53 protein-coding genes and 2 riboswitches (2 of these 55 only partly in view) are annotated in these 57,671 nt (G+C 35.9%); of the genes, 47 read left to right on the forward strand and 6 right to left on the reverse strand.

Features of this window, described 5'->3' with window-relative positions; genetic code table 11:
• The 12 genes from FAF07_RS11600 to FAF07_RS11655 all read left to right on the forward strand — a co-directional run.
• Positions 1–197 carry the 3' portion of a GNAT family N-acetyltransferase gene (locus tag FAF07_RS11600; protein WP_142785255.1) on the forward strand. It extends 421 nt beyond the left edge of the window, so 197 of the gene's 618 nt are visible here — the last part of the coding sequence; the start codon falls outside the window, past its left edge; its stop codon occupies positions 195–197.
• Positions 194–1,369, forward strand: a complete 1,176-nt coding sequence (locus FAF07_RS11605; protein WP_142785256.1) for an argininosuccinate synthase — start codon at positions 194–196, stop codon at positions 1,367–1,369. The genes FAF07_RS11600 and FAF07_RS11605 overlap by 4 nt, the downstream gene beginning before the upstream one ends.
• 73 nt (positions 1,370–1,442) lie before the next feature.
• Positions 1,443–2,426: an N-acetyl-gamma-glutamyl-phosphate reductase gene (gene argC / locus FAF07_RS11610; RefSeq protein ID WP_142785257.1), complete on the forward strand. Its 984-nt coding sequence runs from the start codon at positions 1,443–1,445 to the stop codon at positions 2,424–2,426.
• Positions 2,427–2,728: 302 nt separating this feature from the next.
• Positions 2,729–3,523, forward strand: a complete 795-nt coding sequence (gene proC / locus FAF07_RS11615; RefSeq protein ID WP_142785258.1) for a pyrroline-5-carboxylate reductase — start codon at positions 2,729–2,731, stop codon at positions 3,521–3,523.
• A gap of 2 nt (positions 3,524–3,525) precedes the next feature.
• A complete protein-coding gene (locus FAF07_RS11620; RefSeq protein WP_142785259.1) occupies positions 3,526–4,686 on the forward strand; it encodes an aspartate aminotransferase family protein in 1,161 nt (386 codons plus the stop codon).
• A gap of 80 nt (positions 4,687–4,766) precedes the next feature.
• Entirely contained in the window at positions 4,767–5,960 is a 1,194-nt protein-coding gene (locus FAF07_RS11625) for a glutamate-5-semialdehyde dehydrogenase (protein ID WP_142785260.1), read from the forward strand.
• Between the two features lie 2 nt (positions 5,961–5,962).
• A complete protein-coding gene (proB, locus tag FAF07_RS11630) occupies positions 5,963–6,724 on the forward strand; it encodes a glutamate 5-kinase (RefSeq protein WP_142785261.1) in 762 nt (253 codons plus the stop codon).
• Between the two features lie 47 nt (positions 6,725–6,771).
• The gene (locus FAF07_RS11635) at positions 6,772–7,710 is read left to right on the forward strand and encodes a Rossmann-fold NAD(P)-binding domain-containing protein (RefSeq protein WP_142785262.1); all 939 of its coding nucleotides are present in this window, start codon (positions 6,772–6,774) and stop codon (positions 7,708–7,710) included.
• Between the two features lie 48 nt (positions 7,711–7,758).
• A complete protein-coding gene (gene argB / locus FAF07_RS11640) occupies positions 7,759–8,535 on the forward strand; it encodes an acetylglutamate kinase (RefSeq protein WP_142785263.1) in 777 nt (258 codons plus the stop codon).
• Complete coding sequence (locus FAF07_RS11645) at positions 8,532–9,593, forward strand: M20 family metallo-hydrolase (protein ID WP_142785264.1); 1,062 nt, start codon at positions 8,532–8,534, stop codon at positions 9,591–9,593. The genes argB and FAF07_RS11645 overlap by 4 nt, the downstream gene beginning before the upstream one ends.
• A gap of 184 nt (positions 9,594–9,777) precedes the next feature.
• Positions 9,778–11,052 (forward strand): argininosuccinate lyase, encoded by a 1,275-nt coding sequence (argH, locus tag FAF07_RS11650; RefSeq protein WP_142785265.1) that lies wholly within the window; start codon positions 9,778–9,780, stop codon positions 11,050–11,052.
• Between the two features lie 383 nt (positions 11,053–11,435).
• Positions 11,436–11,708 carry a hypothetical protein gene (locus FAF07_RS11655; RefSeq protein WP_142785266.1) on the forward strand — a complete coding sequence of 91 codons (273 nt, stop codon included), beginning with the start codon at positions 11,436–11,438 and terminating at the stop codon, positions 11,706–11,708.
• A gap of 145 nt (positions 11,709–11,853) precedes the next feature.
• Here the strand turns inward: FAF07_RS11655 and leuB are convergent, their stop codons facing one another.
• Positions 11,854–12,972 (reverse strand): 3-isopropylmalate dehydrogenase, encoded by a 1,119-nt coding sequence (gene leuB, locus FAF07_RS11660; RefSeq protein ID WP_142785267.1) that lies wholly within the window; start codon positions 12,970–12,972, stop codon positions 11,854–11,856.
• Positions 12,973–14,148 (reverse strand): 2-isopropylmalate synthase, encoded by a 1,176-nt coding sequence (locus FAF07_RS11665; protein WP_142785268.1) that lies wholly within the window; start codon positions 14,146–14,148, stop codon positions 12,973–12,975. It abuts the gene before it with no gap.
• A 148-nt stretch (positions 14,149–14,296) separates the two neighbouring features.
• Between FAF07_RS11665 and FAF07_RS11670 the strand changes: the two genes are divergently transcribed.
• The 23 genes from FAF07_RS11670 to FAF07_RS11780 all read left to right on the forward strand — a co-directional run bounded on the left by FAF07_RS11670 (position 14,297) and on the right by FAF07_RS11780 (position 41,606).
• On the forward strand, positions 14,297–15,844 hold the full coding sequence (locus FAF07_RS11670; RefSeq protein ID WP_142785269.1) for a hypothetical protein: 1,548 nt from the start codon (positions 14,297–14,299) through the stop codon (positions 15,842–15,844).
• Between the two features lie 92 nt (positions 15,845–15,936).
• Positions 15,937–16,056, forward strand: a riboswitch (SAM riboswitch).
• Between the two features lie 168 nt (positions 16,057–16,224).
• A complete protein-coding gene (locus FAF07_RS11675) occupies positions 16,225–17,499 on the forward strand; it encodes an O-acetylhomoserine aminocarboxypropyltransferase/cysteine synthase family protein (protein ID WP_142785270.1) in 1,275 nt (424 codons plus the stop codon).
• A 54-nt stretch (positions 17,500–17,553) separates the two neighbouring features.
• Positions 17,554–20,952, forward strand: coding sequence for a bifunctional aspartate kinase/homoserine dehydrogenase I (gene thrA, locus FAF07_RS11680; protein WP_142785271.1), 3,399 nt, complete (start codon positions 17,554–17,556; stop codon positions 20,950–20,952).
• A gap of 37 nt (positions 20,953–20,989) precedes the next feature.
• Positions 20,990–22,162 carry a trans-sulfuration enzyme family protein gene (locus FAF07_RS11685; protein WP_142785272.1) on the forward strand — a complete coding sequence of 391 codons (1,173 nt, stop codon included), beginning with the start codon at positions 20,990–20,992 and terminating at the stop codon, positions 22,160–22,162.
• Positions 22,163–22,409: 247 nt separating this feature from the next.
• The gene (locus FAF07_RS11690) at positions 22,410–22,883 is read left to right on the forward strand and encodes a hypothetical protein (RefSeq protein ID WP_142785273.1); all 474 of its coding nucleotides are present in this window, start codon (positions 22,410–22,412) and stop codon (positions 22,881–22,883) included.
• 297 nt (positions 22,884–23,180) lie between these two features.
• Entirely contained in the window at positions 23,181–23,600 is a 420-nt protein-coding gene (locus tag FAF07_RS11695) for an RrF2 family transcriptional regulator (RefSeq protein ID WP_142785274.1), read from the forward strand.
• A 162-nt stretch (positions 23,601–23,762) separates the two neighbouring features.
• On the forward strand, positions 23,763–24,029 hold the full coding sequence (locus FAF07_RS11700) for a DUF2061 domain-containing protein (RefSeq protein WP_142785275.1): 267 nt from the start codon (positions 23,763–23,765) through the stop codon (positions 24,027–24,029).
• Positions 24,029–24,649, forward strand: a complete 621-nt coding sequence (locus FAF07_RS11705) for a phosphoadenosine phosphosulfate reductase domain-containing protein (RefSeq protein WP_142785276.1) — start codon at positions 24,029–24,031, stop codon at positions 24,647–24,649. Before FAF07_RS11700 ends, FAF07_RS11705 begins: the two co-directional genes overlap by 1 nt.
• A 113-nt stretch (positions 24,650–24,762) precedes the next feature.
• Positions 24,763–25,668, forward strand: coding sequence for a sulfate adenylyltransferase subunit CysD (gene cysD / locus FAF07_RS11710; RefSeq protein ID WP_142785277.1), 906 nt, complete (start codon positions 24,763–24,765; stop codon positions 25,666–25,668).
• Between the two features lie 127 nt (positions 25,669–25,795).
• Positions 25,796–27,043: a sulfate adenylyltransferase subunit 1 gene (locus FAF07_RS11715; RefSeq protein ID WP_142785278.1), complete on the forward strand. Its 1,248-nt coding sequence runs from the start codon at positions 25,796–25,798 to the stop codon at positions 27,041–27,043.
• 225 nt (positions 27,044–27,268) lie between these two features.
• Positions 27,269–29,377, forward strand: a complete 2,109-nt coding sequence (locus FAF07_RS11720; RefSeq protein WP_142785279.1) for a HEPN domain-containing protein — start codon at positions 27,269–27,271, stop codon at positions 29,375–29,377.
• A gap of 38 nt (positions 29,378–29,415) precedes the next feature.
• Entirely contained in the window at positions 29,416–30,222 is an 807-nt protein-coding gene (gene cobA, locus FAF07_RS11725; protein ID WP_142785280.1) for a uroporphyrinogen-III C-methyltransferase, read from the forward strand.
• Positions 30,222–30,872: a precorrin-2 dehydrogenase/sirohydrochlorin ferrochelatase family protein gene (locus tag FAF07_RS11730; protein WP_142785281.1), complete on the forward strand. Its 651-nt coding sequence runs from the start codon at positions 30,222–30,224 to the stop codon at positions 30,870–30,872. The genes cobA and FAF07_RS11730 overlap by 1 nt, the downstream gene beginning before the upstream one ends.
• On the forward strand, positions 30,869–31,921 hold the full coding sequence (locus tag FAF07_RS11735; RefSeq protein ID WP_142785282.1) for an NAD(P)/FAD-dependent oxidoreductase: 1,053 nt from the start codon (positions 30,869–30,871) through the stop codon (positions 31,919–31,921). Before FAF07_RS11730 ends, FAF07_RS11735 begins: the two co-directional genes overlap by 4 nt.
• Positions 31,922–32,044: 123 nt before the next feature.
• Positions 32,045–32,788 (forward strand): serine O-acetyltransferase EpsC, encoded by a 744-nt coding sequence (gene epsC, locus FAF07_RS11740; protein WP_142785283.1) that lies wholly within the window; start codon positions 32,045–32,047, stop codon positions 32,786–32,788.
• Complete coding sequence (gene cysM / locus FAF07_RS11745; protein WP_142785284.1) at positions 32,772–33,662, forward strand: cysteine synthase CysM; 891 nt, start codon at positions 32,772–32,774, stop codon at positions 33,660–33,662. The genes epsC and cysM overlap by 17 nt, the downstream gene beginning before the upstream one ends.
• Before the next feature lie 103 nt (positions 33,663–33,765).
• Positions 33,766–33,875: riboswitch (SAM riboswitch) on the forward strand.
• A gap of 53 nt (positions 33,876–33,928) precedes the next feature.
• The gene (locus FAF07_RS11750; RefSeq protein WP_142785285.1) at positions 33,929–34,942 is read left to right on the forward strand and encodes a homocysteine S-methyltransferase family protein; all 1,014 of its coding nucleotides are present in this window, start codon (positions 33,929–33,931) and stop codon (positions 34,940–34,942) included.
• A gap of 9 nt (positions 34,943–34,951) precedes the next feature.
• Positions 34,952–35,233 (forward strand): antibiotic biosynthesis monooxygenase family protein, encoded by a 282-nt coding sequence (locus tag FAF07_RS11755; protein WP_142785286.1) that lies wholly within the window; start codon positions 34,952–34,954, stop codon positions 35,231–35,233.
• The gene (gene metH / locus FAF07_RS11760) at positions 35,233–37,908 is read left to right on the forward strand and encodes a methionine synthase (protein ID WP_142786608.1); all 2,676 of its coding nucleotides are present in this window, start codon (positions 35,233–35,235) and stop codon (positions 37,906–37,908) included. Before FAF07_RS11755 ends, metH begins: the two co-directional genes overlap by 1 nt.
• Before the next feature lie 413 nt (positions 37,909–38,321).
• Positions 38,322–39,278, forward strand: a complete 957-nt coding sequence (metF, locus tag FAF07_RS11765) for a methylenetetrahydrofolate reductase [NAD(P)H] (RefSeq protein WP_142785287.1) — start codon at positions 38,322–38,324, stop codon at positions 39,276–39,278.
• A 37-nt stretch (positions 39,279–39,315) separates the two neighbouring features.
• Positions 39,316–40,413, forward strand: coding sequence for an acyloxyacyl hydrolase (locus FAF07_RS11770; protein WP_142785288.1), 1,098 nt, complete (start codon positions 39,316–39,318; stop codon positions 40,411–40,413).
• A gap of 10 nt (positions 40,414–40,423) precedes the next feature.
• Entirely contained in the window at positions 40,424–40,849 is a 426-nt protein-coding gene (locus FAF07_RS11775; protein WP_142785289.1) for a VOC family protein, read from the forward strand.
• 10 nt (positions 40,850–40,859) lie between these two features.
• A complete protein-coding gene (locus FAF07_RS11780; protein ID WP_185956430.1) occupies positions 40,860–41,606 on the forward strand; it encodes a head GIN domain-containing protein in 747 nt (248 codons plus the stop codon).
• Here FAF07_RS11780 and FAF07_RS11785 read toward each other — a convergent pair.
• The 3 genes from FAF07_RS11785 to gldA form a co-directional block, all read right to left on the reverse strand.
• Positions 41,592–42,779, reverse strand: coding sequence for an acetate/propionate family kinase (locus FAF07_RS11785; RefSeq protein WP_142785290.1), 1,188 nt, complete (start codon positions 42,777–42,779; stop codon positions 41,592–41,594). The genes FAF07_RS11780 and FAF07_RS11785 overlap by 15 nt on opposite strands.
• A 2-nt stretch (positions 42,780–42,781) precedes the next feature.
• On the reverse strand, positions 42,782–44,872 hold the full coding sequence (pta, locus tag FAF07_RS11790) for a phosphate acetyltransferase (protein WP_142785291.1): 2,091 nt from the start codon (positions 44,870–44,872) through the stop codon (positions 42,782–42,784).
• A 202-nt stretch (positions 44,873–45,074) separates the two neighbouring features.
• Complete coding sequence (gldA, locus tag FAF07_RS11795; protein WP_142785292.1) at positions 45,075–45,971, reverse strand: gliding motility-associated ABC transporter ATP-binding subunit GldA; 897 nt, start codon at positions 45,969–45,971, stop codon at positions 45,075–45,077.
• A gap of 566 nt (positions 45,972–46,537) precedes the next feature.
• Between gldA and FAF07_RS11800 the strand changes: the two genes are divergently transcribed.
• From FAF07_RS11800 to FAF07_RS11815, 4 genes are all read left to right on the forward strand, one after another.
• Positions 46,538–47,365, forward strand: coding sequence for a prephenate dehydratase (locus FAF07_RS11800; RefSeq protein ID WP_142785293.1), 828 nt, complete (start codon positions 46,538–46,540; stop codon positions 47,363–47,365).
• Positions 47,362–48,507 carry a pyridoxal phosphate-dependent aminotransferase gene (locus tag FAF07_RS11805; RefSeq protein WP_142785294.1) on the forward strand — a complete coding sequence of 382 codons (1,146 nt, stop codon included), beginning with the start codon at positions 47,362–47,364 and terminating at the stop codon, positions 48,505–48,507. Before FAF07_RS11800 ends, FAF07_RS11805 begins: the two co-directional genes overlap by 4 nt.
• Positions 48,508–48,634: 127 nt before the next feature.
• Positions 48,635–49,486: a prephenate dehydrogenase gene (locus FAF07_RS11810; RefSeq protein WP_142785295.1), complete on the forward strand. Its 852-nt coding sequence runs from the start codon at positions 48,635–48,637 to the stop codon at positions 49,484–49,486.
• Positions 49,487–49,497: 11 nt separating this feature from the next.
• Positions 49,498–50,580, forward strand: a complete 1,083-nt coding sequence (locus tag FAF07_RS11815) for a bifunctional 3-deoxy-7-phosphoheptulonate synthase/chorismate mutase type II (RefSeq protein WP_142785296.1) — start codon at positions 49,498–49,500, stop codon at positions 50,578–50,580.
• 49 nt (positions 50,581–50,629) lie between these two features.
• Here FAF07_RS11815 and FAF07_RS11820 read toward each other — a convergent pair whose 3' ends face one another.
• On the reverse strand, positions 50,630–51,271 hold the full coding sequence (locus FAF07_RS11820; RefSeq protein WP_142785297.1) for a hypothetical protein: 642 nt from the start codon (positions 51,269–51,271) through the stop codon (positions 50,630–50,632).
• 85 nt (positions 51,272–51,356) lie between these two features.
• On the opposite strand from FAF07_RS11820, the gene rsgA reads away from it, so the two are divergent.
• The 8 genes from rsgA to FAF07_RS11860 all read left to right on the forward strand — a co-directional run.
• The gene (gene rsgA, locus FAF07_RS11825; protein ID WP_142785298.1) at positions 51,357–52,307 is read left to right on the forward strand and encodes a ribosome small subunit-dependent GTPase A; all 951 of its coding nucleotides are present in this window, start codon (positions 51,357–51,359) and stop codon (positions 52,305–52,307) included.
• A gap of 89 nt (positions 52,308–52,396) precedes the next feature.
• Positions 52,397–52,849: a D-aminoacyl-tRNA deacylase gene (gene dtd, locus FAF07_RS11830; RefSeq protein WP_142786610.1), complete on the forward strand. Its 453-nt coding sequence runs from the start codon at positions 52,397–52,399 to the stop codon at positions 52,847–52,849.
• Positions 52,849–53,394, forward strand: coding sequence for a metal-dependent hydrolase (locus tag FAF07_RS11835; RefSeq protein ID WP_142785299.1), 546 nt, complete (start codon positions 52,849–52,851; stop codon positions 53,392–53,394). Before dtd ends, FAF07_RS11835 begins: the two co-directional genes overlap by 1 nt.
• On the forward strand, positions 53,360–53,686 hold the full coding sequence (locus FAF07_RS11840) for a nucleotide pyrophosphohydrolase (RefSeq protein ID WP_142785300.1): 327 nt from the start codon (positions 53,360–53,362) through the stop codon (positions 53,684–53,686). The genes FAF07_RS11835 and FAF07_RS11840 overlap by 35 nt, the downstream gene beginning before the upstream one ends.
• A gap of 33 nt (positions 53,687–53,719) precedes the next feature.
• Positions 53,720–54,946 (forward strand): 3-phosphoshikimate 1-carboxyvinyltransferase, encoded by a 1,227-nt coding sequence (gene aroA, locus FAF07_RS11845; protein ID WP_142785301.1) that lies wholly within the window; start codon positions 53,720–53,722, stop codon positions 54,944–54,946.
• 173 nt (positions 54,947–55,119) lie between these two features.
• The gene (queA, locus tag FAF07_RS11850) at positions 55,120–56,169 is read left to right on the forward strand and encodes a tRNA preQ1(34) S-adenosylmethionine ribosyltransferase-isomerase QueA (protein WP_142785302.1); all 1,050 of its coding nucleotides are present in this window, start codon (positions 55,120–55,122) and stop codon (positions 56,167–56,169) included.
• Positions 56,170–56,315: 146 nt separating this feature from the next.
• Positions 56,316–57,356 (forward strand): 23S rRNA (adenine(2503)-C(2))-methyltransferase RlmN, encoded by a 1,041-nt coding sequence (gene rlmN / locus FAF07_RS11855; protein ID WP_142785303.1) that lies wholly within the window; start codon positions 56,316–56,318, stop codon positions 57,354–57,356.
• Positions 57,357–57,402: 46 nt separating this feature from the next.
• Positions 57,403–57,671 carry the start of a polyprenyl synthetase family protein gene (locus FAF07_RS11860; protein ID WP_142785304.1) on the forward strand. Its footprint extends 709 nt past the window's final position, so the window shows 269 of its 978 coding nt (coding positions 1–269); the start codon lies at positions 57,403–57,405; its stop codon lies beyond the right edge, outside the window.

Consider the following 57,671-nt stretch of genomic DNA (forward strand, 5'->3'; position numbering starts at 1 on the left):
CCTTCTGGGATGGCTGTCAAACCTGCAAAAATTACGATGTACTGACACGAACCGATCAAAAAATGTGTTTATGCACGGGGATGTTATTCGACTCAAATTCACAAAAGGAACCAGAACATAGAGAAATTAAAGCACGTGTCTTTAATAGATTAAAACGAATCAAGGAATCTTTATATCTAAAAAAATCTAAGAAATGAAAAAATTAGTCATAGCATACAGTGGCGGATTAGACACCTCATACTGTGCGGTGAGTTTGTCGAAAGAATATGATGTACACGCAGTGAGCGTCAATACAGGAGGTTTTACAAAAGATGAAATAAAGACCATTGAAGCTAACGCTTATAAAATGGGTGTGTCTACCTACAAAAATATAGACGCTGTTGCCACCTTTTATCAAAAAGTGGTAAAATATTTAATTTTTGGAAATGTCCTAAAGAATAATACCTACCCCTTATCGGTAAGTGCAGAACGCATTATTCAAGCCATAGAAATCGTGGAGTATGCAAAAAGTATTGATGCCGAATATATAGCACATGGAAGTACGGGAGCAGGAAATGATCAAGTGCGTTTCGATATGATTTTTCAAACCCTAGCACCAGAGATTAAAATAATAACCCCTATTAGGGACGAAAAGTTAACCAGACAGGAAGAAATTGAATATTTGAAGGCGAACGGTATTGATATGTCTTGGGAAAAAGCAAAGTATTCGATAAACAAAGGACTTTGGGGAACTAGTGTTGGTGGCTCTGAAACATTAACATCAGAAAAACCATTACCAAATGAGGCGTACCCTTCTCAATTAAAACACACGGAAGATGAAAAAGTAACATTAACGTTTTTAAAAGGCGAATTGGTTGCTGTAAACGGTATTGAGAATGACCCTGAAATTAATATTGAAGTCCTGAATAATTTGGCATCCCCGTATGCTATTGGCAGAGACATTCACGTTGGCGATACCATTGTAGGTATTAAGGGGCGTGTTGGTTTTGAGGCTGCTGCTGCTTTAATCACTATTAAAGCACATCATTTATTGGAGAAACATACGCTAACGAAATGGCAACTTCAGCATAAAGACTATTTATCCAGTTTCTATGGCATGCATTTACATGAAGGGCAGTATTTAGACCCCGTGATGCGAAACATGGAGGCATTTTTGAAAAGCAGTCAAGATATGGTTACTGGTGATGTCATTGTAACCTTGAAACCTTATCATTTTTCTTTAGATGGAATTTCTTCAGAGCACGATTTGATGAATACCAAGTTTGGAAGTTACGGTGAAGAAAACACAGGATGGACGGCAGACGAGGCCAAAGGCTTTATAAAAATTCTTGGGAATCAGAATAAAATCTATCAACAGGTAAATTCGTAGTTGGTAATTGACCTGCAAGGTTTTAAATAGCTTGTAGGTCTGAAAAAAGAAGTATAGAAATAGAAATGTAGAGATGAAAAAAATAAAAGTTGGAATAATAGGTGGCGCGGGATACACGGCAGGAGAATTAATCAGATTATTGATTAATCATCCAGAAACTGTCATTGATTTTGTTTTTAGCACTAGTAATGCTGGTAATAAGATTAGCAAAGTGCACCAAGATTTGGTGGGCGATATGGATTTGAAGTTTACTAACACGGTTAACCCCGAAGTAGATGTCTTGTTTTTATGTTTAGGTCACGGTAATTCGGTCAAGTTTTTAGAAAACCATACATTTTCTGAGCAAACAAGAATCATTGACTTAGGAAATGATTTCCGATTAAAAAGCGATAAGGTGTTCCAAGGAAAAAGCTTCGTTTACGGTCTGCCAGAATTACAAAAAGAAGCTATTAAAAGCGCACAATATATTGCTAACCCAGGATGCTTTGCAACAGCTATTCAATTGGCGTTGCTACCACTTGCAGAAAAAGGGTTGTTAAATAACGACGTTCATATTAATGCTGTAACGGGTGCAACGGGTGCCGGCACTTCTTTATCTGCAACCACACATTATACCTGGCGTGATAATAATTTTTCGTATTATAAACCTTTTATGCATCAACATTTAGGGGAGATTAACCAATCGGTTAAGCTATTACAGAACACTTTTTCTTCTGAAATTCTTTTTATGCCGAATAGAGGAAATTTTTCCAGAGGTATTTTTGCAACTATGTATACCGATTTTGAAGGAACACTTGAGGAAGCAAAAGCTATTTTTAAAGATTTTTATAAAGATGCCAAATTTACATTTATTTCAGATGACGATCTGCATTTAAAACAAGTGGTGAATACCAACAAATGTTTCATCCATTTGCATAAACATAACAACAAATTATTAATTACGAGCATTATAGATAATCTTTTAAAAGGCGCTTCGGGACAAGCCGTTCAAAATATGAATTTGATGTTCGGCTTAGAGGAAACAACTGGATTGCGATTAAAAGCGACTTATTTTTAATCCTCCCCTAACCCCTCCAAAGGAGGGGAACTCTTACTCAAATCTAAGTTTCAGACCTACAAGGTTTTTGAAACCTTGCAGGTAGTAACGAGGGAAGCACTTTCTAACCGCAAACCATTCCCCTCCTTCGGAGGGGTTAGGGGAGGATTTAGAGTAAGAGTGGTGCGTTAGGGATTGAAGTGGAAAGCCCGCAACGAGGTACGAGCGAGGACTTGGAACGTAAAGCGCGACCCTTGTGGTAACGCCCAAAAAGAATAATAATAAAGATTCCTTCCTTCGAGGGAATAATAAAGATAGAACACATGAAAATAGCCATTATAGGAACAGGAAATTTAGGAAGCTCCATAGCAAAAGGACTGATTAATAACAAGTCGTTTACATCACTGTATTTAAGTGATAAAAATACGTCAGCAGTCAAAGCTTTTGAAAACGAGGATTATGTCACGTTAACTAATGATAATGGTTTTGCAGTTCAAAAATCCGATATGGTCATTTTTGCGCTTCAGCCCAAACATATTGGCAAGGTTTTAGAAAGTGTTGCGTCAAAGATAACAGAAGATCATGTGGTGATTTCTGTGGCAGCAGGAGTTGAAATTTCTAGAATAGAAGCCATTGTTGGGAGCGATAAAAATATCATTCGGGTGATGCCGAATACAGCAATTTCAATTGGTAAATCCATGACGTGTTTATCGGCGAATGAAAAAGCACAAGATAAGATTGGATTGGCTCAAGATATATTCAATCAATTGGGAACCACCATGGTAATTTCTGAAGATTTAGTACAAGCAGCAACCGTAATTTGTGCCAGCGGTATTGCCTTTTGGATGCGTTTGGTAAGAGCCACCACCCAAGGGGCTATTCAACTAGGTTTTGAGGCAGAACAAGCTCATGAACTAGCAACGCAAACCTGTTATGGGGCAGCTAGTTTATTAATTGAATCGGGGAGACACCCTGAACAAGAAATAGATCGTGTAACCACACCAAGTGGTTGTACTATTGAAGGTTTAAATGCTATGGAACACCAGGGACTAAGCTCTGCTTTAATACAAGGTATTTTGGCGTCGTTCGAGAAAATTAATCAACTAAAAAAGAATTAAAAATGCCATTATTTGACGTTTATCCATTATATAATATAACGCCTGTTTCGGGGAAAGATGTACATGTTTACGATGAAAATGGAACGGAATATTTAGACCTTTACGGTGGGCATGCTGTAATATCGATTGGGCATGCACACCCTAATTATATTGAGGCGATTACAAGTCAGGTTTTAAAGCTTGGGTTTTATTCTAATGCGATTAAAAATCCGCTACAAAAACAATTAGCGGATAAGTTAGAAGAATTTTCAGGCTGTGTAGATTACCAGATGTTTTTCTGTAATTCGGGTGCAGAAGCCAACGAGAATGCTTTAAAATTAGCATCTTTTAAAACAGGGAAATCCCGTGTTGTTGCTTTTAAAAATGGATTTCACGGCCGTACATCGGCGGCAGTAGCAGTAACCGATAATGCGAATATTATAGCGCCAATAAATGCGCAACAAAAAGTAACAATTCTAGAATTGAATGATATCTTAGGGGTGAAAGTAGAACTTGAAAAAGGTGATGTTTGTGCCGTTATTGTTGAATTTATTCAAGGTGTTGGTGGTTTAGATCAAGGAACGGCCGATTTTTTTAAACAAGTTTATGCGCTTTGTAAAACCAATAAAACCATGTTTATTGCCGATGAGGTACAATCGGGTTACGGGCGTTCCGGTGAATTCTTTGCGTTTCAACATTATAATGTCACACCAGATATTATTTCAATAGCGAAAGGTATGGGTAATGGTTTCCCAATAGGAGGGATTTTAATTCATCCAAGTATTGAATCGAAATACGGTATGCTAGGGACTACCTTTGGTGGCAATCATTTAGCCTGTGCAGCAGGTTTAGCGGTTTTAAACACGATTGAAGATGAAAAATTGATGGACAATGTCAATGTCATTTCTGAATATTTTATTTCCATAGCGAAAACGATTCCGCAGATAAGAAAGCTAAAAGGAAGAGGCTTAATGCTCGGTTTAGAATTCGATTTTGAAGTTGGTGAACTGAGAAAAAAACTCATTTACAAGTATCATATTTTTACTGGTGGTGCATCAAATAAAAAGTTGTTGCGAATTTTACCACCGCTTACCATTAAAAAAGAACATATCGATCAATTTTTTGAAGCTTTAAAAAAAGCATTAGTTAATATAGAAAACCCAAAGTTGGAAGGTCAAGGTTGAAAGACAAAAGATCGATGATGGAAGACGAAGACCTAATACTAAAAACTGAGACTGACCACTGAAAACTGAACACTAAAAAGATGAATACCTTATTATCCATAGAAAAAAGAAATGCTGTTTTACTTAAAATGGCAGAGCTTTTAAAAGAAGAAAGACAAGCCATTATTGAAATAAATAAAGCAGATTTAGAGGCTTATGATGGCGATGATATTTCAATGTACGACCGTTTAAAAGTTGATTATGCTAAAGTAGATGAAATGATTAAATCGGTAACACATTTGGCATCCCAGGACGATCCGGTTGGTGTTGAGCGTTTTAGTTTTAAACACGACAATGGGATGCAGGTCTATAATAAAACGGCGTCATTCGGCACGGTTTTAATTATTTATGAATCTAGACCAGATGTCACGGTTGAAGCAGCAGGAATTGCCTTTAAATCGGGGAATAAAATAGTATTGAAAGGAGGAAAAGAATCTTTAAAATCGAATTTAAAAATTGTCGAATTGTGGCATCAAGCTTTAAAGGAAAATAGTGCATCAACAGATTGGGTGGAGTATTTGCAATTTAATAGAACTGAAACACAAGCCTTTTTAGAAAACCCCACTCAGAAAGTCGATTTAATTGTCCCACGTGGGGGCGAACGTTTAATTGCTTTTGTAAAACAACATGCAACATGTCCGGTAATTATTAGCGGGCGTGGTAACAACTTTGTGTATGTGCACAAAGAAGCTGATTTAAATATAGCTATGGATGTGATTATTAATGGGAAATCAAAAATCTCAGCATGTAATGCTGTTGATAAGGTTCTAATTGATGAAAATCTTCCGAATAAAAATGAATTTCTCAAAATGCTTATTTCAAAATTAGAAGGCTTTAAAATTGAAGTTTTAGGAGACGCTGTTGTTTCAAATAATCATAATTTAGAAGGGATTCAGTCAAACGATATTTGGTGTGAAGAGTTTTTGGATTATAAAATATTAATTGGAGAAATTGCATCTAATCAAGATGCGATTACAATGATTAACACATATTCTGGAGGCCATTCTTCATCAATTATAACAAAAAACGAAGCCGAAGCGAAACTGTTTATGGAAAACGTAGATACGGCTGCCGTTTATCACAATGCATCCACACGTTTTACCGATGGAGGACAATTGGGTTTAGGTGGCGAATTGGCTATAAGTACGGATAAATTACACCAGCGTGGACCAATAGGTTTACAACATTTGGTAACAAATAAATGGTACGTTCATGGAAACGGACAAATACGATAACCATGAGAAAGAAACGTATATTACTCAAAATTGGATCTAATACACTTACCAAAGAAACAGATAATATTTCTAGAGGTAAAATTGAGGATATGGCGAGTCAGATTGCGAAACTTCAAGATACTTGCAAGTTTATTATTGTGAGTTCGGGTGCTATTGCTGTAGCCAAACAGTTTGTGAAATTAGAGAGTAAACGAAAAGATATTTTTGTAAAACAAGCTTTGGCATCTATCGGGCAACCACATTTAATAAGAATTTATCAAGAGATTTTTAGAGAATATGGATTGTTGACTTCACAATGTTTGTTATCATATTCAGATTTTGAAAAACAGGAAAGTAAAACCAATATTGTAAATACCATTAATGTGTTGGTTAACAATAATTATATTCCAATAATTAATGAGAATGACACAGTGGCCACTGATGAAATCAAATTTGGTGATAATGATAAATTAGGAGCATTAACAGCATCACTTTTGGAGGTTGATTTGTTCATTATCGCAACGAATACAAACGGTATATATACTAAAGAATCGATCGAAAATGGGACACCAAAAACTATCGGATTAGTTGAGGACTTTAGTCAGTTAACAAACCAAGTAGTTAATTCAAAATCCTCACATGGTAGTGGTGGGATGGAGAGTAAAATTGAAGCAGCTTCGGTTACCAAAAAGGCAAATATAGAAACATGGATAGTAAACGGATTGGAAGATAATTTCATAGTCAATGCTTTTGAAAATAAAGTACCGTTTACTAAAATTAAATAACCTGCAAGGTTTTAACAACCTTGTAGATTTAAAAAATAGTTAGAAAAATGAAGAACTACACGTCTATACATGACATCGATAACATCAATTCATGGATTGCCGATGCAAAAAAGATAAAGGCAAATCCATTGAAGTATATCGAATTAGGTAAAAATAAAACCCTAGGGTTGTTGTTTTTGAACTCTAGTTTACGCACACGTCTAAGCACTCAAAAAGCGGCCCTAAACTTAGGGATGAACCCTATCGTAATGAATGTTTCTGGTGATGCTTGGGGCATTGAGTTTGGAAATGGTACGGTTATGAATGGCAAGACTGCAGAACATATAAAAGAAGCAGCAGCAGTAGTCTCACAATACTGCGACATTATTGCGGTAAGAGCGTTTCCAACCTTAACAGATAAAACAAAAGACGAGAGCGAGGAGGTTTTAAAATCCTTCGTTGCGTTTGCTTCTGTCCCCATTGTAAACATGGAAAGTGCCACAGGGCATCCATTACAGGGCTTAACCGATGCGCTTACGATTTCGGAAAATACTAAAGTTGTAAAACCAAAAGTAGTTTTAAGTTGGGCGCCACATGTTAAAGCTTTACCACATGCGGTTGCCAATAGCTTTGTTCAGACCATGCAAAAAATGGATGTTGAGTTTGTTATTTCAAACCCAGAAGGCTATAATTTGAATCCTGAAATTACAGGAGATACCCCAATAATTCATAATCAAGAAGAAGCATTTAAGGATGCTGATTTTATATATACTAAAAGCTGGAGTTCTTATGAAGATTACGGAAAAGTATTAAGTACAGATCCTAATTGGATGATAACCAAAGATAAAATTGGCGATGCAAAATTTATGCACTGTTTACCAGTTAGAAGAAATGTTGTTGTAGAAGATGCGGTTCTAGATAGTGATAGCTCTTTGGTTCTAGAACAAGCAAATAATAGAACCTACGCGGCGCAATTGGTACTTAAAAAAATATTAGAAAACTTATAATAACTTAAAAAGGTTTCTTCTCTTAAGGAGAGGGCAGAGGGAGAGGATATGGAAACATTAAAAATCATAAAAGTAGGCGGAAATATTATTGATGATGAGGCAGCCCTAGAAAAGTTTCTATCACAATTTGCGCATCTTTCGGGGCCAAAAATTTTGGTGCACGGTGGCGGTAAATTAGCAACACAGTTAGCCTATAAAATGGACGTTCCTGTACATATGCTAAATGGCAGGCGTGCTACAGATGCAGCCACTTTAGACATTATAACTATGGTATATGCTGGGAAAATCAATAAAAATGTGGTGGCTAAATTACAATCCAATCAATGTAATGCCATAGGATTTACCGGTGCAGACGGAAACACCATCCTATCTAAAAAACGACTTGTAAAAAAAATAGATTATGGTTTTGTTGGTGATATCGTTAAAGTGAATACAAAAACCATTCGCCTGTTATTAGATCATGATATGACCCCCGTGTTTTGCGCTATAACGCATGATAAAAATGGACAGCTTTTAAACACGAATGCCGATACCATTGCATCTGAATTGGCTATTGCATTATCCGCGACTTTTAAAACCGAACTTTATTATTGCTTTGAAAAAAATGGGGTATTATTATCTGTGGATGATGATGATTCTGTGATAGATTACATGGATACAGGAACCTACGAAACACTAAAAATCAGAAACACCTTTGCAGATGGCATGATTCCTAAATTAGAAAATTGTTATCATGCATTACATGAAGGGGTTTCGAAAGTCATTATAGGAAATGCTACGGTAATTAGTAATAAAGATCAAAAATTTACAACTTTGTATTTATGATTCAGCAATTAAAAAAGGAAGCCATTGAGTTGTTAAAAAAGCTCATCGAAACCCAGTCTTTTTCATCTGAAGAAGACCAAACGGCATTACATATAGAAAACTGGTTTAAACAGCATAAGGTTCTATATAACCGAACCCAAAACAATGTTTGGGCAGTGAATACGTGTTTCGATGCGAGCAAACCCACGCTGTTGCTTAATTCACACCACGATACTGTTAAACCAAATTCGGCCTACACCAAAGACCCTTTTAAAGCTATTTTGGAAGATGGTAAATTATTTGGTTTAGGCAGTAATGACGCTGGTGGCTGTTTGGTGTCGTTAATTGCCACATTTACCTATTTTTATAACCATAAAGATTTAAAATATAATCTCGTTATTGTCGCTTCCGCGGAGGAAGAAAGCAGTGGTCCAAACGGGCTCAATAGCATGTTGGCCGTTATACCCAAAATTGATGTGGCTATTGTGGGAGAGCCTACTTTAATGAATCTTGCCGTGGCTGAAAAAGGCTTGGTCGTTTTTGATACCATTGTAAAGGGTACGCCGAGTCATGCTGCGCATCCCAATGATAATAATTGTATTTATAATACCATTGAAACCTTACAATGGTTTAAAGATTTTAAGTTTGACAAAACATCTGAAACATTAGGTGATGTAAAATTAACCGTCACTCAGATTAAAGCAGGTAAGCAGCATAACGCGGTTCCTGCTGCTGTGGAATTGGTCGTAGATGTCCGAGTGAATGATGCCTATACCAATGCAGAAATTGTAGCTGTTTTGCAAGCAAAAGCGCCATGTGATAGCATGATACCGCGTAGCTTAAGACTAAATTCTTCATCTATTCCATTAGATCATGAATTAGTGAAAGCGGGAATCTCCATAGGGAGAACAACATATGGGTCGCCAACCTTATCCGATCAGGCGATGCTATCTTGTCCAAGTTTAAAATTGGGGCCAGGAGACAGTACGAGATCCCATTCTGCAGATGAATTTATTTATCTCAAAGAAATTGAAGAAGGCATAAATATATATATAGAATTGTTGGAAAACGTATTATGAAACGAATTAAGAATAGAGAATCAAGAAAAGAGATTTGATTTAAGTTTCAATCAAAGTCTTTGTTCTAATGGCGAAGCGGTCTTTTCTCTTTATTCTAAATTTTAAGAAATAAAATTTATGTTGAATCGGGTAATCGTCTAAACAAATCAACAAACAAACAAATCAACAAATAAACAACTAGAACATGAAACTCTGGGACAAAGGCATATCAATCGATAAAAAAATAGAGCAATTTACTGTTGGAAATGATAGGGAAATAGATATTCATATCGCAAAGTACGATGTTATCGCTTCCAAGGCGCATGCTAAAATGCTTCAAAAAATTGGCATTATAACCGTTGAAGAATTAGTTGAATTGTTAGGCGGACTAAAAGTTTTAGAAACACAAATTGAAAATGGCACATTTGTTATTGAGGAGCAGTTTGAAGATGTACATTCTAAAATAGAGTTCGAATTAACTAAAAATTTGGGTGAGGTTGGAAAAAAAATTCACAGCGCTCGTTCCAGAAACGATCAGGTTTTAGTCGCACTTCATTTGTACTATAAAGACAACCTTAATAATGTTAAACAAAAAACACAGACCTTTTTTGAAACCCTGTTAGGCTTAGCAGAAACTTACAAAGACAAGGTGTTGCCAGGGTACACACATTTGCAGGTGGCTATGCCATCATCTTTTGGGTTATGGTTTTCGGCCTATGCCGAACTTATGATTGATGATGTGTATTTACTTAATGCCTCCATTAAAACGGTGGACCAAAATCCCTTAGGTTCTGCGGCTGGTTATGGGAGTTCTTTTCCTATCGATAGGGAATTTACCACTAAAGAAATGGGCTTTGACACCCTCAAATACAATGTGGTTGCTGCACAAATGGGACGAGGTAAAAACGAACGGACTATTGCTGTGGCACTAGGCGGATTGGCAAATACGATGTCACGTTTTGCCATGGATATCTGTTTGTATATGAGTCAGAATTTTGGATTTATTTCCTTTCCAGATGAATTGACCACGGGCAGCAGCATTATGCCACATAAAAAAAACCCTGATGTATTTGAGCTCATTCGCGGGAAGTGTAACAAAATACAAGCCTTACAGGCCGAGATGATTTTAATAACCAACAATTTACCTAGTGGGTATCATAGGGATTTCCAGTTGTTAAAAGAAAATATCATTGCGGCTTTCGAGGAAATAAAAGACATTCTAGATATTTTCAATTATTCTATTCAGCAAATTATAGTTAAGAATATCGATATCCATAGCGATTTATATAAATACCTATTTACGGTTGATAATATCAATACCTTGGTGGTTGAAGGTCAAAGTTTTAGAGAGGCTTACCAAAAAATTGGCGGACAAGTGCAAGAGGGTACCTATGTTCCAGATACCTCAAAACAACATACGCATGTGGGGAGTATTCATAATTTAAGTTTGGATAAAATTAGGGAGAAGTTTCCTAGATAGGAATTTACTTTGTTTTTATAGAGGTTTTATACTAACTTCGTTTAGCAGCTGATATAGGTAGTATAAAATATGATTATGAAACAAAACTTATTTTTAACATTATTATTAATTTTTTCAATTAATTCACTTTCTTAAGATTCGAAATTTAGTCTTGAATTAAATTACCCTATTCCAACCGACGAAAATTTTATTGGAAAAAAATTATAATGGAATTATAGACTTTGGAATGAAATATCGTTTTTCAAAGTTAGATTTTATAAATATTGGAGCCTCATTAAATGCTGGAATGCTAAAAAACTCAAAAAGAGGATAGCAGGTAGCCTTTTGATGTTACCAGATATGCAATACAACCAAGAATATTTGTAGAATTGAATTCTAAATCAATGAATAAATTTCATTCTTCACTCGGTTTAGGTTATACATTTATGACTTTTAAGGCATCAGGAATTGATAGTTCTAATCCAGATACATCAAGTTCAAGCCAAGCCGAAAGTGGAATTAACTTGAATTTAGCAATGGTATATGGCATATCAGATAAACTGTTTGCCCAAGTTCAATATGATTTTATAAAAATTGGAGTAGACAACAAAGTGCCAGACATAACATACAATACGAATATAAATATTTTGAAAATCGGATTGGGATACCGGTTATAACTCCTGCTATCGCGAGCGTCCCGCTCGTGACCATTCGAGGAGTGGTAATGCCCAAATAATTGTTTTAAAAGAAAAGAGCACTTGGTCAAAAGTGCTCTTAATTAATCCAAAAATTTTAATGTATTGGGCGACTAACTCAAAATAATTAAATGATAGTGGATTGTCCTAAATGTATGTTTGTAAAATTTAAATTTGTTTCCTCTGGGTTATTAATAAAATCTTCAATAAAATCGCCTACTTTCGATGTGGTCACGTGACCATACTTAACATTTAAATCTGGCGTAGTAATGTGGAGTTTTAATGATTTATCAACACCCTGCCTTACTAATGCTGCTTCATCTTCTAAGCCAAAATGATCTAACAACATCGCCACAGATAGTATGGATGCTATAGGGTTTGCGATACCTTTATAGGCCGCTTTGGTATATGCGCCGTGAATAGGCTCAAACATAGCGTGCTTGTCACTTAAAGATGCTGATGCCAATAAGCCAATAGACCCAACAATAACACTAGCTTCTTGCGATAAAATATCGCCGAACATATTTTCGGTTAAAATGACATCAAACTGGCGTGGATTGATAATGAGTTCCATAGCCGCATTGTCTATAAACATATAATGCAATGCCACGTTTGGATATTGTGGTGCTAATTCTTGAACGACCTTGCGCCATAATCTAGAGCTTTCTAAAACGTTGGCTTTATCTACCAGAGTTAATTTGCGCTTTCTGGACTGGGCCGCTTTAAAAGCTAAATGTGCAATACGTTCAATTTCATCACGTGAATAGGCACAAATATCCGAGGCGTAATTGCCATCATCACTAAGTGTTTTATTTCCAAAATAGATGCCGCCCGTAAGTTCACGATAAATTAAAATATCAGTCCCCTTAATTTGTTTTATCTTTAATGAGGATTTGTTAAGCAAATCTTCATAAGCAATTACAGGTCGGATATTGGCATATAGATCCAACGTTTTTCTGAGTTTAAGAAGCCCTTGTTCTGGCCTTATTTTTGCTGTGGGGTCAATATCATATTTGGTATCACCAATGGCCCCAAATAAAATAGCATCGGCTTTTTTGCAGATGCTTATGGTTTCGTCTGGTAAAGGATTTCCTGTTTTATCAATAGCACTTCCACCAACAAGAGCCGTTTCAAAAGTGAAAAGATGGTTAAATTCCATCGCAATGGCTTTTAAGACCTTTACAGCTTGTGCAGTAACCTCTGGTCCAATTCCATCGCCCGGTAAAACAGCTATATTTAATTTCATTTAAGCAGAAATAATTTCATAATAAACTCGACTTCTTTCTATAATTTGATGAATGTCATCATCATCAACTTCTTTTTTATTATCAGCAAAATCCAAAAACTGCGCATAGATTTCATCTAACTGAAGCTTGGTAAGTTCGTAGCCTACCTTTTTAGCACGATAGGCTAAGGCCGCACGACCACTACGCGCTGTAAGCACAATGGCAGAATCTGTAACACCAACATCTTTAGGGTCAATAATTTCATAGGTTCCCCGATTTTTAATAACCCCATCTTGATGGATGCCAGAACTATGTGCAAACGCATTAGCGCCCACAATAGCTTTATTAGGTTGCGTGTAAATACCCATACTGTCTGAGACTAACTGACTAATACCATAAAGCATTTGCGTGTTTATATTGGTATCTAAATCTAAATACGGATGTTGCTTTAAAATCATCACGACTTCTTCCAAGGCCGTGTTTCCAGCGCGTTCTCCAATGCCATTGATCGTACATTCAATTTGTCGTGCACCATTAATGACGCCTTCTATAGAGTTCGCGGTAGCTAAACCTAAATCGTTATGACAATGACAGGATAAAATAGCCTTGTCAATACCTTTGACGTTCTCTTTTAAATATTTTATTTTAGCGCCGTATTCATGCGGTAAGCAATACCCAGTTGTATCTGGGATATTTAAAACCGTAGCACCTGCTTTAATGGCCGTTTCACAAACACGTGCCAAATAAGCATTGTCTGTTCTTCCAGCGTCTTCGGCATAAAATTCTACATCTTCAACAAATGATTTGGCGTATTTTACAGCCTTAAAAGCGCGTTCGAGCACAGCGTCTTGGTTCGATTTAAATTTATATTTTATATGGGAATCTGACGTGCCAATCCCAGTATGGATTCTTGGTTTTTTAGCATATTTCAACGCCTCAGCTGCAACTTTTATATCATTTTCAACCGATCGTGTTAACCCACAAACCGTAGCATGCTTCACAAGCTTTGAAATGGCTTCAACCGATTTAAAGTCACCAGGACTAGATACCGGAAATCCAGCTTCAATGATGTCAACACCAAGCACATCGAGTTGCTCTGCAATCACTAATTTCTGATCCGTGTTTAATTTACAGCCAGGGACTTGCTCACCATCTCGAAGGGTTGTGTCAAAAATTTGAACGTTCTTATCAGACATTTAATATAATATATTTTCTTATTGTATTACGAATGTATATTTTGGTTACGTAAATTGCATGTTTCATTAAGCTGTTTTTACGATGTTTAACGTTGTTATTGTGGTTTTAATCACCTGAAAAACAATTAATTAAGATTACTTTTATACTATGACAAGAGAGCAAAAAGATAATGTATTCATGCTGATTAAGTCCTTGTCTAAATCTGAAAAGAGGCAATTCAAGCTTTATGTAGGCAGATTGGGGGTTAATGAAGATTCGAAATTCTTGATGCTTTTCAATATTCTTGACAAACTTGCAACCTATGATGAAGCGGTTATTCTTAAAAAAGGCATTGTAAAAAAGCAACAACTTTCTAATTTAAAAGCACATTTATACAAACAGGTTTTAATTAGTTTAAGACTGAGTCCGTCACATCAAAATATAAGAATTCAAATTCGTGAACAATTAGATTTTGCAACTATTTTATACCATAAAGGGCTCTATAAGCAAGGTTTGAAAATTTTAGATAAAGCAAAAACCTTGGCCATCGCTAACGAAGAGAAAAATGTGGCTTATGAGATTGTGGAATTGGAGAAAGTAATTGAATCCCAATACATTACAAGAAGCTTGAGCAATAGGGCCGATGTGCTTTCTATTCAGGCTAAAGAGCTGAGTCAGCAAAATGTGATGGCCAGTAAACTCTCCAATCTATCGCTGCAATTATACGGCTTGTTCTTAAAAACCGGATATATAAAAAATGATAAAGAATATAAACGCGTAACCAAATATTTTAATGCGCGACTACCAAAATACAATCTGGAAACCTTAGGGTTTAGAGAAAAATTATGGCTTTACAAAGCGTATTTGTGGTATAGTTTTTTAACACTCGATTTTTTATCATGCTACAAATATGCTTCAAAATGGGTGAATTTGTTTTATGAGAATAAAGATATGATTATTTTAAATCCAGTCTTTTTTCTAAGAGGTCACCACTACTTGCTGGAAGCTTTATTCTATTTACGTCACTATAAAAAATTCAAGGAAACGCTCTTTAAATTAGAGGCAGTTACCAATGAAAAATGGTTTCCAGTGGATGATAATGTTGACGGTTTAGCCTTTCTTTATATCTACAACAACAAGTTTAATTTGCATTTTATTGAAGGTAGTTTTCATGAAGGTTTACCGTTAATTGATGATGTTTTAGGACGTTTAAAGAACTACAAAGACCGCATAGATGAGCACCATATTATGGTCTTTTATTACAAAATTGCGAGCATGTATTTTGGTGCCGGTGAGCATAAAAAATGTATCGTATTTTTAGAAAAAATCATTAGTAATAAATCACTACAGATGCGTGAAGATTTACTTTGCTTCGCGCGTTTATTAAATTTGGTCGCACATTATGAAGCTGGTTTGGATTACAATTTAGATGTACTCATTAAAAGTACCTATAAGTTTTTAATCAAGATGGAAGATTTGTATGAAGTACAAAAAGAATTCATCAAATTTTTACGTGGTTTAGGCGATATCTATCCACATGAGGTCAAAGCAGAATTTATCAAGTTGCACAAAAAATTAAAGGAATTTGAAGATGATCCATATCAAAGCAGGGCGTTCTTATATTTGGATATTATTTCTTGGTTAGAATCCAAAATTGAAAATAGGGCTATAAGCCTCGTTATCAGTGATAAATTTCGAAATAATTTGCACCGATAGTTAAAAGAAATAAAATTTTTTTTAAAAAAAATTAGGATTTTAACTTTTTCTGACTGAATATTTGTACTCACAAAGTTCAATGACTTATTGAAATGTTATCAAGAAAGGCGGAGGGATTAGACCCTGTGAAACCTTAGCAACCCTTTACTCGTAAAGAAGGTGCTAAATTCTACTTAAACAACTAAGAAATTAGTATTTTAGATAGATAACCTAACGAAAATACACACTGTATTTTCTAAAAATTTTCTTTTTAACATTTTTCTATTAAGTACGATTCGAAAGGATTGATTTATTATTAACCAATAGCCTTTTTACCTCTCCAAAGGAGAGGTCAGAAATATTTATAATATTTCTGGGTGAGGCTTAAAAAATTTAGAAAAATGAGTACACATCAATTAGCAACAAACGCATTACACGCAGGACACGATTTTACAGCACACGGCGGCACGCGAGCGGTTCCTATTTATCAAACCACATCTTATGTTTTTAATGATTCTGATCATGCGGCCAATTTATTTTCATTACAGGAATTAGGGTTTATTTATACCCGCTTAAACAACCCAACCAATCAAATTTTACAAGATAGATTGGTGGCGCTCGAAGGAGGCATCGGTGCTGTGGTTTTTGCATCGGGAACAGCAGCTATTTCAACAGGATTACTAACCTTATTGAAAGCGGGCGATCATATCGTGGCATCAAGTAGTCTGTATGGGGGAACTTATAATTTACTAAGTGTCACCTTACCCAGATTTGGTATCACAACCACCTTTGTAGATGCCACAAATCCAGATAATTTTGCCTCGGCAGTGCAGGATAATACGCGCGCTTTTTTCGTGGAATCTTTGGGGAATCCAAAACTAGATGTGTTAGATATAGAAGCTATTGCGGTACATTCCAAAAAAGCAGAGGTTCCTTTTATTGTTGACAATACGGTAGCCACTCCAGCCTTGTTAAATCCGATTAAGCACGGTGCCAATATTGTGATTCACTCCCTAACAAAATACATTGGAGGTCAAGGAAATTCTATTGGCGGTGCTATTATTGATGCCGGAACCTTTGATTGGACCAACGGTAAATTTCCAGAATTCACAGAGCCATCTGCTGGATATCACGGCCTCGTTTACAGCGAAGCCTTAGGTGCTGCAGCCTATACTTTTAAATTAATTTTAGAGGGTCTTAGAGATTTAGGTGGCGCGATGAGCCCATTCAATGCATTTCAAATCATTCAGGGATTAGAAACCTTACCTATCAGAATTAAGCAGCATAGCGAAAATGCGTTGGCTATTGCCAAATGGTTAGAAACTCAAGATGAAGTCGCGTGGGTAAATTATCCAGGTTTGGACTCTAGCAAATACAAAGCCTTAGCAGATAAATACCTGCCTAAAGGACAAAGTGGGATTGTGACCTTTGGTGCCAAGGGAGGTTTTGATGCCGCAAAAAAGATAGCAGATAATACCAAGTTATTTTCATTACTGGCTAATATTGGTGATACAAAATCTCTGATTATTCATCCAGCAAGTACCACCCACCAACAATTAAATGATGCCGAACAGGCTTCGGCAGGGGTTACGGGAGATTTAATCCGATTGTCTGTCGGCATTGAAGATCTTGAAGATCTAAAAGCCGATTTAAAAGAAGCATTTAAAACCATTTAATATGTAATCCTGCAAGGTTTCAAAACCCTTGTAGCTATAAAATATAAATAACAGTTGAAAGAATCGCTATCACATATCACCATTTCAAACTTTATTACCGAAAATAAAGCGATACATCCTGAAATTAAATTAAGTTATCAAGTATTCGGGAAGGCTTTAGGTACAGCACCAATAGTTTTGGTAAATCATGCCCTAACAGGGAATAGTAATGTAGCTGGAAAAGCGGGTTGGTGGTCAGACCTTATTGGCGATGATAAAGTCATTGATACTAAATTGTATTCTGTTTTGGCATTTAATATTCCTGGAAATGGGTATGATGGTTTTATAATTGAAAACTATAAAGATTTTGTAGCACGAGACATTGCAAAACTGTTTTTAATTGGATTAGAAGAATTAAGAATTGAAAAATTATTTGCTGTTATTGGCGGGTCGCTAGGCGGCGGAATTGCTTGGGAAATGGCCGTTTTAAATCCCAATTTTACTGAGCATTTAATTGCGGTAGCAACCGATTGGAAATCTACGGATTGGCTCATTGCCAATTGCCAGATTCAAGAGCAATTCCTTTTAAATTCTAAAAATCCTGTGCACGATGCGAGAATGCACGCCATGTTATGTTACCGTACACCAGCATCGTTTAAAGAGCGTTTTCAGCGTTCAAAAAATGAAGATTTAGAAATTTTTAATGTTGAAAGTTGGTTGCTACACCACGGGAATAAATTGCAAGAGCGTTTTCAGTTGTCTGCTTATAAGTTAATGAATCAATTACTTAAAACGATTGATGTCACAAAAAACAGAAAAAACGATTTTAATGTTTTAGAAAACATAAAAGCTAATATTCATATTGTTGGTGTTGATTCTGATTTGTTTTTCACAGCCGAAGAAAACAGGCAAACCCATAAACAGCTGGCAGTTACGAATCCTAATGTTACTTATAATGAAATCAATTCTGTACATGGTCACGATGCGTTTTTGATAGAATATGAACAATTAGAAAAAATTATAGAAGGCATTTTTGTGCCAAATTCGAAAAAAAGAAAGATGAAAGTATTAAAGTTTGGGGGAAAATCTTTAGCAAACGGAGACGGATTAAATAAAGTGCTTACCATCATTGAAAATAAAGTAAATGATGGCGAAAAAATTACCGTAGTAGTATCGGCGAGAGGTAACGCAACAGACGATTTAGAAGCTATTTTAAATAAAACTTTAAAAGATGAAGATTATAAAGAATCATTGCAAGTCTTTAAAGCATATCAAAAAGAACCTTTAAAAACGATTGATTTTTCAGAAGAATTTTCAATCCTCGATAAATTGTTTGAAGGGGTGAGTTTATTACGTGATTATAGCCAAAAAACGAAAGACGACATTTTAGCGCAAGGCGAATTGCTGTCTGTAAAATTATTATCAGGGCTGTTAAATGAAAGAGGGATTAAAGCTAAGGCTACCGATTCTAGACAATTACTTAAAACAGATAACACCTTTGGTAATGCACAATTAATTTCACAAGTATCAAAAGATAATGTGCGCAACTATTTTAAACAAAATACCGATGCAGTAAATATTGTAACAGGTTTTATTGCTTCAAATTCTAAAGGAGAGACCACTACTTTAGGTCGAAACGGGAGTAATTACTCAGCAGCTTTATTAGCAAATTATTTAGATGCCGAAGAGCTGCAAAACTACACACACGTAAATGGTATTTATACGGCAAATCCAGATTTGGTTGCCGATGCCCAGAAAATTAGGGAACTGTCATTTAGTGAAGCAAACGAACTGGCAAACTTTGGAACCACTGTTTTACACGCTAAAACCATAATTCCGTTAGTAGAGAAAAATATCAGTCTTCGAATTTTAAACACTTTTAATCCAGAAGACGAAGGCACTTTAATTACTGCCAAACCGAGTTCTAAGGAAGTCACATCGCTATCGGTTTTAGATCATGTGGCCTTATTGAATTTAGAAGGCCGCGGATTATTAGGTAAAATAGGAGTAGATGCTAGGATTTTTAGAGCCTTGAGCGACCATGGTATTAGTGTGAGTATTATTTCTCAAGGCTCTTCAGAAAGAGGCATTGGATTAATTATTGATGCAGAAAAAGCAACCCAAGCAGTCATTGCCTTGGAACGCGAATTTGAAAACGATTTTTACTCGCAAGATGTAAATAAAATAGAAGTGGTTGATGATGTTTCGGTCATTTCCATAATCGGAATCGAGCTGAGTTCTTTTCATAAACCGTTTAACGCCTTAATTAAAAATCAAATTACACCCTTGCTATTCAATAATACGGTTACAGGTAGAAATGTGAGTTTGGTGGTTAAAAAAGATCAATTGCATAAAGCGGTTAACGTTATACATGGCGAAGTTTTCGGGATTTCAAAAAAGATAAATATTGCTATTTTCGGTCACGGTGGTGTTGGTGGGGCATTGATCAATCAGATTTTAAAATCTAAATATGAGATTGAAAAACGAAAAGGCATTAACCTAAATGTATTCGCCATTGCCAATTCAAAAAAACTCATTTTAAATAAAAAAGGAGTTAATGAAAATTGGCAAGAGGATATAAAATCAACTTTACAAGAAAGTTCGATCGAATCTATTATAGCATTTGCAAAATCACATCATTTAGAAAATTTAATTGCGGTTGATAATACAGCGAGTTCCGAGTTTTACCAAAATTATGTACCGTTAGTTGAAGCTGGTTTCGATTTGGTGTCATCAAACAAAATAGCGAATACCATTTCACACAATTTTTACACAAATTTAAGAGTTCAGCTAAAAGAACACAATAAGGATTATTTATACGAAACAACTGTTGGTGCAGGTTTACCGTTAATAGATACGATTAAATTGTTACATGAGTCTGGAGAAAATATCACCAGAATTAGGGGTGTGTTTTCAGGGACGTTGAGTTATTTATTTAATAACTTTTCTGTTCAAGACAAACCGTTTAGCGACATTATTCAAGAAACCATTGATAAAGGGTTTACAGAGCCAGATCCGAGAGAAGATTTTTCGGGAAATGATGTGGCGAGAAAACTATTAATTTTGGCAAGAGAGTTAGATTTGCAAAACGAATTTGAAGATGTTACCGTCCAAAATTTAATACCAGAGGCGTATCAAGATATTTCGGTTGAATCATTTTTAAGTCAGTTGGATGTTCTTGACGATGAATTTCAAAAGATAAAAGATAATCAGGAGGAAGGATACGTGTTACGATATGTTGGCGATCTGTCGGGTGATTTATCACAAGATAAAGGGAATTTGGAAGTAAAATTGGTATCTATTTCAGAAGATAGTACTTTGGGACATGTTAAAGGTTCTGATGCTATTTTCGAAATTTTCACAGAATCTTACGGGGAGCAACCTATAGTCATTCAAGGCGCAGGTGCAGGCGCAGCAGTTACAGCACGAGGCGTTTTTGGAGATATTTTAAGGTTGTCAAAACATATAAATTAATGTAGGTTGAGCGCAGTCGAAACCTAAACAAGATAAAATGAGCAAGAATAAAAAGAAATTCGAAACCGAAGCCATTCGTACACAATTAAAGCGTACCGAATTTCTAGAACATACAAGTCCGTTATACTTAACATCCAGTTTTGTTTTTGAGGATACTGAAGATATGCGTGCTTCTTTCTCAGAAGAAAAAGAACGTAATATATATAGCCGATTTACAAACCCGAATACTACGGAGTTTGTAGATAAAATTTGCAAGATGGAAGGTGCTGAAAGCGGTTATGCTTTTGCAACGGGAATGGCTGCTGTATTTTCAACATTTGCCGCCTTGTTAAATAGTGGCGATCATATTGTTTCGGCCCGTTCGGTATTTGGTTCTACGCATACACTTTTTACTAAGTATTTGCCAAAATGGAATATTGAAACCAGTTATTTCAATATTAACGAACCCAAAACCATTGAAAGTTTCATCACTCCAAAAACAAAGATTTTATATGCAGAATCGCCTACAAATCCTGCTATCGATATTATCGATTTAGAGTTGTTAGGAAACATTGCCAAAAAACACAATTTAATATTAATAATTGATAACTGTTTTGCAACACCATATTTACAGCAACCTATAAAGTTTGGGGCACATCTGGTTATTCATTCGGCGACTAAACTCATTGATGGACAAGGCCGTGTTTTGGGCGGCGTCACTGTTGGGGATGCAGATTTAATTCGGGAAATTTATTTGTTTGCCAGAAATACAGGGCCTGCCTTATCGCCTTTTAATGCATGGACACTTTCGAAAAGTTTAGAAACATTGGCGGTAAGGGTTGATAAGCATTGTGAAAACGCACTTAAAGTAGCGGAATTTTTAGAAGCACACACTCAAGTAAATTGGGTAAAATACCCCTTTTTAAAATCGCACCCGCAATATAAAGTCGCAAAAAAGCAAATGAAATTGGGTGGCAATATTGTGGCGTTTGAAGTAAAAGGCGGTATTGAAGCCGGACGTGAATTTTTGAATGCCATAAAAATGTGTTCGCTATCTGCTAATTTGGGAGATACCAGAAGTATCGTCACGCATCCAGCATCAACCACACATAGTAAATTATCAGCAGAAGATCGATTACAGGTGAGTATTACGGATGGATTGGTTAGAATTTCAGTGGGCTTGGAGCATGTAGATGATATTATAAGTGATTTGAAGCAGGCTTTGGGGTAATTGTAGTTTTAGGAAATTTTTTAAAAACAAAAACAGTCAGTCATTTATGTTAATGTGTAGTTGTAATGAAATCGGAAGTCGAATATTAAACCTTATTGAACTGTGAGTTTTGATGCAGATAATCTTATTTTTAAAACACAGGTTTTTATAGATTCATTGAATAAACGAAAATAATAAATAATAATTTTGTTTTATGTAACATACATTCTGTTTTGGGCTACTAATTAATATTAGCACAAATCAAACGATGAGTAATCAAGCTTTGAAACCCACCTCATATAACCTTTTGTACAAACATTTAGAGCTTTTGTCCAAGTTAAATGATAATCATCTAATCATATTTAGACATTGGTGTTTTAATGAGACTGAGTATGATTCTCTAATGGAAAGATTTAGTTTGGAGAGAGCAAGATTAAGACAACAGTATGATTTAGGGTTAAATAAATTATCCAATGGTGAAACATATTCACAATATCAAACTAGATTATTGGATTATGGTCTAATTGATAAAGACGGAATTCGTGAATCAATAAAGTTAAAAAGAGGTGAACTGATAGACTGTTTTGGAATAGGTGAATTTGATTTTTGGACTTTTGATCTTATTAATCTTGGTATTTTGGCTCATAGAACTAATTTCAGCAGTTACAATGGGAAGGACGCTTTTAGTAGCTTATATTTATCTCCTTATGGTAAAAAAGCTGTTGAATATATATTCGAATAATAAATTGAGATTTATATATGATGCTGACTTTGGTTTTCAAACAACACTCTTTCTTTTCATCTTATCAAAAGCCATTTTTGTATTTTAATAGATAAATACAATTTCAACTATCGATTTATTAGGCTGTTAAAACAAAACGAACATATTAGGTACACTCGCTTTTTTAATGTATTTAAGTATTGGATTTTAGTTAATTCCCATATAATGGACAACTTATTCTAAAAGTGCTTTGGGTTTTGCAGAGGAAGAAAACATTAAAAATATTTTACTATTTCCTAAAATACCTATCTTAGCACCATGCTATCTAAACGAACAAAATACGGACTAAAAGCGCTCACCTATATTGCTAGAAGTGACCGTGAAAAACCTGTGCAAGTTGGTGAAATTGCTAAAAGCGAAAACATACCTCAAAAATTTTTAGAAGGCATTCTTCTTACCTTGAGGAAGTCTGGAATTTTAGGTTCTAAAAAAGGAAAGCACGGTGGCTATTATCTTCGACACGAGCCATCTGAAATAAAAATGACCGATGTTATGCGCGTGCTTGAGGGTCCCATTGCTATGGTGCCCTGTGTAAGTTTGAATTTTTACGAAAAGTGCGATGATTGTCCAGACGAGCACAAATGTAGTGTCCATAAACTCATGATTCAAGTGAGGGATAATACATTGAAGGTGCTTAGGAATAATACATTAGCAGATCTGTGTTGCCAAAAGGAATAAGAATTTCGTAAAATATCTACTTATTACCAATTTTTTAATTAATGACATACACTCTTTTTTAAAGAATCCTTAAAAGTTGTTAAATAGTTTTGACCTGCTCTATTAATTAATATATTTGTAATTCCTACTAAAACAATAGGATTAATATAAAATTTAGTTAATATGATAATTGACAGCGTATTAAGCAGACAAGTAAAGGCAGGAAAATCGGTAGATGAGTCAAAACAATCAGAAGAAAAAATAAAGCGGAGTTTGGCTAAAACCATTAGTTGGAGGGTCATAGGAACACTGGATACGCTCCTTTTATCTTGGCTTATAACCGGAGAAGCTACTTTGGCTTTCACTATAGCATCCGTAGAATTTGCATCCAAAATGGTATTGTATTTCTTTCACGAACGCGCATGGAATAATATAAAATGGGGAAAGTAATGATCGATCAAAATCAAATAGATAAATCAAATACGCTTTTTAAAGACGAAAATCCTTCGGCGATCATCAAGAAGGCTTTAGAGCTTAGTCAAGAAGCCGTTGTAACAACAAATTTTAGACCCTACGAAGCAGTAATTTTGCATGCCGTAAAAACTGTTAAAGTAAGCATCCCCGTGGTTTGGTGCGATACAGGTTATAATACTCCACAAACCTATAAACACGCAGAACAAGTTATTAAAAATTTAAAATTAAATGTGTTTTTATATGTACCAAAACAAACATCGGCGCACCGCGATGTGGTGATGGGAATTCCAAGCGTGGATGCCCCAGAACATGCTTTATTTACAGAGCAAGTCAAGTTAGAGCCTTTCAAAAGAGCGATGGAAGAGCATAAGCCTAAAGTTTGGTTTACAAACTTGCGCCAAGGGCAAACAGCCTTTAGAGACAGTATCGGAATTTTTAGTCTAAGTAAAGATGGTATTTTGAAAGTCAGCCCATTTTACTATTGGTCAGACGAAAAATTAGACACTTATTTAGGCGACAATAACTTACCCAATGAGTTTAAATATTTCGACCCCACAAAGGCTTTAGAAAACAGAGAGTGTGGCTTGCATGCATAATCAGTTGGCAGTACTCAGTTGGCAGTAGCAGTATATAAAGAGAGAAAAAATAACAACAAAATTCTTACCTCGCCCGAGTAAGAGTTCCCCTTCGGGGGTTAGGGGGCTTATTTATGAAGAAAGACACATCACATATTAATTCGCTAGAAAACGAAGCCATATATATCATGAGGGAAGTGGCCGCACAGTTTGAAAAACCAGTGTTGTTGTTTTCAGGAGGTAAGGATTCCATAACACTGGTGCGATTAGCAGTAAAAGCCTTTTATCCAGCAAAAGTGCCTTTTCCTTTAATGCACATTGATACCGGACATAATTTCCCAGAAACCATAGAATTCAGGGGTCGTTTGGTTAAAGAATTAGGATTGGAATTGATTGTTCGTAACGTGCAAGACTCCATCGATGAAGGTAAAGTGAAGGAAGAATCGGGGCGTTATGCTAGCAGAAATATGTTGCAAACTACCACGCTTTTAGATGCTATTGAAGAATTTAAGTTTGATGCTTGTATTGGTGGTGCGCGTCGTGATGAAGAAAAGGCAAGAGCTAAAGAACGTATTTTTTCTGTTCGTGATGATTTTGGACAATGGGACGAAAAAAATCAGCGTCCAGAATTGTTCGATATGTTAAATGGAGACATTGATCACGGTCAAAACGTGCGGGTGTTCCCCATTTCAAATTGGACAGAATTAGACGTTTGGTCCTATATAGAAAGAGAAAACATCGAGATTCCTTCTATATATTTTGCACATAAGCGTAAGGTGTTCTTAAGAGACGGTATGATTTGGTCTGCAGATGATGGCATTGTTTACAGGGATGAACACGAAGAAGTTCTTGAAGAAATGGTGCGTTTTAGAACTGTAGGCGATATGAGTTGTACAGCTGCAGTGCTTTCTGAGGCATCGACGATTACTAAAGTGGTAGAAGAAATTAGAGATTCCACAATTTCTGAACGTGGCGCACGTATAGACGATAAACGCTCAGAAGCTGCTATGGAAAAACGTAAACAACAAGGGTACTTTTAAAATTTTATTTTAAAAATTTTGCCTTTAGCTTTTGGCTTTTAGCCTTTAGCAAATTAAACAAATATAAAAATTAGGCTAGCCGCAAATAGCTAATAGCTAAAGGCCAATAGCCAACAGCCAATAAAAAATGGAAGTATTAAAAATTGCAACAGCAGGAAGTGTAGATGATGGGAAAAGTACCTTAATTGGTCGAATACTTTACGACACAAAATCATTAACTACAGATAAGTTGGAAGCCATTGAAAAAACAAGTAAACAACGTGGTTACGATTACTTAGATTTTTCATTAGCTACAGACGGTTTAGTTGCCGAAAGAGAACAGGGCATCACTATAGATGTGGCACATATCTATTTTTCAACAAAAAAGAAAAGCTACATTATTGCCGATACTCCTGGTCATGTGGAGTATACACGTAACATGGTAACAGGGGCTTCAACATCTCAAGCGTCTATCATTTTAATTGATGCCAGAAAAGGGGTTATTGAACAAACTAATCGTCACTTCTTCATCAATAATTTATTAAGAATTAAAGATGTTGTGGTCGCCATTAATAAAATGGATTTGGTTGATTATTCTGAAGAAACCTATAATAAAATCAAAGCAGATTTTTCTGAGTTGATGAGCAAAAGAGATTATCAAGATCAGAAAATAACATTCATCCCGGTAAGTGCTTTAAAGGGCGATAATGTTGTAAATAAATCTGATAATATGCCTTGGTATAAAGGTGAAGCTTTGTTAGAGCATTTAGAGCAATTAGATAAAGCCGATATTTTTAATGTGGGCACACCGCGTTTTCCTGTGCAATATGTTATTCGTCCTAAAACTGAAGATTTTCACGATTATAGAGGTTATGCAGGAAAAGTGTATGGAGGGAATTTAAGTGTTGGTGACGCTATTGTGGTATTACCATCGCAAACAAAATCGAAGATTAAAGCTATTTATTTCTATGATGAAAAATACGAAACGGCATCAAGACGCTCATCGGTAACCATCACTTTGGAAAATGATATTAATGTAAGTCGTGGCGATATGATTGTTAAAGAAGGCGATTTACCAACTATCGAAAAACAATTTACGGCTAATGTCTGTTGGATGGATTCAAACCAGCTAACTGCTGGCACAAAATACGTTGTGCAACATGGTATAAATAAAGTATTGGCAAAAGTAGAGAGAATTCACCATAAAATAAACCCTGATTATTCTGGTATTGAATCAGATGTGTCTGGTTTAAGTGTTAACGATATTGCCAAGGTAACATTCAAATTAAATAAGCCGATTTTCTACGATCAGTTTAAAAATCATAGAACAAATGGGTCGTTTATAATAATAGATCCACAATCAAATAATACGGTTGGAGCCGGATTCATCCAATAAAGCCCCCTAGCCCCCAAAGGGGGAATTAGCAGGTTTGCGAAAAAATAAGAAGAATAAGTTTTTCTGCAAGGTTTCAAAAACCTTGTAGGTATAAATAAAAACATTTTGCTCCTTCCAAGTAAGAATTCCTCCCCTTTGGGAGGCTAGTAGGGGCCTAACAACAATATTCTTACTCCGCCCGAGTAAGAATCCCTCCCCTCTGGGGAGGTTAGAAGGGGCTAGTGTATGCAAAGTTTTAGAACAGAAATAGAGAATCCGGTTGTCCAGAACGATATTATTGAATTAGCCAATAAAATTGAGTTGTTTCACAACGGTAAGATAGACGAAGAAAAATTTAGAAGCCTGCGTTTAGCACGTGGCGTTTACGGTCAGCGACAAGAAGGCGTGCAAATGATTCGTATTAAATTACCTTACGGAAAAGTATTGAGTAATCAATTACGAAGAATTTCAGAGGTTTCTGATGAATATTCAAGAGGTAGATTACACATTACTACCCGTCAAGATATTCAAATCCATTATGTCGATTTAAACCGAACCCCAGAGCTTTGGGCAGAGTTAGAGCGTGATGATGTAACATTGCGTGAAGCTTGCGGTAACACTGTAAGAAACGTAACAGCTTCAGAAACTGCTGGAATTGACATAAACGAACTGTTTGATGTATCACCTTATGCTGATGCTTTATTTCGTTTCTTTTTGCGTAACCCAATCTGTCAAGAAATGGGACGAAAGTTTAAAGTCTCTTTTTCATCTTCAGATGAAGATACGGGACTGTCGTACATGCACGATTTAGGTTTTATTGCGAAGATTGAAAATGGTGTTCGTGGTTTCAAAGTGATGATTGGTGGTGGCTTAGGGTCCCAGCCACGTCATGCAGATGTGCTTTACAATTTTCTGCCTTCAAATAAAATCATTCCAGTAATGGAAGGTGTTTTAAGAATTTTTGATCGTCATGGGGAGCGTAAAAGCCGAACAAAAGCCAGAATTAAATTCTTAATAAAAGATTTAGGATTAGATGCTTTTAAAGCATTAGTTGAAGCCGAACAAAATGCCATTGAATTTAAAACCGTAGCTATTGATGCAGAGACGTATGAAGCTTCAAGACCAGTTGAAGTTACTAAAATTCCTGAAGTAAGAATCAAAGATCAGCTGGCTTATGAAACTTGGAAATCAACAAATCTTATTCCTCAAAAGCAGGATGGTTATATAGCCATCGGTATCAAAGTGCTTTTAGGGGATTTCTACACAGATAAAGCCAGATTATTAGCCAATTTAGTGGAGAACTATGCTGCAGGTGAAATTCGATTAACCTTGCGTCAAAATATTTTAATTCCTTTTGTAAAGGAAGATTTAGTGCCGTTTTTCTATTCAGAATTAGAAAAATTAGGTTTTGTTGAAGCGGGATATAACAAAGCGGTTGACATTACGGCATGTCCGGGAACAGATACCTGTAATTTAGGAATAGCGAGCAGTACAGGAATTGCTGATGAATTAGAACGGGTTATAAAAGTAGAATATCCGCAGTACCTAAAAAACAAGGATCTCGTCATTAAAATAAGTGGTTGCATGAATGCTTGCGGTCAACACAATATGGCTAATATTGGCTTTCAGGGTATGTCTGTTCGTACACCAGAAAAATTGGTTGCACCGGCTTTACAGGTGTTGCTTGGTGGTGGGAATTTAGGTGATGGACAGGGTGTTTTTGCAGATAAAGTGGCTAAGGTCCCAAGTAAAAGGGGACCCGAAGCGCTACGAAGAATTTTAGATGATTTTGAGACCCATGCCCATGGAAAAACGTTTGTTGACTATTATAAGGATACAGGAGACCGTTATTTCTATGACTTGTTAAGCGATTTGCAAGACGTGACCAATTTAACACAGGATGATTTTATTGATTGGGGTGAAGAAGAGAAATATGTAAAGGAAATTGGTGTCGGGGAATGTGCCGGTGTAGTTATTGATTTAATAGCCACATTGTTTTTAGAAAGCGAAGAAAAAATTGAAAATGCCAAAATAGCGTTTGATAATCAAGTGTATTCCAGTGCCATTTATCATGCCTATAGTTCATTGGTAAATTCCGCAAAAGCACTGCTGCTAGCAGAAAATAAAAGAACCAATACCCATGCTGGAATCATTAATCAGTTTGATGAATTTTTTATTAACAATGGCACAATCGACCTAGGTAGTTCTTTTTCAGAATTGATTTATCAAATAAATAAGTTTCCACCAACTGAAGCGTTTGCATCAAAGTATATAGACAATGCGAATCAGTTTTTAGAAAAAGTAAGAGCATTCAGGGAAATTGAAATAAGCAACATTCAGAATAAAGCGGTTTAAAAAGTACCATTCTGAATTTAATGAAGCTTTTTTATTAAATGAATAAGAAAAATAAAAATATAGATTTAGAGAATCCATTTCCCCCTTCGGGGGTTAGGGGGCGATTAACGGTAGTAGGAGCAGGTCCGGGCGATCCAGATCTCATAACACTTAAAGCTATTAGGGCTATAGAATCTGCTAACGTTATTTTATATGACGCTCTTATTAATGAGGAGTTACTTGCGTATGCGTCTTCCGAAACGGAATGTATTTTTGTGGGGAAACGTAAAGGCTGTTATGCATATCAACAAGATCAAATTAACGAACTTATTGTGGTTAAAGCCAAAGAAAAAGGACATGTGGTGCGCTTAAAAGGCGGCGATCCTTTTATTTTTGGCAGAGGCGCTGAAGAAATTGATTATGTTAGACAATTCGGACTGGAAACGGCAGTGGTTCCTGGGATATCGTCGGCTATTGCAGTACCAGCATATCAAGGCATCCCTCTTACAAAACGTGGTGCTTCCGAAAGCTTTTGGGTGGTTACAGCAACCACAAAAGAGCACAAGCTATCAAAGGATATTGTCTTGGCAGCACAATCCACTGCTACTGTTGTTATTTTAATGGGGATGCATAAGTTGGGTGAAATCGTTCAGATTTTTTTAAAAGAAAATAAGCAAGATGAGCCTGTGGCCATTATTCAAAACGGAACGACACAGCATGAAAACGTGGGCATTGGTAACATAAGTACTATTCAAAACATTGTAAAAGAGAAAAATTTATCATCACCTGCAATAATTGTAATTGGTGAGGTTGTAAAAGAACGTGTAACTTTGTCATCAATGTACCAAGAGCTCGCTAATAACTAATGAAAGTACAAGCTGTAAATATTAATGACTCGAAGAATGGTCACTCAACAATCGCATCTGTAAAGGAGCGAAATAATTTATACCCCATTTTTCTAAAGGCAAAAAACTTAAATGTTCTAATTGTCGGCGGTGGTTTTGTGGCTGAAGAAAAATTGACCTTTCTTTTAAAGTCTAGTCCAGATGCACACGTTACTATGGTGTCACCTATGTTTAGAGCAGATACCGTGGCATTAGCAAAAACAGGCTTTGTCACATTGGTTGAAGATGTTTATAAAAAAGACTATTTAAAAGGAAAGCATATCGTGGTGGCAACGACAGATATTCCTAATGTCAATATAAAAGTGTACGAACATTGCCGAAAAAGAAGTATTTTAGTTAATGTTGCTGATAATCCGCCGTATTGCGATTTTTATATGGGTGGGATTGTTACCAAAGGGAATGTGAAAATAGCCATCTCAACAAATGGAAAATCACCAACTACAGCAAAAAGGTTACGCCAATTTTTTGAAGAGGTGATTCCTGAAAATATAGACGATTTGGTTAAAAATTTGAATGTATTTAGAAAAACCATAAAAGGAGATTTCGAACAAAAAGTGGAAACACTTAACGAATTTACTAAGGGATTAATTGCAAAAAGAGAAGTTAAATGATTAAAACAGATATACTTATAATTGGAGCGGGTCCAACAGGATTGTTCACCGTTTTTGAAGCAGGATTATTAAAATTGAAATGTCATTTAATTGATGCTTTGCCTCAACCAGGTGGACAATGCTCAGAAATTTACCCTAAAAAGCCAATTTATGATATTCCAGGTTTTCCTGAAATATTAGCAGGAGATTTAACTAAAAATTTATTGGAACAAGGCAAGCAGTTCGAACCTGGTTTTACGTTAGGCGAGCGCGCCGAAACCATAGAAAAGCAAGATGATGGATCTTTTATTGTAACAACGAATAAAGGCACAAAACATCAAGCACCTGTTGTTGCCATTGCAGGGGGATTAGGCTCTTTCGAGCCCAGAAAACCCGTCCTTGGAGGTATTGCTAATTATGAAGATAAGGGTGTCGAGTATTTTATTAAGGACCCAGAAGTCTACAGAAATAAAAAAGTAGTTATTTCTGGTGGAGGCGATTCTGCACTAGATTGGAGTATCTTTTTAGCCGATGTGGCTTCAGACGTCACCCTCATCCACAGGAGGAATGAATTCAGAGGTGCTTTAGATTCTGTTGAGAAGGTGAGAGAACTCACATTGCTCAATAAAATAAACTTGATAACTCCAGCTGAGGTTACAGGACTGCATGGGAACGGTAAGATAGAATCGGTTACTATAACTAAAGATGGCGAAGAAACACCATTAGAAACCAATCATTTTATACCCTTATTTGGCTTATCACCAAAATTAGGACCAATCGGAAATTGGGGTTTAGAGATTGTTAAAAATGCCATTAAAGTTGATAACACACAAAACTATCAAACCAATATCCCCGGTATTTTTGCCATTGGTGATGTCAATACATATCCTGAAAAGCTAAAGCTCATTCTGTGTGGTTTTCATGAAGCGACTTTAATGTGTCAAGCAGCATATCGCATAATAAACCCAGGTAAAAAGTATGTTTTAAAATATACCACGGTTAGTGGCGTTGATGGTTTTGACGGAACTCGAAAAGAAGCGCCTAAAGCTGTTGTTCAAGCTATAAATTAGTTAAAATATAGAGATCTGCCAGTTTTTAATCCCGATAGCTATCGGGACTGGCAGGTCTGAAACCAAATAAATTTCACAATCCTGCAAGGTTTTAAGCACCTTGTAGGTATTTTTGTTTAAATGATGAAAAGTTATAATGTTTGTTTAAAAGATACGGTTAAAACATTCACGAAGAGATTATTCTATTCGCTGTTTGATTGCGAACAAGAAGTGGCTCAGCAAGACTATTTAGAGGATACATTTCTTAAAATAGTATCTAGCCTAGAAATAAAAGACGGCAATAGCATTTGGGAGTCATTTAAAAAAGAGCTACCTACAATAAGAAAGAAATTAGACTTAGATGCTAGAGCTTTTGAAAAGAATGATCCAGCATGTGAGTGTTTAGAAGAGGTGTATTTGGCTTATCCTGGATTTAACGCAATCTCTATTTATAGATTAAGCCATGAATTATATAAGTTAAAGGTGCGTATTCTTCCTAGAATGATGAGTGAGTGTATTCACGGCATTACTGGAATTGATATTCACCCAGGAGCCACCATTGGTGAATACTTTTATATCGATCATGGAACGGGAATTGTTATTGGTGAAACATCAATTATTGGGAATAAAGTTAAAATTTATCAAGGTGTTACCTTAGGTGGCATTCAAATTTCTAAAGACCTGGCGTCCACGAAAAGACACCCAACTATAAATGATAATGTTACCATTTATGCCAACGCCACAATTTTAGGCGGTGATATCGTTATTGGCGAAAATAGTATTATAGGGGCAAACGTTTGGATTACACAATCGGTACCCGAAAATTCATTAGTAACCTATCAAACAGAAATTAAAATTAGACCAAAAAAGAATGGCATACGAGAATAGTATTATTGGTCAAATTGGCAATACACCTTTAGTTGAGGCAACACATCTTCTTTCAAAAAAAGGGGTGAGATTGTTCTTGAAATTAGAAGGTCATAACCCAGGAGGCAGTGTAAAAGACAGACCTGCTTTCAATATGATTAATGAAGCTTTAAAGCGTGGTGACATAAAAGAAGGAGGGACTTTAGTTGAAGCTACTAGCGGAAATACAGGTATCGCATTGGCTTTTATTTCGAAGTTACTTGGACTGAATATGATACTAATAATGCCTGAAAACTCTACAGAAGAGCGTGTAAAAACAATGCGAGCATATGGTGCTGAAGTCATTTTGACACCTTCTGATATTGGTATTGAAGGATCTAGAGATTTAGCTTTTAAATTACGTGATGAAAAAGGGTATACCTTATTAAATCAGTTTGAAAATGATGATAATTGGAAAGCGCATTATAAAACCACGGGGCCAGAAATTTGGAGAGATACAAATGGTAAAATAACGCATTTTGTATCTGCCATGGGAACCACAGGAACTATAACAGGAGTTTCAACATATTTAAAAGAAAAGAACAAAGACATTATAATTGTTGGGGCACAACCTGCCGATGGCGAGCGTATTCCTGGAATTAGAAAATGGTCACCAGATTACGTGCCTAAATTCTTTGATAGAAGCAAAGTGGATCAAGTTGTTGAAGTTACCGAGGCTCAAGCTAAAGCTATGACCCAGCGATTAGCTAAAGAAGAAGGTATTTTCGCAGGAATGAGCAGTGGTGGCTCCGTATTTAGCGCATTAAAAATAGCAGAAACTATTGATGAAGGCGTCATGGTGGCAATCATATGTGATAGAGGGGATCGGTATTTATCCTCGGCCTTATTTGAATAATCAAGGCAATTTTTTGCAATATATTGTGATATCAAATATATAGTTACTATGTTTGTGTCATAAATCACTGAGTAAGTGATATAAGTTCATAAACGTATTTACAGTGTTATCAAGAAAGGCAGAGGGATTAGACCCGTTGAAGCCTTGGCAACCCTTTATTTTTTAAAGAAGGTGCTACATTCTACTAATTATTCTTAATTAGAAAGATAACGAAAAGTGTTTCTCCTTACTTTTCTTGATGACATACAGATATAAATAATATCAAAATGTCAAACATACATAAAGCTTTACAAGATCGAATTTTGGTTCTAGATGGTGCCATGGGCACAATGCTACAAGCGTATAAATTCAACGAAGCCGATTTTAGAGGCGAACGATTCAAAGATTACCCAACCTCATTACAGGGTAATAACGACCTCCTGTCTATTACCCAACCGCATGCCATTAAAACCATTCACGCTAAGTATTTTGAAGCTGGAGCAGATATTGTGGAAACCAACACTTTTTCAGGAACTACCATTGCTATGGCCGATTATCAAATGCAAGATTTGGTATACGAGCTTAATTATCAATCTGCTAAAATCGCGAAAGAAGTAGCCAATGAATTCACAGCTAAAGAACCTCATAAACCCCGTTTTGTAGCAGGGTCTATTGGACCCACCAATCGGACAGCAAGTATGTCACCCGATGTGAACGATCCAGGTTTTCGAGCCGTAACCTTTAATGATTTGAGAGTCGCTTACAAACAACAAGTGGAGGCACTCATGGACGGCGGCGTAGACATATTGTTAGTAGAAACCGTTTTTGATACCTTAAATGCAAAAGCAGCTTTATTTGCTATAGAAGAAGTTAAAGAAGAACGACATATGGATATTCCCATCATGTTAAGCGGAACGATTACGGATGCTTCTGGCAGAACGCTATCAGGACAAACTGCTGAGGCTTTTTTAATTTCAGTATCACATATTCCTTTATTGTCTATTGGTTTTAATTGTGCCCTAGGCGCTAATTTGTTACAACCTCATTTAGAGGCTATTGCCTCAAAAACCGATTTTGCTATTTCGGCACATCCTAATGCGGGGTTACCAAATGCCTTTGGAGAATATGATGAAACCCCAGAAGAAATGGGTGAGCAAATTGAAGAATATCTAAAAAGGGATTTAATAAATATTATAGGAGGGTGTTGTGGTACAAGCCCAGAGCATATTCGAATGATAGCAAATATTGCAAAAAAATACAAACCACGTCGTCATTCTGAACTTGTTTCAGCATCGCATTAGGAAATAGTTATGATTTTAGAAGTAGCCATATTAAATATAAAGAAAGGTCTTTCTGCAGAATTTGAAATCAATTTTCAAAAGGCAAAAAAGATCATTTCCTCTATGAAAGGCTATGTATCTCACGAATTAAAGAAATGTATCGAGCAAGACGATAAATATATATTATTAGTGAATTGGGAAACGATTGAAGACCATGAAATTGGATTTCGTAGGTCAGAAGAATATCAAGAATGGAAAGCACTATTACATCATTTTTACAACCCATTTCCAATAGTAGAACATTATAAATGATGAAAGTAAAACAAACTAAATATATGCGTTTATCAGGATTAGAACCACTAATCCTAAACGAAAACAGCAATTTTATAAATGTTGGTGAACGAACTAATGTAGCGGGTTCTCGTAAGTTCTTACGATTAATCAAAGAGGGGAAATTTGATGAAGCTTTGGATATTGCACGCCACCAAGTGGATGGTGGTGCACAAATAATTGACATTAATTTTGACGACGGACTTATCGAGGGTAAGGAAGCCATGGTGCGTTTTTTAAATTTGATAGCTGCCGAACCAGATATTTGTCGTGTGCCCATTATGATTGATAGTTCTAAATGGGAAATTATTGAGGCGGGACTGCAAGTGGTTCAAGGTAAGTGCGTGGTAAACTCTATTTCCCTTAAAGAAGGCGAAGAAAAATTTATATGGGAAGCTAAACAAATTAAGCGTTACGGTGCAGCTGTAATAGTTATGGCTTTTGATGAAGAAGGACAAGCAGATAATTATGAGCGCCGTTTAGAAATTGCGAAACGGTCATATGGTATATTGGTCGACATGGTAAACTTTCCTTCGGAAGATATCATTTTCGATTTAAACATATTTCCTGTAGCCACAGGAATGGACGAACATCGCAGAAATGCCATCGATTTTATTGAAGCCACACGTTGGGTTCGCCAAAATTTACCAAATGCCAGTGTAAGTGGAGGTGTTAGCAATGTGTCGTTTTCATTTAGAGGAAACGACGGTGTTCGGGAAGCCATGCACTCCGTTTTTTTATATCATGCCATACAAGCGGGTATGAATATGGGAATAGTAAATCCAGCATTGTTGGAAGTGTATGACGATATTCCAAAGGATTTATTAGAACATGTAGAAGATGTTATTTTAGATAGAAGGGACGATGCCACTGAACGGTTATTGGATTTTGCTGAAACCGTAAAAGGCTCTAAGGTCGAAAAAGGATTGAATTTGTCGTGGCGTGAAAATTCGTTACAAGATAGAATTACACATGCTCTAGTAAAAGGGATTGATGCTTTTATTATTGAAGATGTGGAGCAAGCCAGACAAGAGGCTGAAAAACCAATTGAGGTTATTGAAGGCCATTTAATGATCGGTATGAATGTGGTAGGCGATTTGTTTGGTGCCGGAAAAATGTTTTTGCCACAGGTGGTAAAATCGGCGCGCGTGATGAAAAAAGCGGTTGGGTATTTGAATCCGTTTATTGAAGCTGAAAAAGGCGATAAACAAGAACCCGTTGGTAAAATATTAATGGCAACGGTAAAGGGTGATGTGCATGATATCGGTAAAAATATTGTAAGCGTTGTTTTAGCATGTAACAATTACGAAATCATTGATTTGGGAGTCATGGTGGCACCAGAAAAAATTATTGAAACCGCCATTAAAGAGCGTGTGGATGCTATTGGGTTATCCGGTTTAATTACGCCATCGCTTGATGAAATGGTGTATCTGGCAAAAGAAATGCAGCGTCAGAATTTTGAAGTGCCTTTGCTTATTGGCGGTGCCACAACATCCAAAGCGCATACAGCTGTAAAGATCGATACGCAATATAAAAATGCCGTGGTTCATGTAAATGATGCGTCTAGAGCCGTTACCGTAGTAGGAGATTTATTGAATAAAAAGACCTCCCACGAGTATGTAGTGAATATGAAGAAAGATTATGATGAATTTCGGACTAAGTTTTTAAAACGCGGCAAAGAGAAATCATATATTTCAATTAACGAAGCGCGGCAACGAAAATTTAAAATTGATTGGGAAACTTCTGAAATTGTAAAACCAAAAGAATTTGGTGTACAGATTTTAAAGCAACTAAGACTAAAGGAACTTTTGCCATTTATAGATTGGAGTCCGTTTTTTAGAAGTTGGGATTTACATGGAAAGTATCCGGATATTTTAAAGGATGATGTTGTTGGAGAGCAAGCACGTCAGTTATTTGAAGACGCGCAAGAGTTGATAAATCAAATTATTGCAAAACAACAATTAAAACCGAAAGGTGTTTTTGGATTATTTGAAGCGAATAGTGTAAACGAAGATGATATTTCAATTCAGAAAAAAGGAAAGGAAATAGCAGTTTTTAGAACGTTACGCCAACAATTGAAAAAGCGTGATGGGATTTCAAACATAGCACTTGCAGATTTTGTAGCTCCTAAAGAAAGAGCGAAAACTGATTATATGGGCGCTTTTTGTACAGCCATTTTTGGGGCTCAAGAATTAGCCGATAGTTATAGAGCTAAAGAAGATGATTACAGTGCAATTATGGTGCAAGCCATTGCCGATCGATTTGCCGAAGCTTTTGCAGAATATTTGCATAAGCAAGTAAGAATGAAACATTGGGGATATGCTGCAGATGAAGATTTAAGTAACGATGATTTAATTAAAGAAAGTTATAAAGGGATTCGTCCAGCACCGGGTTATCCTGCATGTCCCGATCATTTAGAAAAGGAAACCATTTGGGAACTATTGGAGGTTGAAAAGTTAATTGGAGTCACATTAACAGAGAGTCTAGCCATGTGGCCAGCGGCGGCAGTATCAGGGTATTATTTTGGAAATCCAGAAGCAAAGTATTTTGGATTAGGTAAAATTACCGATGACCAAGTATCAGACTATGCCATTAGAAAGGGTATAACCAAAGCGAAAGCTCGAAAGTGGTTGCATCCCAATATTGCTGAACAATAAAAGCCCACTTTCCCTATAGCTATTGGGACTCCCGAAGAGGAGTGACAAATTGAGATAGGGAAAAATTGATAAAAAGAAATTAAAATTAAACACATCCATTAAAGCCCCTCCTTTGGAGGGGTTGGGGAGGATTTACATAACAGTGGTGCGTTAGCGATTGTAGCAACATCCTTTTTTGAGATTATCGAAACCAAAATATTTTTTGGTTGAAGATATCGAAGTGAAGCTTTAAAAAAGATATAGCGGAAAGCGCGACCGTGAGCATTTCCTGCAAGGTTTTGGAAACCTTGTAGGTATTAAGCAAAGGGTAACGCCAAAAGAAAAATATAAAAAGCTACTTTAAATCATTTGTGAATTCGTGGCTATAAAGGATAATATTAACCAATTAAAAGGCCCTTAGGGGGGGTAGGGGAATGAAAGTAACAGAACATATTAAAAAAGCAGACAGGAAAACCTTGTTTTCCTTTGAAATTATACCGCCGCAAAAAGGCAGGAATATTCAAGAATTGTATGACAATATTGATCCGTTGATGGAGTTTAATCCGCCATTTATAGATGTAACAACGTCAAGGGAAGAGTATATTTATATTGATAAAGGGGATGGGCTTTTAGATAGAAAAATAACGAGAATGCGTCCAGGAACGGTTGGTATTTGTGCTGCCATTAAACATAAATATAACGTAGATACGATTCCGCATGTGCTTTGCGGCGGTTTTACAAAGGAGGAAACGGAGTATTTGTTGGTAGATTGCCATTATTTGGGTATCGATAATGTGATGGCGTTGCGGGGCGATGCCATGAATCATCAAAAATATTTTGAACCTTCTAAAGGCGGGCACTGTTATGCGACCGAACTGGTAGGGCAGATGAACGATTTGAATCACGGTAAATACTTGCATGATGTGATTGAGTCTGATAATAAAACAGATTTTTGCGTGGGCGTTGCAGGCTATCCGGAGAAGCATTTGGAGGCACCATCCTTAAATAACGACTTAAAACGACTTAAAGAAAAGGTAGATGCTGGTGCAGATTATATAGTGACCCAAATGTTTTTTAATAATGAAAAATATTTTGAGTTTGTGGAAAAAGCTAAGGAATTCGGGATTGATGTGCCCATTATTCCGGGTATTAAACCCATAGCTATAAAGCGCCATTTGCAATTATTACCACAGGTATTTAAGATTGATATTCCTGAAGCACTAATTCATGAAGTTGAAAAGTGCAAGGATAACAAACAAGTACGGCAGGTAGGAATAGATTGGGCTATACAGCAGTCTAAGGAATTGCAAACTTATGGGGTGCCCGTATTGCACTACTATTCTATGGGCAAAAGTGATAATATAAAAGCCATTGCTTCAAAATTATTTTAATTATTCTGTTACATTTGCCACTTAAGCCAACTGGTTAATGAGAATATTATTTTTTTGTATATTTTTCACATGCGTTTCTATTACTTTCTCTCAAGATAAAGAATCTTCGTCTTACATAGATGTCAATTATTTTAAAGGCAATATTGCCTTACATAATAACGATATTTTGCATTTAATTAAAGGGCATCCCGAAGGTGTTATTCTAAGCTGGAATAAAAAAACCTACGGGTTTAACAAGTGGGAACAACGTTTTAATTATCCTGATTATGGTTTTTCCTTTGCTTATCAAAATTTAAAAAATGATGTACTAGGAAATAATTACTCGCTTTACGCGCATTATAACTTTTATTTTTTAAAGCGCAATCTTATGATGCGCATTGGTCAAGGTCTAGCCTATACAACCAATCCTTACGATAAAATCGAGAACTTTAGAAACATTGCTTTTGGTTCGAGGATCATGAGCAGTACGTGCCTCATGTTAAATTATAAAAAGGAGCGCGTCATTGATAACTTTGGGTTGCAGGCGGGAGTTTCTTTAATTCATTATTCAAATGCCAATGTAAAAGCACCCAATACCAGTATTAATTCACTCACTTTTAATTTAGGCGTGACCTATAATTTAGATGAAGATGAACCTGAATTTCAGCAAACTTTAGATGAAAATGATCAAAAATTTACCCAACCAATTAGGTATAATTTTGCTTTTAGAACGGGTATTAATGAAAGTGATATTGTTGGCAGTGGTCAGTTTCCGTTTTACGTTTTTTCAGCCTATGCCGATAAACGTATTAATAGAAAAAGCGCTTTGCAATTGGGAACCGATGTGTTTTTTTCAAACTTTTTAAAAGAATTAATTTATTACCAAAGTGTGTCGTTTCCTGAAGAAAATGTCACTGGCGATGAAGACTATAAACGTGTTGGTGTTTTTACTGGACATGAATTATTTATGAATAAGACCTCTTTAGAAACGCAGCTGGGGTATTATGTGTATTATCCTTTTGACTTTGAAGGGCGTATGTATTTTAGAATAGGCTTGAAACGGTACTTTGGAAAAAAGTGGTTTGGTGCTTTAACATTAAAATCCCATGGTGCAAAAGCCGAGGCTGTCGAATTTGGATTTGGAGTCAGGTTGTAAATTACTAAATATGGAGCAAAGATTAACGATAATAACCCTTGGCGTAAACGACTTAACCAAGTCTTCGAAATTTTATGAAGAGACCTTTGGTTGGAAAAAGATGACATCAAGTAATGAATATATTAGCTTTTTTCAGTTAAATGGCATGTTGTTATCCCTTTATCCTAAAGAAAAACTAGCAGAAGATGCTACGGTTGAAAGTCAAGGTAACGGATTTAAAGGGTTTACTTTAGCCTTTAATACCAGAACAAAAGAAGAGGTTGGTGAATTAATCCAAACACTTGAAGGTAAAGGTGTAAAAGTTGTTAAAAAACCAAAGGCTACGGATTGGGGCGGCTATAGTGGTTACGTTGCAGATGTAGATGATAATCTTTGGGAAATTGCCTATAATCCATTTTTAGCTTTAGATGACAAAGGAAACACCATTCAATCGTAAAGCGTTTACTATGAAAAAAATAATTTACATCCTGTCCTTTTTTCTGATTTTGGCTTGCGATAGCGAAAATGCAGGGGATTGTTTTCAAAAATCAGGAAGCATTATTCAGAAAGAGGTTGTCCTTGAAGGCTTCGATAAGATATTGGTTAATCGGGATGTGGAATTGATAATTAAAGAAGGTGCAGTTCAAAAGGTTGTCATTGAAACTGGGAGTAATCTATTAAATGATGTAAAAGCCGAAGTTGTTGGCGGAAGATTAATTCTTACAGATGATAACGCTTGTAACTATGTGCGCAAATATGGGATTACTAAAGTGTTTGTAACCGCGCCAAAAATTTCTGAAATACGAAGTTCAACACAATATGATATTAGTTCTGATGGAGTTTTAACCTATCCAAATTTAACCGTTTTGTCAGAGGATTTCGGTGCACCAGATACCTTCACGGTTGGCAATTTCAATTTACAAATTGATAATGACACGTTTCGATTGGTTTTCAATAACTTATCCAATTGCTTTATCTCTGGAAAAACTGAAAATTTGAATATCACGTTTGCTGCCGGAACCTCACGGTTTGAAGGGCGGAACTTGATTGCTCAAAATGTTACTATTTGGAATAGAAGTTCTAACGATATGACTGTAAATCCGCAGCAACAAATAACAGGAAAAATTTCAGGAACAGGTGATGTTATTTGTGTAACTCGTCCGCCAGTTATAGACGTGGAACAACAATATAAAGGGGAGCTAATTTTCGAATAATTTAACTGCTTGCTTCGCAATTTCCAACTCTTCATTTGTGGGGACGACCAAAATACTCACTTTAGAACCCTTTGTACTAATTGTCCGGATTGTTCTTGATGTATCATTATTTTTTTCCGAATCGAGATGTATCCCTAAAAAATCTAAATCTTTACAAACGAGTTCTCGCATTAATTTCGAATTTTCTCCAATTCCAGCTGTAAATACAATAGCGTCCAGTCCGTTCAAAATAGCGGTATAACTTCCTATATATTTTTTAATCCGGTATGCATTCATTTCCAAAGCTAATTGGCAAGCCTTATTTCCTTTTTCAGCTTCAGATTCAATTTCTCTTAAGTCACTAAAACCTGTTAAACCAAGCATGCCACTTTTCTTTTGAAAAAGGGTGTTGATTTCATCTAAACTATAATTGTATTTTTCAGCCAAATAAAAGATTATAGAAGGATCAATGTCCCCAGAACGGGTGCCCATTATTAAACCATTAACAGGTGAAAACCCTAAGGAATGATCAATACTTTTACCGTCTTTTATGGCGGTCATGCTACAGCCATTACCTAAATGAATGGTTATTATTTTTGAATTTAACTTCCCTAAATAAGCTATTGTTTTTTCCGAAACATATTTGTGACTTGTGCCATGAAATCCATAAACGCGAATATTGTGCTTTTCTGAAAATTCGTTAGGAATGGCATACTTGTACGCATATTCAGGAATCGTTTGATGGAAAGCTGTGTCGAAAACAGCCACCTGTTTGGCATCTGGAAAAATAAATTCAGCGACCTCAATCCCCGCTAAATTAGGTGGGTTATGTAGAGGTGCTAAAGATGAAAGTGCTCTTATCTTTTCTTTAACCACTTCTGTGATTTCGGTAGTGTCGCTAAAATGCTTCCCACCATGTACCACTCTGTGTCCGACAATATCAATATCGTCAGTAGATTTAATGATGCCTGTTTCCTTATCTAATAGTTGCTTAGCTAATACCTCTAAACCTACTTTATGATTTGGAATGGCAGTTACAATATCTATATTATTTTTGGCAGTTTTAAATTTAAATTTAGCATCTTCAAAACCAATACGTTCTATTATGCCAGAGCATAATATACTTTCTTCGGGCATTGAAAATAGTTGGAATTTTAATGAAGAACTCCCAGAGTTTAAAACTAATACTTGCATATTTATTGTTCTTGAGCTTGAATTGCAGTTATAATTACCGTGCTATAAATATCGTCGGCAGTACAGCCTCTACTAAGATCGTTTACCGGTTTGTTTAATCCTTGTAAAACAGGGCCAATGGCCAAAGCTCCAGTTTCTCTTTGTACGGCTTTGTAGGTGTTGTTACCCGTGTTTAAATCTGGGAAAATTAAAATACTGGCTTGTCCTGCAACCTCAGAATCGGGTAATTTACTTTTACCAATCCGCATATCTACCGCGGCATCATATTGAATAGGGCCTTCAATTTTTAGATTTGGATTTTGTGCTTTAACAATTTCTGTAGCTTCTCGTACCTTTTCTACATCGGCACCTTTTCCTGATGATCCTGAAGAGTATGAAAGCATCGCGATTTTTGGTTCAATGCCAAACTCTTTAGCGGTTTGAGCTGATGAAATAGCAATTTCGGCTAATTCTTTAGAGTTGGGGTTAGGATTAATGGCGCAGTCACCAAACACTGAAATACGATCTTCTAAACACATAAAGAAAACGGAGGACACCAAATTAACCCCAGGTTTTGTTTTTATAAACTGAAGCGCTGGTCTTAAGGTGTGCTGCGTAGTATGCACTGCCCCAGATACCATCCCATCGGCATGCCCTTTATAGATCATCATAGTGCCAAAATAGGATACATCAGGCATGGCGTCTCTAGCCATTTCAAGATTTACGTCCTTGTGTTTTCTGAGCTCATAAAAAGTATTGACATAATCCTCGAAGTGCGGCGATTTGGTTGGTGAAATAATGTTGATATCTTTTGTGTTTAGAGAAATGTCTAATTTTTCAATACGCTCTATTATTTTGTCTGCTTCACCAATAAGTGTGAGTTCCACAACTTGTGCCTTAATGAGTCGTGCCGCTGCTCGCAGAACGCGTTCGTCATAACCTTCGGGTAAAACAATATGTTTTTTATCACTTAATGCCCGTTGTAGTAGCTTATATTGAAACATTCTTGGCGTGAATATATCAGATTCAAAAGTTATGAGCTTGTCGGCTAATTTATCAGTATCTACATGCTTATCGAAAGCAGTAATGGCAGTTCTTATTTTGTCGGTGTTTTCAGCATATATTTTAGATTTAATACTACCGATACTATTGGTTACTTGGTAGGTGCCACCCTTTACGCTAATAATTGGGACGATGCTTGATAATCCTCTAATAAGTTTTAGTATGGATTCTTCAGGAACAAGACCTCCAGTTAGGATAATCCCAGCGATTTTCGGATAATTCTTCGAAATATTTGCTTGCAAGGCTCCTAGAATAATATCGGCTCTATCGCCTGGTGTTATAACAAGCGAATTGTTTTTTAAATACGTTAAGTAATTACGCAATTGCATGGCACCAACGCTAAAATTTTCCGATAGATTATTCAGCATACCCTCTCCGAAAATCACTTTGCCATTTAGGGCTTTTACAATTTCCTTTACTGTTGGGCTTGCTAAATTTGGGATTTTAGGAATGATAGTTATATCTGTTCCGTTGTTTATGCGTGTTTTTAATAAGGATTTTAAAGATGAACGATCTTTAGGCTTGACCTTATTGGTCATAATTGAAAGCACATCAACTTCATGTTTAAAGGTGTCGTGTGCTAGCTGAACATTATCTGCAATTTCTTTTATTCCCTTTTTGTCACCTTGGGTAACAATGATAACTGGCAGGCTTAAATTTTTAGAAATGAGAATATTAATGTCTAACTCTAAACTTGAATTTTCATGAGAAAAATCGGTGCCTTCCACTAAAACGAAATCAAAGCGCTCTTCAAGATATTTGAATTTTTTTATGATTTCATCTATAACTTCTCCAGATTTTCCTTGATTGTATAAATCTAGGACCTCATTTCGCGTATAGGCAAATGTTTTTTTATAATTAATATCTAGTTCGAAATAAGACATCACCGTATTAATATGATTGTCCATGTCTCCTTCCTCAAGATCTTCTATAATTGGCCTGAAATAACCAACTTTAGCCGTCTTGCCTAAAAGCATACGCATTAAACCAAGAACGACAACAGATTTACCGCTATTAGGCTCAATAGTTGCTACATATATTCCTTTACTCATTTTAGTGTTTTTGTAGTATTACAAAGATAGTTTATTCATTACTCATTTAATGAAACAGCTATGAATCGTAAATTATTTTGAATTGCAAAATTAGCATCTTGATATGTTGACAAAGATGATATTTGTCATGCTTTTCACTTAATTTTAAAATCTCATTATACTAACTTATCAAATAAAGGCTATCTAAATAAATGAGCTAAAATTATTTTGAAGTTAGGTCTCTAAATAAACTTTCTAAACTCGCATTTTTCTGATTAAGCTGAAGTATTTTTAATTGATTGTCATGCGCAAAATCAAAAACGTAGGAGCGCATATCTTTCTTAGTGTTAAATGTGATTTCATAAATAAAATCATGGGTGTTTCTAACCTTTTTAACGTTTGGTAGCTTTAATAAAAAAGCATCTTCAACACGGTAATCAAATTCCACAATAACAATCTGTGCTTCACCTTCCCGCAATTCTTTTAAGTTTTTATCGGCTACAATTTCACCTTTATTAATAATAATAACACGATCGCACATGGCTTCAACCTCTTGCATAATATGTGTGGAAAGAAAAACGGTTTTCGTTGTGCCTATTTGTTTAATAAGATTCCTAATATCAATTAACTGGTTGGGGTCTAATCCTGTAGTCGGCTCGTCCAAAATCAAGACCTCAGGGTCGTGCAACAGCGCATTTGCCAACCCTACGCGCTGTCTGTAGCCTTTAGAAAGTTGTCCTATTTTTTTGTCTACTTCTGGGCTAAGTCCAGTGAGTTGAATGACATCCTCTATGCGAGATTTAGAAACCTTATAAATACTCGCATTAAAGTTTAAATATTCCCGAACATACATATCTAAATACAAGGGATTGTGCTCTGGTAAATAGCCCACACTTTGTTGTACGTTTTGAGTGTCTTCGCAAATGTCAAAACCATTAACCTTGGCATTACCTTCACTCGTAGCGATATAGGTCGCCAAAATTTTTATCATTGTTGATTTTCCTGCCCCATTAGGCCCAAGAAAACCAACAATTTCTGGCTTTTTAATTTTGAAAGACACTTGGTTAAGAGCCTTTTGGGTGCCATAAAATTTCGAAATGTTTTCTACTTCTATCGACATATTGTATAATATTTAATCAAAAATAATGATTCTTTAAAACTAAGTGTTAAAGAAAGTGGTTTAAACTTTTTTCAATTGGCTGCAAAAGGCTCCTTTTCACCCCTTTTTCGCCTTTTTATTACTTCGTAGCCCTGCAATGAAGTGCAAAAAAGTCTTTAAAATGAATAAAAAATAGCTATTTTTCGCTTCAATCAAAAAAGTTTAAACCACTTCAAAATGTAGTCTTGAAAGTGAAAACGAGAATGAAATGAAAGGTTTTGGTTCCAAGCCATTTTAAGATGTCATAGAATAATTGATGCTTAGTTTGGGATAATATAATGTAAAGGTAGTTTTGCTGTAAAATCTTTAAATTTTTTCTGAAATGCGTAAAAAAGCAAGAGCACAATTTTGATTTGAAGAAATATTAATTACTTTAGCCACCTAATTATGACAACAACAGGAACTTATACATATTTTAACAATTGGTTTTATTTCTTTTTTAATAAAAGGAACGAGGCGTTGTATGTATAATTTATAAACATAAATTAAAACATGAGTCTCGATGAAAATCGGGACTTTTTTTATATATGATAACAACGGTAGCTATACAAGGCGTCAAAGGATCATTTCACCATATTGTGTCACAACAATATTTTGATGACTCTGTAAAACTTGTTGAATGTTTAACATTCGATAGGGTAGTGGACGCTTTAATTACTAAAGAAAGTGATGCTGCTATTATGGCTTTAGAAAACTCTATTGCTGGTTCTATTATTCCCAATTATGCCTTAATTGATAAATACGATTTACACGTTGTAGGAGAGCATTATTTGGATATTCAACACAATTTGATGGCGCTGCCAAATCAAGATATCGAATCTATTAAAGAGGTGTTTTCGCACCCTATGGCCTTATTACAATGTAAAGAATTTTTTAAGAATCACCCGCATATAAAACTGGTTGAGGATAAAGATACAGCGGAGGTCGCAGAGCGTATTCAAAAGCATAAGCTTAAAGGAGTTGGTGCCATAGCCAGTGTTATGGCTGCTGAGGTTTTTGATTTGGATATAATGGCAAAAAGTATTCAAACCATTAAGCATAATGAAACACGTTTTGCTATTGTGAAACGAACCAATTCTGAGATTCCAGAAAGCGAGATGACTAAGGCATCCATTAAATTTGAAACCGACCATAAGCGTGGAAGTTTAGCGGCTATTTTAAATGTGATGAGCGATTGTAAGCTAAACTTAACAAAAATTCAATCATTACCTATCATAGAAACCCCGTGGAAGTACGCTTTTTTTGTGGATGTAACTTTTGAAAATTATACAGATTTTAAGAAGGCAAAATCGATCATGAGTATTATGGGGGAAAGTTTTAAAGTATTGGGTGAATATAAAAATGCCAAGATATGATTGAGGTTGCTAATCGATTACATACCGTTGAAGAATACTACTTTTCTAAAAAATTAAGAGAGGTTAATTTGCTTATTGCTAGTGGTAAACCTATTATAAATTTAGGCATTGGCAGTCCAGATTTGCAACCACCGCAAAAAGTGGTAGATGCTTTAGTGGAAGGTTTGTTAAGTCCTGTTGCCCATAAATACCAGAGTTATCAAGGTATTCCAGCATTGCGAGAAGCTATCACTGGTTTTTATAAAGAACATTACGCCGTTAATTTAAGCCCAAATACAGAAGTGCTGCCGTTAATGGGGAGTAAGGAAGGGATTATGCATATTTCTATGGCCTATTTAAATGAGGGCGATGAAGTTTTAATTCCTAACCCTGGTTATCCAACTTACGAATCGGTTACAAAATTGGTGGGTGCTAAACCGGTATTTTACGAGCTGGACGCAAAAAATAATTGGTTGCCAGATTTGAAAGTATTGGCACAGTTGGATTTAAGTCAAGTAAAGTTGATGTGGGTAAATTATCCGCATATGCCAACTGGAGCTAAGGCAACAGATAAGTTGTTTAAAGAATTGGTTGCATTCGCTAAAAAGCATCATATTTTAGTTGTCAATGACAACCCATATAGTTTTATTCTTAACGAACCTCCAAAAAGCATTTTGAGTGTTGAAGGAGCTAAAGACGTTTGCTTAGAACTTAATTCGCTAAGTAAAACATTTAATATGGCGGGATGGCGCGTTGGTATGGTCGTAGGCAGTAGCGAGCATATTAGTAATATATTGAAAGTAAAAAGCAATATGGATTCAGGTATGTTTTATGGCATCCAAAAAGGTGCTGTTGAAGCATTAAAATGTTCTAAAATGTGGTTTGTAACTTTGAATAGTGTATATCAGCAACGTCGGAATTTGGTATGGCAGCTGGCTGATGCCTTAAATTGTACATACGATAAGAAGGCTTCGGGGTTGTTTGTTTGGGCTAAATTACCAGCGTATCTAAAATCGGAAGAGTTTATAGATTTGGTGCTAAAGGAAAACCATATTTTCATAACACCGGGTACTATTTTTGGGAGCAAAGGAGAAGGCTATATTCGGTTTTCGTTATGTGCACAGACAGAAGATTTAGAAGAAGCGATAGCTAGGGTGAAATGATTAGACAGTTGGCAGTAGACAGTTTTCAGTCGCAGTTGCAGTGAGTACAGAAAGCAAATAAATAATAAACATAAGTATTCCCCATAATAGTTTTATCTCCTTTGGAGAAGGCTAGGGAGAGAGAGAAATGAAAAATATATATGTCATAGGAGTTGGATTAATTGGCGGGAGTCTGGCGTTGGACTTTAAAAAGCTGGACAAGGACATCTGTGTTTATGGAATAGACCATAACAACACGCATTTAGATGAGGCAATCACTCTAAACGTTATAGATAAGAAGGCGGAATTAGAGGATATTAAAAATGCAGATTTGGTCATTTTGTCAATTCCTGTAGATGCTTCAGTAACTATGATTACAGATGTGTTAGACCAAATTTCGGATAATACTTTGGTTATAGATGTGGGCTCTACAAAGAGGGATATATGCAAAGCGACAGAAAATCATCCAAACAGGCGTAATTTTTTAGCGATGCATCCCATTGCAGGAACCGAGTTTTCTGGACCAAAAGCGGCTATTCATGGCCTATTTCAAAATAAAACGAACATCATTTGTGAGGTCGAAGAAACAGCGTTTACATTGCAAGAAACCGCATTAAAAATGTTTTCTCAAATAGGAATGCGTATTCGGTATATGAACCCTAAAGCACACGATAAGCATATTGCCTATGTGTCACATTTATCTCACATTAGTTCATTTATGTTAGGTAAAACGGTGATTGAAAAGGAGAAAAACGAACGTGATATATTCGATATGGCGGGGAGTGGATTTGCTTCTACCGTGCGTTTAGCAAAAAGTTCCCCAGAGATGTGGACACCCATTTTTAAACAGAATAAAGAGAACGTTATTGAAACTTTGGAAGAGTATATTGTGAATCTGACGCATTTTAAAGAGTTGATGAAAGCGGACAATTTTGAAGCCATTTTTAACGACATGAAAAACACCAATCATATAAAAGATATTTTAAAAGGAATTGCTTAAGTAGTAAAATTATGGAGAACAAGAAAGAATTAGGAAATTGGTTAAATGATTTAAAATTAAATCATCCTTTGGTTATTGCAGGACCATGCAGTGCCGAAACAGAAGAACAAGTGTTAAAAATAGCCCATGCGCTAAAAGATACCGATGTGAGTTACTTTAGGGCAGGTATTTGGAAACCTAGAACCCGCCCAGGCATGTTTGAAGGTGTTGGTGCTTTAGGCCTAAAATGGTTGCAAAAAGTTAAGTCAGAAACAGGCATGAAAACGGCAACAGAAGTCGCTAATGCTGCGCATGTTAAATTGGCTTTAGAGCATGATATTGATTTATTATGGATTGGAGCACGATCTACAGTGAGCCCGTTTATTGTTCAAGAAATAGCAGATGCTTTAAAGGGCACTGACAAAGTGGTTTTAGTGAAAAATCCAGTTAATCCAGATTTACCATTGTGGTTAGGTGCCATAGAACGTTTGGCTACTGCGGATATTAATAAATTGGGTGTGATTCACAGAGGTTTTTCTACCTACGAAAAAACAAAATACAGAAATAATCCAGAGTGGCAAATAGCGATTGAGTTGCAGACAAAATTTCCAGATTTGCCTATTATCAACGATCCATCACATATTACAGGTAAAAGGGATATGATTTTAGATGTGTCGCAAACCGCATTGGATTTGAATTTTGATGGCTTAATGATCGAGACCCATTATGATCCAGAAAATGCATGGAGTGATGCTGCACAACAAGTGACACCAGATAGTTTAATTCAAATTATGAAAGATTTAAGAATTAGAAAAGAAACCGATTCTGAAGCAGAATATAACAATGCACTGAATAATTTAAGAGCCCAAATAGACGTGGTCGATAATCAGATTATTGATTTGTTAGGGAAACGAATGAAAGCTGCCGACGGTATTGGCGTCCTTAAAAAACAAAAAAACGTAGCGGTACTTCAAAGCAAACGTTGGAATGAAATATTAGGGAATATGGTTTTAGAAGGCAATCATAGAGGTCTTAGTGAAGAATTTATATTACGAATGTTTAAAGCCATTCATCAAGAATCCATCAATCATCAAGAAAAGATTATAAATGGATAACAAAAAAGGCTCGCAATTGCGAGCCTTTTTTGTTATCCATTAAGGGTATTTATTTTGTGTAAGGTATGCGTCGTGAAACCTTTCGCATTAAAACATTGATTAGATCTTGAGCATCCGTCCCTATGGATCCTTTTATCTTTTTTAAATAATTAACAACTAATTCATCATCAGTAGTGCTGGTAAAGTCCATGTTCATTGTTGCCGTATTCGTCGCAAACATACCTCCGGTTAGCACAGCAAGTCCGATAGCGGCACCGTTAGACATCGGCTTACTGGTCTCATAACTACCGGTAATTATAGTTTCGACACCAAGTATTTCACCCAATTCACTAGGTAGATATTCGTCATAAGAATGAATATCAATGCCGTTCTTTTTCAATAAAGCATTTGTTCTAGAAGGGTTTTGTATATCCACTAATAAAGTGCCTCTTTTTTTTCTAGTCAAGAACCAAGAGTGCATGCCTTTTTGAATGTCTAAAGCTTCATTTTTGCCCATTTCAACAATTTGTTCGGGAGTAAAACCTTTCAGTTCTTTCGGTCTTAATTTTACCTGAACTTTCATAGGTAAGATGGCAATGGTCTTCGTATTTGCAACATAATTATCGGCATCAGGATGAACGTATAATTTCGTTTGTGCACTCAGGCTAAACATAATTGAAAATAGGAAAACAAACGGTAGTAATCTTTTCATGTGTTTGGGTTTTTAAAATTAAGGAGCTAATATAAACTTATTCTTACATATTTAATTCTTTTTTTACTTTACTTTTGAAAAAATTATGACAGGACACGTTTATAAATCTACAGGAAGCTGGTACACAGTTAAAACCGAATTGGGGACAACTTACGAATGTCGAATAAAAGGCAAGTTTCGCCTTAAAGGCATTAAAAGCACGAACCCCATAGCGGTTGGCGATATTGTGGATTTTGAATTGGAAACCGATAATAATCAAGAATCTGGTGTTATTCATCATATTCATGATCGTCGAAATTATATTGTTAGAAAGTCGGTGAATCTTTCCAAACAAACCCATATCATTTCAGCCAATATAGATCAGGTGTTTTTGATGATTACTATTAATAACCCGCCCACTTTAACCAGTTTTATCGATCGGTTTTTAGTCACTGCTAATGCATATGCCATAAAAACGGTTTTGCTGTTTAATAAGATTGATACCTATGATGAGAACACGCTTAATGAGGTAAAATATCTGGCTCATATGTATCGTAAAATTGGTTATGAATGCATTGGCGTTTCTGCACAAACAGGTAAAAATGTAGATAAAGTGAAAGCTTTAATGAAAGATACTGTTAGTATGTTTGCTGGTCATTCTGGTGTTGGTAAATCGACGCTTGTTAATGCCATAGAACCTGGGTTAAATATCAAGACAAAGGAAATTTCTACACAACATATGCAAGGGCAACATACCACTACTTTTGCTGAAATGTTCGATTTGGGATTTGGGGCAAAAATTATTGATACCCCTGGAATTAAAGGTTTTGGGGTGGTTGATATGGAAAAAGAAGAAGTAGGCGATTATTTTCCAGAATTCTTTGCTTTAAAGCAAGACTGCAAATTTAATAATTGCATGCATGTTCAAGAACCAAGCTGTGCCGTAAAGGAAGCATTGGATAATGATGAGATTGCATTTTCTAGATACAGAAGTTACCTTCAGATTATTGAAGGTGAAGATGAGCACTTTCGGACTGATATTTGGGAAAAGGAGTAACCAGTTTTCAGTCGCAGTATTCAGTCTTTAAACTTTTTCGAAATTTGAAGTTAATAAAAATTAATGTCCCCTTCGGGGATTTAGGGGGAATGAAAGTTGTTATTCAAAGGGTGTCTAGCGCAAGTGTTATAATTGAAGGGGTAAAGGTCGCTTCAATTTCAAAGGGGCTATTAATTTTGTTAGGAATTGTTGATGAGGATGCCCAAGAAGACATTAATTGGCTATCTAATAAAATAGTGAATCTTCGCGTTGTTGGAGATGAAAATGGTGTGATGAACGCATCAATAAAAGACATGGATGGTGATATTATAGTAGTCAGCCAGTTTACGTTGCATGCTTCCACAAAAAAGGGAAATAGACCGAGCTACATTAAGGCTGCAAAACCAGATATAGCCGTTCCGCTCTATAATAATTTTATTTCAACATTAGAGTCAGATTTAGGGAAAGCTATCAAAACGGGTAAATTTGGCGCAGATATGAAAGTAGATTTAATTAATGATGGGCCAGTTACTATTATTATAGATTCAAAAAATAAAGTATAGTGGCATCTATATTTGGTCATAGTGTTGTTGGATTTACATTAACAAAAATTATCGATTCAAAGAACACAAAATGGTTATTACTCGCCGCCATTTTTTCAACCGTTCTCCCAGATTTTGATGTTATAGCGTTTAATTTCGGAATCCCTTATGAACATCCTTTGGGGCATCGCGGATTTTCGCATGCCATACTCTTCGCATTATTATGGGCATTACTCCTAATGTTTACCATCGGGAGAAAAAGCAAATTCATGTGGTTTTGGGTTATCTTTTTATCTACTATATCACACGGCGTATTAGATGCTATGACCACAGGCGGCATGGGCGTTGGCTTTTTTGTTCCGTTTATTAATGATAGGTTTTTCTTTCCGTTTAGAGATATTGTAGTTTCACCAATTGGGTTAAGGGAATTCTTTTCGACCTGGGGTTTAAGGGTGCTTTTAAGTGAACTTAAATATATCGTTTTGCCATGCGTTCTGATTTTAGTACTTTGGCAATTCAAAAAAAAATTATATGAACATTCAAAACGCACAACAGGCAGTAGATGATTGGATTAAGGAACACGGGGTTCGGTATTTCAATGAACTCACTAACATGGCGCAACTTACAGAGGAAGTGGGTGAAGTAGCACGTATTATTGCTAGACGCTATGGGGAGCAGAGCGAAAAAGAAAGTGATAAGGATAAAGACCTTGGTGAAGAATTGGCCGATGTACTTTTTGTGGTGTTGTGTTTAGCAAATCAAACCGGTGTAGATTTACAAGCCGCATTTGATAAGAGAATGGACAAGAAGGCAAAACGGGACCATGATAGACATCATAATAACGAAAAATTAAAGTAAATTTGCAAGCTTTAGAAAGCAAGATACTTTACCATGGATATTACTCTTCACAAATCACAAATCGCAAATCGTAAGTCTAAAATAACTATTACAGGATCTAAGAGTGAGTCCAACAGGTTATTGTTGTTACAAGCTCTGTATCCTGAAACTCAACTTAAAAATATTTCAAATTCAGATGATAGCAATCTCATGATGGCCGCCCTAAAATCTGAATCTAAGCTTGTAGATATCCACCACGCAGGAACCGCAATGCGATTTTTAACCGCCTATTTTGCTGTCAAAGATGGAAGGGAAACGGTATTAACCGGTTCTAAACGCATGAAGGAACGCCCTATAAAAATTTTGGTTGATGCGTTACACCATTTGGGTGCTGAAATATCATATCTAGAGAATGAAGGATTCCCGCCGATAAAAATCAAAGGTAAAAAATTGATTGAGCATCGCGTAGCACTTAATGCTAACGTGAGTAGTCAGTACATTTCGGCCTTGTTGCTCATCGCATCAAAACTAGAAAATGGTTTAGAATTAACACTTAATGGGGATATCACGTCGATGCCCTACATAAAAATGACATTAAGCTTATTAGATGAATTAGGGATTGAATCTTCTTTTAAAAACCAAGTCATTACAGTGAAACCAAATACCAATCCTATAACTCCAAAAACGGTAGTAGTGGAGTCCGATTGGTCTTCAGCCTCATATTATTACAGCATTGCAGCACTCAGTAAGTTAGGTACAGAAATTACGTTGTCATCCTATAAACCAACCTCTTTACAAGGCGATTCGGCTTTAGCTGATATTTACAAACACTTTGGAGTAAGCTCAACATTTAATAACAATTCAGTCACTTTAAGGAAAGAATCTACAAACATGCAACCCTTAAATTTAGATTTGAAACATGCGCCAGATATTGCTCAAACCATAGCGGTAACTTGTTTCGGATTGGGCATAGCATGTCATTTGACAGGATTACACACCTTAAAAATTAAAGAAACGGATAGACTAGTCGCTTTAAAGACCGAAATAGAAAAATTAGGAGGACAAGTTCAAATTACAGATAAATCATTACAGCTGGAACCATCAAAAAAAATCCACCCAAATGTATCCATTGCAACCTATAATGATCATAGGATGGCTATGGCCTTTGCACCTTTGTCACTTCGGGTGCCATTAATTATTGAAGATGCTGAGGTGGTATCAAAATCATATCCAAGCTTTTGGAACGATTTAAAATCTATAGGATTTAAAATAACTGAATAATAATTACCTAAATACTTGACAACCCCTATCTTCAGATTGTATATTTGCAACTTTCCAATACCAATCAAGCAACAAATATCGCGAATAAAATAGATATGACTAACAATTTTGGTCAAACTACTAATGGTTGTTTGGGTGTTACAAATCACAATAAATAAAATAAAAACTAGCAAATGAAATTATCACATTTTGGCTTCGAATTACCTGAAGAATTATTAGCAGAATACCCATCAGAACACAGAGATGAGGCACGTTTAATGGTTTTAAACAGAAAAGAGCAAACGATTGAGCATAAGTATTTTAAGGATATTATTGACTATTTTGATGAAGATGATGTTATGGTACTTAATGATACCAAGGTGTTTCCTGCTAGATTGTACGGTAATAAAGAAAAAACAGGAGCGAGAATAGAAGTATTTTTGTTACGTGAGCTTAATGAAGAACAACGTCTTTGGGATGTTTTAGTAGATCCAGCACGTAAAATAAGAATAGGGAACAAACTTTATTTTGGTGAAGACGAAAATTTGGTAGCCGAAGTAATTGATAACACAACATCTAGAGGGCGTACCTTACGTTTCTTATATGACGGCTCATATAAAGAGTTTCGTATTAAGCTCAATGAATTGGGTGAAACGCCACTTCCAAAATATATAAAAAGAGATGTAGAGCCAGAAGATGAGGGTCGTTACCAAACCATATTTGCAAAAAATGAAGGTGCTGTTGCAGCACCAACTGCGGGCCTGCACTTTTCAAAACATTTACTAAAGCGTTTAGAAATCAAAGGTGTGAACTTTGCAGAAGTGACACTTCACGTGGGCTTAGGGACCTTTAATCCTGTTGAGGTTGAGGATCTTTCAAAACATAAAATGGACAGTGAAGAGCTTAAAATTAATGAACTTGCTGTCGATATTGTAAACACTGGATTGAAAAACAAAAAACGCATATGTGCAGTTGGTACAACAGCTATGCGTGCCGTAGAAAGTGCCGTTTCGTCTAATGGGAAACTTAATGAATTTGATGGATGGACTAATAAATTCATCTTTCCACCATATGAGTTTAGCATTGCGAATTGTATGATAACCAACTTTCATACACCTAAATCGACCTTATTAATGATGGCTTCAGCCTTTGCTGGTCATGACTTTATTAAAAAGGCTTATGATGAGGCTATAAAAGAGAAATATAAATTCTACAGTTATGGTGATGCCATGTTAATTATCTAAAATTTAGAGCCTTGTTTTTACAAGGCTTTTTTATTCGCTTTATTTTAATGTGCAGCAAAATGCTCTCCTAAATAATAAATTGAAATTCATATCCTCGTATTAATTAAAGTATAATCAAAAAACCTTTCACTATTTTTGCACCACTTATGGCAGATACTAAAAAGGATATTCGCGCTTTAACCAAAGAGCAACTTAGAGATTTCTTCGAAAAAGAAGGTGATAAGGCCTTTAGAGGAAATCAAGTTTATGAGTGGCTTTGGCAAAAGTCTGCACATAGTTTTGAAGCCATGACCAACGTTTCGAAAGAAACCCGTCAAATGCTTGAAGCTAATTTTGTTATCAATCATATAGAGGTCGATCAGATGCAACGTAGTAATGATGGTACCGTTAAAAACGCGGTTCGATTGCATGATGGACTCATTGTAGAATCTGTATTAATACCAACAAAAACGAGAACAACTGCATGTGTGTCGAGTCAGGTAGGTTGTAGTTTAGATTGTAAATTTTGTGCCACAGCACGCTTAAAGCGTATGCGAAATTTAAATCCAGATGAAATTTACGATCAGGTGGTTGCTATTGACAAGGAGAGTAGGCATTATTATAACAGACCTTTGAGCAATATTGTATTTATGGGTATGGGCGAACCGTTGATGAATTATAATAACGTTATTAAAGCCATAGATAAAATTACGTCACCAGAAGGGTTGGGGATGTCGCCAAAGCGCATTACGGTATCAACTTCGGGCGTTCCTAAAATGATTAAAAAAATGGCAGATGATGCCGTGAAGTTTAACTTAGCCGTATCGTTACATTCTGCTATAGATGAAGTAAGAACATCCATCATGCCATTTAATGAAACCTTCCCATTAAAAGATTTAAAAGAAGCTTTAGAATATTGGTATGCTAAAACAGGCCGTACAATAAGTTATGAATACGTGGTTTGGAAGGGTATTAATGATACTCAAAAAGATATTGATGCTTTCGTGAAATTTTGTAAATATGTACCTAGTAAAGTAAACATCATCGAATATAATCCTATTGATGATGAAGATTTTCAACAAGCCTCTAATGAGGCCTTAGAGAACTATATTTATCATCTAGAAAAAAATAGAATTGTTGTCAATGTAAGACGAAGCAGGGGCAAAGATATTGATGCAGCTTGCGGACAATTAGCTAATAAGTCTTAAGTTACGTTTTATGAAATTCATCTATAATAGTATCTTTGAGTATTAAATGAAAATAGTAGAGCAAATAAAACTACCCATCGCTTACGAAATGGATCTCTTTGAGCAAAAGTTCCAGCTCTCTATGGCAAGTAAAGTAGCGTTACTTAACCGAATTACCCATTATATAGTCAATAGAAAAGGTAAACAAATGCGACCTATGTTCGTGTTTTTAGTTTCTAAAATGGTATCCAATGGTGAGGTGGGAGAACGTACCTATAGAGGCGCTTCGGTAATTGAGCTTATCCATACGGCCACTTTAGTACACGATGATGTGGT

The sequence above is a fragment of the Changchengzhania lutea genome (assembly GCF_006974145.1).
Taxonomy (GTDB): domain Bacteria; phylum Bacteroidota; class Bacteroidia; order Flavobacteriales; family Flavobacteriaceae; genus Changchengzhania; species Changchengzhania lutea.

Coding starts and splice junctions, on each gene's coding strand:
- FAF07_RS11605 (WP_142785256.1), top strand. CDS start 194: ATGAAAAAATTAGTCATAGCATACAGTGGCGGATTAGACACCTCATAC.
- argC (WP_142785257.1), top strand. CDS start 1,443: ATGAAAAAAATAAAAGTTGGAATAATAGGTGGCGCGGGATACACGGCA.
- proC (WP_142785258.1), top strand. CDS start 2,729: ATGAAAATAGCCATTATAGGAACAGGAAATTTAGGAAGCTCCATAGCA.
- FAF07_RS11620 (WP_142785259.1), top strand. CDS start 3,526: ATGCCATTATTTGACGTTTATCCATTATATAATATAACGCCTGTTTCG.
- FAF07_RS11625 (WP_142785260.1), top strand. CDS start 4,767: ATGAATACCTTATTATCCATAGAAAAAAGAAATGCTGTTTTACTTAAA.
- proB (WP_142785261.1), top strand. CDS start 5,963: ATGAGAAAGAAACGTATATTACTCAAAATTGGATCTAATACACTTACC.
- FAF07_RS11635 (WP_142785262.1), top strand. CDS start 6,772: ATGAAGAACTACACGTCTATACATGACATCGATAACATCAATTCATGG.
- argB (WP_142785263.1), top strand. CDS start 7,759: ATGGAAACATTAAAAATCATAAAAGTAGGCGGAAATATTATTGATGAT.
- FAF07_RS11645 (WP_142785264.1), top strand. CDS start 8,532: ATGATTCAGCAATTAAAAAAGGAAGCCATTGAGTTGTTAAAAAAGCTC.
- argH (WP_142785265.1), top strand. CDS start 9,778: ATGAAACTCTGGGACAAAGGCATATCAATCGATAAAAAAATAGAGCAA.
- FAF07_RS11655 (WP_142785266.1), top strand. CDS start 11,436: ATGAATAAATTTCATTCTTCACTCGGTTTAGGTTATACATTTATGACT.
- leuB (WP_142785267.1), bottom strand. CDS start 12,972: ATGAAATTAAATATAGCTGTTTTACCGGGCGATGGAATTGGACCAGAG.
- FAF07_RS11665 (WP_142785268.1), bottom strand. CDS start 14,148: ATGTCTGATAAGAACGTTCAAATTTTTGACACAACCCTTCGAGATGGT.
- FAF07_RS11670 (WP_142785269.1), top strand. CDS start 14,297: ATGACAAGAGAGCAAAAAGATAATGTATTCATGCTGATTAAGTCCTTG.
- FAF07_RS11675 (WP_142785270.1), top strand. CDS start 16,225: ATGAGTACACATCAATTAGCAACAAACGCATTACACGCAGGACACGAT.
- FAF07_RS11685 (WP_142785272.1), top strand. CDS start 20,990: ATGAGCAAGAATAAAAAGAAATTCGAAACCGAAGCCATTCGTACACAA.
- FAF07_RS11690 (WP_142785273.1), top strand. CDS start 22,410: ATGAGTAATCAAGCTTTGAAACCCACCTCATATAACCTTTTGTACAAA.
- FAF07_RS11695 (WP_142785274.1), top strand. CDS start 23,181: ATGCTATCTAAACGAACAAAATACGGACTAAAAGCGCTCACCTATATT.
- FAF07_RS11700 (WP_142785275.1), top strand. CDS start 23,763: ATGATAATTGACAGCGTATTAAGCAGACAAGTAAAGGCAGGAAAATCG.
- FAF07_RS11705 (WP_142785276.1), top strand. CDS start 24,029: ATGATCGATCAAAATCAAATAGATAAATCAAATACGCTTTTTAAAGAC.
- cysD (WP_142785277.1), top strand. CDS start 24,763: ATGAAGAAAGACACATCACATATTAATTCGCTAGAAAACGAAGCCATA.
- FAF07_RS11715 (WP_142785278.1), top strand. CDS start 25,796: ATGGAAGTATTAAAAATTGCAACAGCAGGAAGTGTAGATGATGGGAAA.
- FAF07_RS11720 (WP_142785279.1), top strand. CDS start 27,269: ATGCAAAGTTTTAGAACAGAAATAGAGAATCCGGTTGTCCAGAACGAT.
- cobA (WP_142785280.1), top strand. CDS start 29,416: ATGAATAAGAAAAATAAAAATATAGATTTAGAGAATCCATTTCCCCCT.
- FAF07_RS11730 (WP_142785281.1), top strand. CDS start 30,222: ATGAAAGTACAAGCTGTAAATATTAATGACTCGAAGAATGGTCACTCA.
- FAF07_RS11735 (WP_142785282.1), top strand. CDS start 30,869: ATGATTAAAACAGATATACTTATAATTGGAGCGGGTCCAACAGGATTG.
- epsC (WP_142785283.1), top strand. CDS start 32,045: ATGAAAAGTTATAATGTTTGTTTAAAAGATACGGTTAAAACATTCACG.
- cysM (WP_142785284.1), top strand. CDS start 32,772: ATGGCATACGAGAATAGTATTATTGGTCAAATTGGCAATACACCTTTA.
- FAF07_RS11750 (WP_142785285.1), top strand. CDS start 33,929: ATGTCAAACATACATAAAGCTTTACAAGATCGAATTTTGGTTCTAGAT.
- FAF07_RS11755 (WP_142785286.1), top strand. CDS start 34,952: ATGATTTTAGAAGTAGCCATATTAAATATAAAGAAAGGTCTTTCTGCA.
- metH (WP_142786608.1), top strand. CDS start 35,233: ATGAAAGTAAAACAAACTAAATATATGCGTTTATCAGGATTAGAACCA.
- metF (WP_142785287.1), top strand. CDS start 38,322: ATGAAAGTAACAGAACATATTAAAAAAGCAGACAGGAAAACCTTGTTT.
- FAF07_RS11770 (WP_142785288.1), top strand. CDS start 39,316: ATGAGAATATTATTTTTTTGTATATTTTTCACATGCGTTTCTATTACT.
- FAF07_RS11775 (WP_142785289.1), top strand. CDS start 40,424: ATGGAGCAAAGATTAACGATAATAACCCTTGGCGTAAACGACTTAACC.
- FAF07_RS11780 (WP_185956430.1), top strand. CDS start 40,860: ATGAAAAAAATAATTTACATCCTGTCCTTTTTTCTGATTTTGGCTTGC.
- FAF07_RS11785 (WP_142785290.1), bottom strand. CDS start 42,779: ATGCAAGTATTAGTTTTAAACTCTGGGAGTTCTTCATTAAAATTCCAA.
- pta (WP_142785291.1), bottom strand. CDS start 44,872: ATGAGTAAAGGAATATATGTAGCAACTATTGAGCCTAATAGCGGTAAA.
- gldA (WP_142785292.1), bottom strand. CDS start 45,971: ATGTCGATAGAAGTAGAAAACATTTCGAAATTTTATGGCACCCAAAAG.
- FAF07_RS11800 (WP_142785293.1), top strand. CDS start 46,538: ATGATAACAACGGTAGCTATACAAGGCGTCAAAGGATCATTTCACCAT.
- FAF07_RS11805 (WP_142785294.1), top strand. CDS start 47,362: ATGATTGAGGTTGCTAATCGATTACATACCGTTGAAGAATACTACTTT.
- FAF07_RS11810 (WP_142785295.1), top strand. CDS start 48,635: ATGAAAAATATATATGTCATAGGAGTTGGATTAATTGGCGGGAGTCTG.
- FAF07_RS11815 (WP_142785296.1), top strand. CDS start 49,498: ATGGAGAACAAGAAAGAATTAGGAAATTGGTTAAATGATTTAAAATTA.
- FAF07_RS11820 (WP_142785297.1), bottom strand. CDS start 51,271: ATGAAAAGATTACTACCGTTTGTTTTCCTATTTTCAATTATGTTTAGC.
- rsgA (WP_142785298.1), top strand. CDS start 51,357: ATGACAGGACACGTTTATAAATCTACAGGAAGCTGGTACACAGTTAAA.
- dtd (WP_142786610.1), top strand. CDS start 52,397: ATGAAAGTTGTTATTCAAAGGGTGTCTAGCGCAAGTGTTATAATTGAA.
- FAF07_RS11840 (WP_142785300.1), top strand. CDS start 53,360: ATGAACATTCAAAACGCACAACAGGCAGTAGATGATTGGATTAAGGAA.
- aroA (WP_142785301.1), top strand. CDS start 53,720: ATGGATATTACTCTTCACAAATCACAAATCGCAAATCGTAAGTCTAAA.
- queA (WP_142785302.1), top strand. CDS start 55,120: ATGAAATTATCACATTTTGGCTTCGAATTACCTGAAGAATTATTAGCA.
- rlmN (WP_142785303.1), top strand. CDS start 56,316: ATGGCAGATACTAAAAAGGATATTCGCGCTTTAACCAAAGAGCAACTT.